We start from the raw sequence: 56,248 nt of genomic DNA, 5'->3' as shown, positions 1-56,248 counted from the left end.
CCGATCTTCGCGAATCGGGCAGCCTCGAGCAGGACGCCGACATGGTCATCCTGCTGCACCGCCCCGACGCCTTCGAGCGCGACGACCCACGCGGCGGCGAGGCCGACCTCATCGTCGGCAAGCACCGTAACGGCCCCACCGCCACGATCACCGTCGCCCACCAGCTGCACCTGAGCCGCTTCGTGGACATGGCCCGCGGCTGACCGCTCACGGCACGCTTCGGCGCTGCCATGGGTAGCGTTCGGGGCCGGTGGATCGGTCGAGTACGGAGGATGGGTGACCTTCTATCACTGACCGCTGAGGGCGCCCTGCTCCGTGCGATTCGGCAGGCCCGAGCCGGGGCCGTGGCTGCGGGCCGCCGGGGTCAGCGGCCAGGTCGACCCGAGTCGGCCGCCACGATGCGGGCGGCGGTGGGGGCGTGGTCTGGGTCGGCCAGCCACTGACTGGCGACGCCGACGAGCAGTGCGAAGTAGTGGGAGCCGACGGCCTCGACGGTGTCGGGGTCGTCGGTGTCGGGGTCGAGGCCGCCGAAGGCGTGGGCGAGGGAGCGGCGGGCGGCGCGCTGGCCGTTGGCGAGCATCGTCTGGATCTCCTCGTCGTCGCGGGCCGCGGAGACCGACTCGAAGTTCACGTACCAGAGGGCGCGGTGGTCACGGATCGAGGCGACGATCCGTTCCCAGCGCGCCTCGTTCCCCGCGGGCCCCGGCGGGTCGTCGCCGATGGCGGCGAAGAGGACATCGCCCCATTCGCGGTTGAGCTCGTGCAGCGTGTCGGTGAGCAGCCGCTCTTTCGAACCGAAGTGGTAGTTGATCGACGCCTGGTTGGCCCCGGAGATCTTGACCAGCTCGCGCACGGTCGTCTTGGCGTACCCCAGCGTGAGGAGGCAGTCACGCGCCGCTTGCAGAAGCTTGTCTCGGTTGCCCATGCGGCTATAGTATAGATAAACGTTCGTTTACAACGATCGTTTACACCACTTGCCGCCCCCGCGAAAGGGGAACCCATGCACACCACTACTTCGAGCCCGCCGGTGTTGCGCCTGCGTGGACTGCGCTGCGAGTACCCAGGGGAGAGCGGATCGGTGCACGCGCTGCGTGGCGTCGATCTCGACGTGGCCCCGGGGTCGTTCACCGCGATCATGGGCCCATCGGGTTCCGGCAAGACCACGCTGTTGCATTGCGCCGCCGGGCTCCAGACGCCGACCTCCGGTCAGATCGCCTTCGACGGGCAGCCGCTGGAAGCGCTGGACCAGACCGCGCTGGCCAAGCTGCGCCGGCGCCGCATCGGCTTCGTCTTCCAGTCGTTCAACCTGCTGCCCGCGCTCTCGACAGTGGACAATGTCGAATTGCCGGTGCGCCTGGACGGGCGGCGGCCCGACCGCGACCGGACCATGGCCCTGCTCGCCGGGGTCGGCCTGCGGGAGCGGGCCGGGCACCGTCCCGATCAGCTCTCGGGTGGTCAGCGTCAGCGCGTCGCCATTGCCAGGGCCCTGATCACGGACCCCGAGGTGGTCTTCGCCGACGAACCGACCGGGGCGCTCGACATCCGCAGTGCCCGTGAGGTACTCACCCTGCTGCGCGGTCTCGCCGATCAGGGGCAGACGATCATCATGGTCACCCACGATCCGATCGCGGCCTCCTATTCCGACGAGGTCCTGTTCCTCGCCGACGGCAGCCTGGTCGACCGCGTCGCGCGGCCCTCGGCGCGGGAGGTCGCGAACCGGATGGCCGTGCTGGTCGAGACGGCCGAGCGGGCCGCGGAGGTGCGGTCGTGATGATCGGTCTGGTTCTGCGCTCGTTCGCGCACCATCGTGCTTCCGCGATCGCCACCGGTGTCGTATCGGCGGCCGGGACAGCGCTGGTCACCGCCATGGCTGGACTGCTCGGGACCGGTCTCGCCGCGGATGCCTCGGCCGACCGCGATTTTCTGGTGCCGTTCCCGCTGATCCTCGGCGGGTGGGTGCTGGCGATCGTGCTGTTCGCCATGGTCTCCACGATCGGGGTGGCCATGCAGGGCCGGGCCGGCGAGATCGCCGGCCTGCGGCTCGTCGGCGCGACACCGTCGCAGGTGCGGCGGATGGTGGTCGCCGAGACCGCCATGGTGGGGTTCGTCGCGGTGCTGCCAGGCCTCGGCGCCGGACAACTGCTCGGCGCCGGACTGCTTGCGGGTATCCGGGCGGGCGGCCTCATCGACGATTCGACGGGTTATTCGCCCGGCGTCCCGTTACCGCTGGTCGGGGCGTCGCTCATGCTGGCCGCGGGGATCGCCGCCGCCTGGATCGGCAGTCGCGCGATCGCCTCGCGCAGCCCGGTCAAGGAACCGGGGCCCACGCGGGCACGTGCTCGTGCGCGCCGCACTCGCCCGATCGCGGCGGCAGCACTGCTCCTCGCCGGGCTCGCCTCCTCGTTCACCGTCCTCGCCATCGATCCGGCCGACATCTTGACGACCGCGCTCACCGGGCCAGGATGTGTGCTCGTGGCGGTGGGGCTGAGTCTGCTCGCGCCGGAGCTGATCACCCTGGCGGAGTTCGTGTTCGGCAAGATCCCGGCGCTGCGCGGTGGCGCCGCGGGCCACCTCGCCGCGCGCAATCTCGCCGCCGCACCCGAGCGAGTGCGCCCCGCGGTCACCTTCCTGACGCTGTTCATCGGCGTCGCCGCCGGCACCCTGTCCATGCAGGCGGTGGAGAATCAGTACGGCGCCGCGGGTGCTGACGGGCAGCTCATGGCCGCGATCAACTACCTGGTAGTCGCCCTCATCGCCGCGTTCATGGCAATCGCCCTGTCCAACAACCTGATCGCGTCGATCAGCCGTCGCCGCGCGGAATTCGCGTCACTGCACCTCATCGGCGCCACGGCCGGTCAGTCGCGGCGCATGCTGATCGGTGAAGCCGCCGCCGCGGTCACCGTCAGCGCTGTCGTCGGCAGCGTGGGCGCCTTCGTGAGCACGGTGCCGTTCGCGATCACCAAGACCGGCGACCCGCTCACCGCCCTGGCACCGGTGCCGTATGCGCTCGTCATCGTCGCGGGCGCCGCCATCACCCTCGGCGTGACCGGGCTGACGGGTGCTCGCGTGATCACTGCCGCCGCGACGTGACCGGCGGCTACGGGCAGCGCCCGTTTCGCGGGGGACCTGACGCTCGGCATCCGGACGCCCGAGCACGGTGTCGGTGGGCGGGCTTAGGGTCGCGGCATGGAATGGCAACCGTGGTTGGCGCGCTGGAGCGAGGAGTGGATCAGCTCCGGTGAGCCCGATTCGCTCGATGCCGAGGTGCTGCGGCAACGGTGGCTCGGTTTCGAGGCCGCGACCGAAAGCAAGGTCGCGGCAACCGAACAGCGGCTCGGCCTAGCGCTGCCACCCTCGTATCGGAGCTTTCTGCTGACCACCGACGGATGGCGTGACGCCGGGTCGTTCGTGTGGCGCATGCGCGACACGGGCGATCTCGGCTGGGTGCGTGACCTCGAGCCCCACTGGGAGGAATCGTGGGCCGAACTGTGCGATGCGGGCTCCGATGACGCGCCCGGAAATCCGTTCGGCCGGGGCCTGTTGATCTCGCGGGAGGCCGATGCGGGCATCCTGTTCCTCGATCCCGGCGATGTCGATGCCGACGGGGAGTGGGCGGCCTACAGCGTGTTCGCATGGGCTGGCGACGCGCCGACGCGCTTCCCGTCCTTCGCGGCACTGATGGAGCACCTGTACGCGGAATTCCACCGGATGCGTAAGCCCGCCGGGCAAACCAGGGACGAGCTCGATCTGATGGTGGAGCGGGCGCGGCTCGACGCACTCGCCGGCGATGTCGATGCGGCACTGTCGGCGCTTACGCGCGCCGACGAATTCGGGCGACCGCGCGCGACTCTGCTCCGAGTTCAGTTGCTGCTGCTGCTCGGCCGCAGCTACGAGGCCGACCAACTGCTCAGCCAGCTGCTGCATCCGGCTTTCATCACCGAGGGGTTTCTCACCGATCCGCTGTTCACCGAGGAGCTCATGCCCTATCTGTTCCGGCAGCACGAGATCCGGGAGCCCTGGCAGAGTTCGCGGCTCGAGATGGCTCTCATCGGCGACCCGCCGGAGATCCGTGCCGCGATCGACGCGCACGAGGCACGAGCGAGACACCCCGAGTATCGAGTGACTTTCGGCTCCGCCGAGTTCGATGTCGCGGTACGGGAGGCACTTTCGGGTCCAGGCGATCCGTGGAAGCACATCCGCGCCGCCCTACCTCAGTGGCAGCCACGTACCTCCGATCATCTCGCCCCAGTGGTGCTGCTCGCCGAACCCGCTCTGGCGCAGAGCTTTACGCCGGAGCGGGGTCGGGAACTCCTGCTCACACCGAGAGGTGATCAGTCGAGGACTGCGTAAGCCTCCACTTCCACGAGGACGTCGGGTTCGAAGAGGTAGTCGACGCCGATGGCGGACAGCGGGGGGAGGGGGTCGGGGAGGGCCAGTTCCTCGGCGACCTGGTTGATGCCGTCGAGGAACGACGCGTACTTGTCGGGGGTCCAGTCGGTGACGAAGAAGCGGAGGCGGACGACGTCGGCGAAGGTGGCGCCTGCGCCCGCCAAGCCGCGGGCGGTGTTGCGGAGCGCGCAGGCCAGCTGACCGGCGAGGTCCCCGGGTGCGACGGGGGTGCCGTCGGCGTCGCGGGCGATCTGACCGGCGACGTGCACGTGGCGGGCGCCGGTGCTGATCGAAACGTGGTGGTACGGAACGGGACCGAACATGTTCGGTGGGGTCAAGAGCTGCACGGACATGGGAGTTCCCTTCGCTGTCGGACTAGGTATCCGATGTATACGTGGTATTCGAAGGGCACTTCAACGAGACTAGGTGTCATGCAGGAAACCGAGGACACCCCGCAGCTCACCGCGCGGCACCGTGAGCTGCTCGACCAGATGCTCGACAAGTGGTCGCTGCAGATCATGGAGGCGCTGTGCGATCAGCCGCTGCGATTCAACGAGCTGCGCAGGGCGATTCCCGTGGTGACGCAGAAGTCGCTCACCTCGGCGCTGCGGCGGCTCGAGCGCAACGGGATGGTCGAGCGAGTGGTCATCCAGACCCGCCCGGTCGCCGTCGAGTACCGGATCTCACCGGTCGGCCGCACCCTGCAGGGACTCATCGATGCGCTGCTGCTGTGGACGGCCGATACGCTTCCGGAGGTCGAGCGGGCCCGCGCCAGGTTCGACGAATCGCAACTCGCGCAGGCGCCCTCGCTACCATCGCGGTGAGATCGGAAGAGGGTGGGGATGAGTAGCAGGCCGCTGTTCAGTCCGATGGTGCCGCTGTATTGGCTGGTGTCGACAGCCGTCGTGGTGGCCTATTTCACCGGCACGATGGATGTGGCGTTCACCCTCGCGCGGTGGTCCGGCAACGATGTCGCGGTGGTGTTCGCGCTGCTGGGGAGTCTGCTGTTCGGGCTGATCACCTGGCCCTTCGTGCTCGCGGTCGGCTGGTGGGCGCGGCGGGCGTATCTGCGCCGGTACGCGACCCCGGTGACCGCGCGGGTGACCGAGTGCGGGCACCGCGTCGTCAACCCGACCAACAATGTCATCTCCTTCCATCACGTGAAGATCGCGGTGGAATTCGCGCATCCGGCAACGGGTGTCGTGTACGGGATGAACAAGGAGTTCGCGTTCAACCAGTTCCGCCGGAAGACGGCGGAACGCCTGCTGGAGCGCTCGTCGGTGGGCGCGGAGATGACGCTGCTCGTACGTGGCCGCGCGGCCGGGTACGACGTGCCGGAACGGCCGCGGTGGGCCGATATCTGGTGAGCGCTGTGGGCAGTGTTCACGAATGTCACGGGCCAGCTGGCTGGTCCGGACGGCCGCGTAGGTGGCCTCAGGCCGCTGCCAGCTCGGCGCGCAATTGCAGGAAGCGGAACAGACCGGGCCTGCCGACGACGGTTTCGTAGCGGTCGACGACCTCGTCGACGAAGACAGGGACCTCAGCCGCGGGGAGGCGGGCCGTCCAGTCCGTGAATCCGACTGTGCACCAGCCGACGAAGGCATCGCGAGAGCCGAAGTCCCATTCCCGGTCGGTGACGGACTGCGCGGTCACTGTGAGCCCGGTCGGCGCCGCGATCGCGGGCAGAGCCTCGGGATCGATGTGCACGTACGGGCAGGGAAATCCGGCGAAGGCCGCCGACCAGCGCGATTCGCCGGTGACGGCCGTCGCGACGTCCTCGAGGCTCGGGCGGTCGCCATCGCAGACGTACTGCACGAGCACGCGGCCGCCGGGCGCGAGTGCCGCGGCGATCGTGCGGTAGGCGGTCTCCTGGTCGGCGACCCAGTGCAGGGCGTTGAACGAGACGACGAGGTCGAACTCGGGCGGGAACGCCATGGTCGTGACGTCACCGACCTGGAAGTCGACGTTGGTGAGCTGGTCGTCGGCGGTGCGGGCCACCTCGATCATCCGCGGTGACGGGTCGAGGCCGAGCACGGAACCGCCGGGCGTCCGCGCCGCGATCAGCCGCGTCACATAGCCGTCGCCACAGCCGACGTCGAGCACCCGCTCCGAGCCCGTCACCGCCACCGACTCCATCGCGGCGGTGGCGAGCGCGCGCTGGAGTCCGCTGATGTGGGCGTAGCCCGCGCCGTCCCAATCGGCCATCGGCTAGGACCCGCCCTGCGGCGCGGCCTCGTTCTTGACCGGTGGCGCGTCCTCGGGCGCGAGGTAGGCGCCGATCTTGCGGAACAGCGCGTCGCCGCCGTTCGAGTAGCCACCCGAGGCGCTGAACGCCGCGGGCAGGTAGGTGACGGCGACCGCGATCGCGATCTTCTTCGACGGCAGGTAGGCGTTGACCGCGGCGCCGCCGTAGAACAGCGGATTCTGATACGACCAGTCACCGGTGAGCCACAGGCCGAGCCCGTAGGTCTGGAAATCGTCGAGGGGCCTGCAGTTGACGCAGCCGGGGACCGCCGTCGTCTTCCCGCGCAGATCGGTGGTGGTCATCGCCCGGTACAACTCCTCGGACAGCAGTTCGCCGCTGCCGATGGCGACGGCACTGCGCTCCAGATCACGGATATCGCTGGTCTGGATGGCGCCGTGGCTGATGGTCCACGACGGATTCCAGTAGGTCGACTCCTCATAGAACGGGACGTCGGCCGCCAAGCCGAAGTACTCGCGGCGTTCGGAGGTGAACGTGTGCAGCACCGGCTCGGGAATGTACGGGGTCAGGTTCGGAACGGTGTTCTGCAGATCGAGCGGGTCGAGCACCTTCTCCTGGAGGGCATCCGCGAGCGACTTGCCGGTGACCTTCTCCAGCGCCAACCCGAGGAGCACGTAGTTGGTGTGCGCGTAGGCCCAGTTGGTGCCCGGTTCGAACCACAGCGGGTCGTCGATCGCGAGGGCCAGCTGGTCGCGGGTGGTCCACGCCTTGTACGGGTCGGCGTAGGCGATCTCGGCGAACTTCTCGTTACCGAGCACGAAATCGTGGTAGCCCGTGGTCATCTGGGCGAGCTGCCGCAGGTTCACGCGGTCGGCGTTGGGAATGTCGGGCAGGTATTTCGAGAGTTTGTCGTCGAGGCTCAATTTCCGCTCGTCGGCCAGGATCAGCAGCAGTGTCGAGACGTAGGAGATGGCGACGGCGCCGTTGCGGAAATGCATGTCGGTGGTGGCGGGGACGCCGGCCATGGATTCGCCACGCGCCTCGGTGACGATCTCCTCGCCGTCTATCGTCACGCGCACGATCACCGACTTCAGGTGTGCTTCGCGCATGTAGTCGTCGACGATCTTCATGATCGCGTCGGCCCGGGCCGGGTCTTCGCGCGCCTCCGGGTTGTCATCCGAGGAACACGCCGCGACCAACAGTCCCAGGGTGCAGATGAATGCCAGGACATTCCGGGAAACGGACATCGGTCACCTTCTTGGATACCAGCTCGAATACGCGGAAATTCGATCGGCCCGAGGACCCGGAAATGCGGCACAGCGATAGACAATTCTATGGTGCCGCGGGCCGATCAGTCGATAGCCGATGAGCGAGCAACCACGGGGCGACCCGGAGCCGGACGCTCCCCGCCCAGCCCGCGATCACGAGGGCGTCCGGAGAACGGTTCCTGTTCGCGCCAGTAACGATCTCGTGGGGTGTCGCGACAATCCCCGTGACAAACGGCCCGTCGGGGGGCCTGCCCACCTGTAGGTTTTCCGAACGGGATCAGACTATGAATCTGCGCGAGTTCCTTGCGAAACATCGCATCGCCTCGGCTGTCGCCGCGCCCGCCGCGCTGGGCGTCGCGGCCATCGTCGCCGCGTCGTTCGCGGTGACTTCGGGACCCGAGTCGCCGACGTACGAGCTCACCACCTCGGTCACCGAGTGCCGCGAGATGGTGACCATCTCCGTCGCCGGCCGCAACGACACACCCGTCGAGGGCACCACGGCGATGCTGCTCGACGCCAACGGCAACCCGCTGCCCGCCGCGCTCTCGGGCGATCACTCCAGCGTGTGGGTCGATCCGGTGGTGAACGCGCCGCGTGACGACCTCGCCGAGGGCGAGTACGCGGCGGTGTACATCGCCTACCCGGCCGACATGTCGACCTACGAGGACGCGGTGAACGCCGGCGTCGCCAACACCCAGCAGGTGATGCGGGAGATCTCGGCGGCCTGCCCGGACACCAAGTTCTCCATCGTCGGCTACAGCGAGGGCGCCGACGTGGTGCGCCGCGTCGCCGAGGGCATCGGCAACGACGACCCGGCCGACGGCTACGCCACCGTCGACCCCGATGACGTGCTCGGTGTCGTGATGTTCGCCGACCCGGGCCGCAAGGCCGGGGACGGTCCGTTCATCGGCGCCGATGACCCGTTCGCCAACCCGGACGGCTTCGACCAGAAGTACCAGAACGGCACCAAGCCGATCTCCGGCCAGGGCGCGACCACCGGTGGCGGTTTCGGCGCGCTCGACGGCAAGATCGCCTCGTTCTGCTCCGAGGGCGACCTCACCTGCGCGGCGCCGGAGAACATCTCCCTGCTGCAGCTGGCCGCGAACGTGGGCAGGCAGATCAACATCGACGACCTGCAGCGCGACGGCCTCACCCCGGCCACCGGCCAGGACATGGCGTTCACGCTCGGCCGGATCGCGATGGCGGCCTTCTCCGACATCGCCGCCAACCCGAACTGGATGGCCAGCGACGAGACCTTCCTCGACGTGCTGCTGAAGGTCTCGGATCCGGACTACAAGCCGGGCGAGACCAAGGCGCCCGCCAAGGCCGACACGATCGCCGCCGAGCAGATCTCGCCGCTGGCGTACCTGCCGCAGAAGATCTTCAACGAGATCGTCGGGCTGATCGTGACGAACCAGAACACGATCCCGGTGGCGATGAGCGATCCGTACCAGCTCACGCTCGGCCCGAACGGCACCGGCCACCACTTCGACTACTGGCGGGATTCCGACGCCGCCAACGGCAAGCCGCTGACCTCGGCCGAGTACGCGGCGGCATGGCTGACCCACCTGGCCAAGCAGGCGCAGGCGGGCGAGCAGGTGGACACCAAGTCCGCACCGGAGGACGCCGATGTGACCGCCGCGCTGGCGGCACCGACGAAGCCCGCGACGACCACGACCTCGGCTGCCCCGAGCACCACGACCGCGAAGTCGAGCACGACCACGGCCAAGACCACGGTCCCGTCGACGACCTCGCAGACGAGCACCGGCACGACGGCCCCCTCGACCACGGTCGCCCCGTCGACGACCACGCCGTCGACCACGACGCAGGCCCCCGTGGTGCAGGAGCCCGCGACGAACCAGGCCGGAGCGCCCGCCCCGACCACGACGACCCCGGCGCCCACCACCACGGTGGCGCCGACCACGACCGTCGAGCCGACGACCACCACGGCGACTCCGACGAACTAGTCACTGCCGCGAAACCCCGGTGGGCCGTCCGCCCGCCGGGGTTTCGCTATGTCCGGACGGGTACCGCGTCGCGCACGCGCGCGGTCGCGCTGCGAGTGCCGATGATCGAACCGACGATGACGAGCGGGAAGCCGATCGCCATGCCGATCGTCAACGGTTCCCCGAGCGCCGCGATCCCGAGGACGATCGCGACCGCCGGATTGATGTAGGTGACCACGGTGGCCCGGGCCGGGCCGACCTCGGCGATGAGCGCGAAGAACACGAGAAAGGCGGCGGCCGTGCAGATCACGGCGAGCCCGAGCACCGACCAGGCCGCGTCGGCGGGGATGCGTTCGGGCCACGACACCGCGGTGAACGGGGTGTAGACCAGGGCCGCGAGCAGCAGCGAGGCCGTGACCACGCCGAGCGAGGGCAGATCGGCGAGGGTGCGGTCGTAGATGATCGGGCCGATGGCGTAGCCGATGGTCACCACGGCCACCGCGGCCAGCGCCGCCGGGGCGGTGAGGTCGACATCGAGGCCGACCAGGGCCGCGACACCGGCGAAGCCGACGGCGAGCCCGAGCGTGCGGCGGCCGTCGAAGCGGTCGTGCCCGAGCATCGTCACCAGGACGACGGCGATCAACGGCACCGCGGCGAGCAGGATGCCGACGGTGGAACTGTGCAGGGTCTGTTCGGCGTAGCCGAGCAACACCCACGGGCCGATGATCTCGACGGCGGTGTAGGCAAGCAGCATCCGCCAGCGGGCGAGGACGCCGCGAAAGGCGTTGGTGTACAGGGCGATCGGTAAGAGGAGCAGGCCGCCGATCGCGGTCCTGCCGAAGGCGACGACCACCGGGTCGATGCTCTCGACCGCGATACGGATCATCGCGTACGGCACACCCCAGATCACTCCGAGGGCGAGGAACAGGACCCACCCGCGCCTACTCACCCGGCTCACCCACCATTTCCGATCCCGTGGCGAGCCCGGCGCTCACCCAGTTCATCCTATGATTTCGGCGAGCGCCCTCCGACGCTAGTGGCTGAAATGACAACTTCCGGCAATATTCCGCCAGCGAACCGGGGCGAGGGACCGGTCGCCGCGGACCGATCCCTCGCACTTCGCCTAGACCGCAACAGGTTCCGGGGCCACCGGCTCCGCGGCCCGCGCGGACCTGGACGCCACGATCAGCACCGCCAGCCCGGTGACCGCGAAGCCGACACCGACCCACAGCGGTGAGACCCAGCCGAACCCGGCACTGATCGCCAGGCCAGAGAGCCAGACGCCGAGGAAGTTGCCCACATTGAAGGCGGCGATATTGGCCGAGGACGCGAGCGTCGGTGCGGCGCCGGCGTGATCGAGCACGCGCATCTGCAGACCCGGCGTGGCGCCGAAGCCGAAGAAGCCCATGGCGGGCAGCAACAGCAGGGCCGCGATCTTGCTGTCGGCCAGCAGCGCGAAGGCGGCCAGCGCCACCGCGAGCGCGAGGGTGAGTCCGAGCAGCGTCCGGGTCAGCGCGCGGTCGGCCCAGCGGCCGCCGAACAGATTGCCGAGGAACAGGCCGACGCCGAACAGCACGAGCAGCCACGGCACGAGCCCGTCGGAGAAGCCGGTGACACGGGTGAGCAGCGGCTCGATGTACATGAACGCGCCGAACATGCCGCCGAACACCAGCACGGTCATGACCAGCGAATACCAGACCTGGGTGTTGCGGAAGACCGACAGCTCCGCGCGCAGGTCGGGGCGCGTCGCGGTGGCGGGTGAGTCGGGCACCAGCGCGGTGATGCCGGCCAGGGCGAGCAGGCCGACGACGGTGATCACGGCGAAGGTCGCGCGCCAGCCCCACTGCTGACCGACGAACGTGCCGAGCGGCACGCCGAGCACATTGGCGATCGTGAGCCCGCCGAACATGATCGAGATCGCCCCCGCCTTCTTCGCCGGCGCCACCAGGGAGGCGGCGAGCACGGCGCCGATGCCGAAGAACGCGCCGTGCGCGAGGGCGGCCATGACCCGGCCACCGAGCAGCGCGGCATAGCCGGGCGCGAGCGCCGAGGCCGCGTTGCCGACCGTGAAGAGCACCATGAGCAGTTGCAATGCCCGCTTGGGTGGCCAGCGGTTGACCACCGGCGTGAGCGCGAGGGCGCCGACGACGACGGCCAGCGCGTAGCCGGAGATGAGATATCCGGCCGTCGGCACCGAGACGCCGAGGTCGGCGGCGACCGGTGAGAGCAGCCCGGCGATGACGAACTCGGTGAGTCCGATGCCGAAGCCCCCGAGCGCGAGAGCGATGAGGCCGAGTGGCATGTGCACGCTTCCTTTCACCATGAGCCGATAACCAGCGTGTGCAACTAACTGCAGGCGACGATAGTTGCACACGCGCTCTATTGCAACCGCCAGGTATACTCGGCACATGGGTATTGCGGATGACGCCGTCGAGGTGCGCGCGACCGGCTGGCGCACCCTGGCCGCGCTGCACGGGCACATCGAGACCGCGCTCGAGCGCGAGCTGGTGCGCGCGCACGAACTCTCGGTCGTCGAATACACCGTGCTCGACGCGCTGGCCCGCCAGGACGGCTGGCACATGCGGATCTCCCAGCTCGCCCGCGCCGCCGCGCTGTCGGCGAGCGCGACAACACGATTGGTGAACCGGCTCGAGGATCGCGGCTTCCTCGTCCGGGTGCTGTGCGCCGACGATCGCCGCGGCATCTACACCGAGCTCACCGAAACCGGAAGGGCCGCTTACGAAAAGGCGCGCCCGACACACGATCGGACCCTCGAGCAGGCACTCGCCGACGCCGAGGAGATCCCCGAACTGGCCCCGCTCGTCGGCTTTCTGCACGGCGTCCCGGCGCCGCGCTGAGCACGACACTCCGTGTGACATCCCCGGGCAACGCGCCGATCATGATGACTGCGCGGTGCCTCGATGCAATGATCGGCGGGTGACTCAGTGGCTCCCCCTCCTCGGCTCGCTCCCCGTCGCCGCCGCAGTTCTCGCCGGCGTCATCGTCAACAACCGCACGCACCGCGAGGGCATCGCGGCCGCGGACGAGCGCGGCAGGCAGGCGCTGGACGCCGCGCAGCGCCATGTCGAGCTGTCGAACATGGTTGGCGACCAACGTGATCACGAGGCGTGGCGCCGGGAAGCGGTACTCGCCGCGGTCGCCTCGATCCTGGAGACCTCGGCGTCGGTGCGCGCGGATCTGACCAGTTGCGGCGAGTGGGACCTGGTCACCGCGGAGGAGATCGACGGGGTCGGCGCGCAGATCCACAAGGTCATCTGGGACCGCCCGACCGCCATGCTGACGAGGCTGCGGGTCGTCGCGCATCGCCGCATCCCGAACAAGTGCGAAGACCTGCTGCGCACCCTCACCGCCGCCCAGCACATCACCATGCAGCGGCTCAAGCTGCACATCGACCCGGAGGCCACGGTCGAGGAGCTCGAGGAGATGGCCTCGCTGTGGCAGAAGGCGATGCGGCACGCCGCCGAGCAGGAGCGGGCCCTGGTGGAGACGACGCGGGCCGAACTCGGCATCGATATCCCCACGAAAGGCACTGCGGTCCAGCCGGTCCCGGCCCCGCCGGTCGCCGAACCGCCCGCCGAGGCCGCGGCGGAGGAGCCCACCGCCGAACCGAACGACCAGGCCGAACACCACGAGCAGGCCGAACAGCCTGAGCAGGCCGAACAGCCCGAGCTGCCCGCCGCCGAGCAGACCGCGCAGCTGCGCCTGGCCGACGCCGTCGAGGACCCCGCCGACCCGCGCAAGGCCGAGCCCGCCCAGGTGTGAGCCCCGCACGGTTGCCCCTGTTCACCTGACGCGAGGCCGGTGATCCGGGTAACTTGGAACTCGGCATGTGATCCGTCACCATGCCGACCCGACAGCGTGGTCGATCGTCTGAAGACATGCACGAACCACTCTCGTCAGGGGGCGATCTGTCATGGAGTTCATCGCACCGTTGGATGCGCTGTTCCTGCTCGCGGAATCCCGTGAGCACCCGATGCACGTCGGCTCGTTGCAGCTGTTCGAGCCGCCCGAGGACGCGGGGCCGAACTACCTGCGCGAGTTCCGCGACACCCTGCTCGCCGACAAGACCTGCAGGCCGACCTTTCGCAAGCGCCCGGCCACCTGGCTCGGCGCGCCGCAGCTGGCCTGGACCCAGGACGCCGAGGTCGACCTCGACTACCACGTGAAACGCAGCGCCCTGCCCGCGCCGGGCCGGATCGGGCAGCTGCTCGATCACGCCTCCACGCTGCACAGCGCCCTGCTCGACCGGCACCGCCCGCTGTGGGAGATGCATTTCGTCGAGGGCCTGGCCGACGGCCGTTTCGCGCTGTACTCGAAGATGCACCACGCGCTGATCGACGGCGTCTCCGCGCAGCGGTTGCTGCGCCGCACGCTCACCACCGAACCGGCGAACGAGCCGATGCCGCCGTGGAACCTGCCGCGCAAGGAACGCGCGCGGGCGCCGCGCACGGGTCGCGGCGGTCTGCTCGGCGGGCTGGCCGCGGCGAGCTCGTCGACGGCGGCGCTGATGAAGGCCGCCCGCACCGGTCTGCTGCAACAGCAGTTGACACTGCCGTTCGAGGCGCCGCGCACGCTGTTCAACGTGCCGATCGGCGGCGCGCGGACCTGCGCGGTGCGCAGTTGGCCGATGGACCGGATCAAGCAGGTGAAGAAGGCGACCGGCACCACCGTGAACGACGTGGTGCTGGCGATGTCGGCGGGTGCGCTGCGCGCCTACCTGCTCGAGCGCGACGCCCTGCCGGACAAGCCGATGACCGCGCTGGTCCCGATGTCGCTGCGCGAGGCCGACGACACCGACACGCAGGGCGTGAAGATCGCCGCGCTGCTGTGCAACCTGGGCACCGACATCGCCGATCCGCTGGCGCGACTGCAGACGGTGAGCGAGTCGACCCGGCGCAACAAGGAGGTCTACCGCTCGTTGACGCCCGCGCAGACCCTGGCCGTGGCCGGGCTGATGCTGAGCCCGATGGCGGCGATGCTGCTGCCCGGGTTCGCGTCGATGGGCACGCCGCCGTTCAACATCGTCATCTCGAATGTGCCGGGCGCGCGGGAACCGCTGTACTGGAACGGCTCGCGACTGGACGCGAGCTACCCGCTGTCCATCCCCCTGGACGGCCAGGCCGTGAACATCACCCTCACCTCCAATGGCGACAACCTCGATTTCGGCCTGGTCGGCTGCCGCCGCACGCTACCGGACCTGCATCGACTGCTCGATCACCTGGAGGATTCGCTGACCGCGATGGAGGACGCGGCCGCCTGAAATTACCCCTTTCGGGGAAACTAGAACGTGTTACAGTTCGGTATGCGTACCGAATTCTGCGAACAACTCGGCATCGAGTTCCCCATCTTCGCCTTCACCCATTGCCGCGATGTCGTCGCAGCGGTGAGCAACGCGGGCGGACTCGGCGTGCTCGGCGCCGTCGGCTTCACCGCCGAACAGCTCGAAGTGGAGCTGGCCTGGCTCGACGAGCACGTGAACGGCATCTACGGTGTCGACCTGGTGATCCCGTCGAAGTACGAGGGCAAGGGCGTCGAGGGCCTGAGCCCCGAACAGCTGGAGAAGCAGCTGGCGCAGATGGTTCCCCAGGGCCATCGCGACTTCGCCCAGCAGATCCTCACCGATCACGGGGTGCCCGCGCTGCCCGACGGCGAGCACCACAACGAGCTGCTCGGCTGGACCGCGACCACCGCGGGCCCGCAGGTCGACGTGATCCTGAACCACCCGAAGGCCAAGCTGGTCGCCAACGCGCTCGGCACCCCGCCCGAGGACGTCGTCAAGAAGATCCAGGACTCGGGCCGGGTGATCGGCGCGCTCTGCGGTTCGGTCAAGCACGCGATGAACCACAAGGCGGCCGGGCTCGACTTCGTGGTGTGTCAGGGCACCGAGGGCGGCGGGCACTGCGGCGAGGTGTCCTCGCTGGTGCTGTGGCCGCAGGTCATCGAGGCGATCGGCGATACGCCGGTGCTCGCGGCCGGCGGCATCGGCAACGGCACGCAGGTCGCCGCCGCGCTGGCGATGGGCGCCCAGGGCGCGTGGACCGGCTCGCTGTGGCTCACCGTCGAGGAGGCCAATGTGCCGCCCGCGCAGATGGACACCTACCTCGACGCCACCAGCCACGACACCGTCCGCTCGCGGTCCTGGACCGGCAAGCCGTGCCGCATGCTGAAGAACGACTGGACCGACGCCTGGGAGTCGGCCGACACCCCCGACCCGCTGCCGATGCCGCTGCAGATGATGGTCGCCCTCGACGGCGTCAAGCGCGGCCACCGCTACCCCGAGGCCGCCAAGGACGTGAACTTCAATCCGGTCGGCCAGGTGGTCGGCATGATGAACAAGATCGAGCGCAGCGCCGACGTCGTCAACCGGCTGGTCGAGGAGTACGTCACCGCCTGCGATCGGCTGACCAAGCTCAACGGCTGATCCGATCGGGTGCAGGCCGGTAACCACCGGCCGCACCCGTCATCGGGCGCGAACCCGCCGTAGCTGCCCTACACTCGCGGTATCTCACCCGGGTGCCGGGTGGACCTGCATTGCCCCACGGTTGCGGATGGCGGTGACATGGCTGCGGATCGGTGGAACAGCGCCTGGGCGGCGACGAGTCGCCGGGTGTCCGCGGCCATCGCGAAGGCCCGCGCCGAGTACACGGCCGCGCCGCCGCCGCACCCGGTCGACCCGCCGGTGCCCGCCGATCTGCTGAACCTGCTGTGCCGCATCGGCGTCGCGCTGGTCGGTGCGAGCGAGACCTCGGCGCGGGTGCAGGAGATCCTGGACCGGCTGTCCCGGCGCTACGGCACCGACAACATCCACTTCATGGTGCTGCCCACCGCCGTGTTCGTCCGCACCCGCACCGAGGACGGCCCGACCGTCGACATGCTCGACACCACCGTCGACACGTTGCCGCTGGACCAGATCGCCGGGCTCTACCGCCTCATCGACAAGATCGACAAGGACGCCCCGCCGCCGGCGCTGGCGTCGAAGGAGCTCGACGCGATCCTGTCGGCGAAACCGGGCAGCCCGCCGTGGCTGATCCTGCTCGGGCAGGTGGTGCTGACCGTCGGTCTCGGGATGATGCTCAATCCGGGCGCCCGGGCCCTGGTCGGGTACGTGGTGCTCGGCCTCGTCGTCGGCACGCTCACCCAGCTCGCCGCCAAGATCCGGTTGGTCTCGCTGGCTCTGCCGGTGGTGGCCGCGGCGGTGGTCGCGGTGCTCGCGTTCGGGTTACCCGGCGCGCTCGCCGGCGGCCAACCGAACCAACTGCTGATTCCCGCCATCGCCACGCTGCTGCCGGGGGCGATGCTGACCAACGGCACCATCGAACTGGCGAACGGCTCGCTGGTCGCCGGGGCCAGCCGGGTGGTCTACGGGATCAACATGCTGTTCCTGCTGGCGTTCGGGCTCTACGTGGGTATCAGCCTGCTCGGACCGCTGAGCGAGGCGCCGGTGAGCAGCGCACAGCTGGGCTGGTGGGCGCCGCTGGTCGGCGTGCTGCTGATCGGGTACGGCCACTCGTGGCGCTCGAGCGCGCCGCAGAATTCGGTGGGCTGGCTGCTGCTGGTCCTCTACGTCACCTATGCGGCGCAGTTCCTCGGCAAGACCCTCTCGGGTCCGCTGACCGGCACCTTCCTCGGTGGGCTCGTCGCGGTGCCCGCCGCCTATCTGATCCAGAGCCGGACCAACGCGCCGCCGCGGCAGGTGGCGTTCCTGCCCGCGTTCTGGATGCTGGTGCCCGGCGGTATCAGCCTCACCGGGGTCTCCGAGATGGTCCTGCACACCACCGGAACCACGGCCGCCAGCGGGCTGGAAGTGGTGGTGTCGGCGCTGCTTTCGGTGATGTCGATCGCGCTGGGCGTGATGGTCGGTTCCGGGCTCACCTCCACTCGGCCGCTACCGGTGAGCACCCTCATCGGCTCGATGCTGCCGCACGGACATCACCACAAACCCGACCCAGACAGCTGAGGGCAGGTCAGGCGGTCGCGGCCGTCGTTTCGGCGGGCGCGACGCCGACGAGGTCGTCGAAGCGGGCGATCACTTTCTCGTGGTACAGCGCGAAGAGGTCCTCGAACAGGGCGAGCTGGGCCTCCGTCGGCGCCGACCCCGCGTCCCACACCGCCAGCAGCGCGCGCCAGACGAGCACGTGCAGATCGGGGGCGACCGCGAAGTACGCGGCGACCGCCTCCGGCACCTCGACGACCATGTCGGCCACCGAATTCAGCACGGCGCGTTGCATGCTCATCCCGAGCACGCCGAGCAGCCTGCGCACCAGAGCGATCTCCGCCTCGATGATGCGCACGTGGTCGGGCACGGACCGGCGCGCCAGCGCCTCCAGCTCGTCGACGGCGGCGGCCAGCTCAGCCGGGTCGAGCACCTTCTCCGCGTCGGTGTAGCCGAGCAGAGCCTCGAGCACGATGCCGCGCTCCACCTCGACGATGTCGGTGAACATCTCGGCGGCGACGGCGGGCGCGGTGACCGAGAACCGGAACAGATGCCGGTAGGCATCCATACCGCCCTCTTCCCTGACATCACGGATGGTGAAGCCCTTGCCGCGGCGCGCCTCGACGAAACCGTAGGACTCGAGCCTGCCGAGGGTGAGTTGCGCCGTGGCCCGGTTCATCCCGAACTCGTCGGCGACCTGGCGGACCGATGGCATGAGTTCGCCGGGCCGGTACTCGCCGGTGGCCACCCGGCGCGCCAACTCGTCGGCGACGTCGGCGACCACCGTCCGGGATCCCATCGAAACAACACCTCTCGGTCATCATCCGGTCACGTCCCAGACAGTTTATGCGCTGGAACGGCACCCCGCACGCGGCTGACCGCGCTGTGGGATGGTTCACGTCGCGCCGCCGATCACCGGTCGGAACCGACCGACCGGCTCGATCGGCAATCGTTCGGCAACATCGCCGAGGTTCGGTGACCGTCCGGGAATATCGCGGAATTCAGGCTGGCGTGGATCAGACAGCGTTGTGCGCCAGCGTGATTGAATGCGAAGGCAACCGGACAGCAAAACGACCCATGGAGGTTCTGTGCAGACCATTCGGCTCGCGGCCGGTTCCGTCGCCGCCCTCGCGGTGCTCACCGGTGTGTCCGGTTGCGGCAACGACAGTGAGGACGACCACTCCGCCCACCCGACCAGCACCACCAAGGCCGCGCCGACGACGACGCGAGCGAACCTCACCGGCACCGCTGCGCTGCCGTCACCGAGCCCGACCCATCCCCCTGCCCCAGAGCCGCCGCCGCTCGCCGACGTGAACTGCGGCCAGGTCACCGGCGGCAACGGCGGTACCGCCGAGGTGATCGCGTTCGTCTCCGCGGCGGGCAGGCCGGGCTGCACCGAAGCGTTCACCGTGGTCGCCGACTACCTCGGTACCCCGCGCGACGGGCAGGCCACCGCCGTCGACGGCTGGACCTGCGAGGCCCAGCCCGATACCGCCGTGCCGCACGTCTGCTTCAAGGACGGCCTGACCATCGGCCTGCGCGGGGACGCCGCGCCCGCCACCCCGCGGCCGCCGGTGACGACACCGATCCGCACCGTCGATCCGACCAAGCCGCCGGTCACCACCACCAGCGACGTGCCGCCGGTCCCGCCGCCGTACCCGGAGGACGTCAACTGCGGACCGGTGACGGACGCGGGCGGTGGTTCGCGCACCGTCATCGCGGTCGGCAACGCGGCGGGGCGGCCCGGCTGCACGGAGGCGATCACCGTGGCGACGACCTACGTCACCACGATCAGCCCCTCCGCCGCGATGACCGTCGACGGCTGGCGGTGCCACGCGCAGCAGTCGGCCGAGACGCCCTCGGTCTGTGAGAAGGACGGGCTGCTGATCGCCTTGCGCGCCGGCTGATCCCGGCCTCAGATCATGTTCTTCTCGCCCATCCAGCGCATCACCGGCCAGCCGAGCAGGACCGGGATCCAGCAGGTGAGCACGCGATAGAGCAGGACGGCGGGCACCGCGATCTCGGCGGGAACGCCGAAGGCGGCGAGACCACCGATCAGCGCCGCCTCGACCGCGCCGACGCCACCGGGTGTCGGCGCGGCCGAGGCCAGCGTGCCGCCGATCATGGTGACGATGGTGACGGCGACGAAATCCGTTCCGCCACCGAAGGCCTCCACGCTGACCCACAGCGTCAGCGCCTGGCCGAGGGTGATGGCGCCGCAGCCGCCGATGATCATCGAGAACCGGATCGGGTCGCGAACCAGGCCGGCCAGTTCGCCGAGCACCTCGCGCAATTGCGGCCGCACCGAATGATTCACCCACTTGCGCAGTTTCGGCACGAACATGAACGCGCCGATCAGACCGACGCCGACTCCGGCGGCCAGGTAGAGCACGGTCGCGTCCGGCACGATGTGCGCGAGATTGGTGGACGTACCCGCCACCACGCTGAAGATGACCAGCAGCACCAGGTGGGTGATCACCTGGGAGGACTGTTGCAGCGCCACCGCCGCCGTCGCGCCGATCGTCGTCATCCCGGCCTGGGTCAGGAAACGCACGCTCAACGCGAGACCGCCCACCCCGGCGGGCGTGGTGGTGGCGACGAAGGTGTTGGCCAGCTGTTCCAGGAACAGATCGCGAAACCGCACCACCCAGCCCGCGCACGCGCCGAGCGCCGCGGCCGCGCCGACATAGGTGACCGCCGAGATCAGCAGCCCGAGCAGGGCCCACCACCAGTTCAGTGTGCGCAGCTGGCTGAAGAAGGTCGGCACCTGACTGAAGAACGGATAGGCCACGTAGACCAGCGCGAAGAGCAGCACCAGCTGGATGATCTGGTTGCGGGTGAACCGGGTGAGCTGGGCGGCCTGGATGCGGTCGTGCCCGGTCTGCGCGCGGATCTCCTCACGCGCGGTGGCCATCACCTTGGTCCACTGCGGCACGGTCTTGCGGATGCCGTTCGGCATGGCCGATTTGGTGAGCCGCCGCGCCGCGGTGACGACAGCGGTCTCGCCGAGCACCTCGATCGCCGCCGACACGGCCTCGTGCTTGCCGTACAGCGAGGTCGTGGTGACGAGCAGCTGGGCGATGTCGGTCTGGCGCTGCGCGTCGGTGGCGCCGAACTCGGCGGCCGCGAAACCGCCGAACAGGGTGTCGCCCTGACAGACTCGCAGATAACCCGGTTGCAGGTCGCCGAGGCTGATCTGGTTCTCGTGCAACCGCAGCAGCGAACGCCACACACCGGGTAGCACCTGCGCCGACAGGGTCTTGATGAGGGTGCCGCGGGGCAGGGTGTGCGCGTAGAGCGTCCAGCCGCGGTCCAGGCTCGCCACCGCGATCTGATGTGAGTCGGCCATGCCGAGGTCGCCGATCGCGATGCCGAGCAGCGCGCGGTGTTCCACGGCGCGATGCATCGAGCCGTGCAGCGGCGCGGTTTCGCTGGAGCGGAAGGTGATCCAGCGCCACAGCTGTTTGATGGCGCCGAAGCTGCGCTGGTTCTTGCCGTACATCTCGACGATCAGTTCGGATTCGGGCCCGTCCACCTCGGTCGCCAGCAGCAGCGGCCCGCGCCCCGCGGGCCGGTCGACCCGGAAGGCCTTGACGGTGTAGCCGCGCCGGGCCAGCACCCGCACCGCCGCGTCCAGCGGCACCTCGAGCGCCGGCGTGCCGACGAGCCAGACGATCACGGCGCCGACCAGCCAGCCGACCACCAGCCCGAGCATGGCCCGCGCCGGGACCACCGAGCTCACCACCAGGTGGATCGGGGCGAACATCAACAGCAGGAACCACATCCAGCGCCGTGGCCGCACCGGCAGCCACGGGCTCGACACCGTGAGCATGGCGGCCAGCATCGCGATCCAGCGCGGGTCGTCGAGGAACTGCGACAGGAAGGTGTCGAACCGGTCCGGCACCGGCAGATGCCATTTCGGTGTGGAGATGCCGGAGCCGGTGATCGAGAGCGCGAGCACCGCGAGCAGCCCGGCGGCGGCGTACCCGGCGAGCAGCTTCCACTGCGCGCGCAGCACCAACTCGATGAAGATCGCGAACGGCAGGGCCAGGATCAGCATTCCGTAGACCAGGTACACCAGATTCGACTGATCCGGGCTGAGGATGCCGACGATGTTGGATACCGACCGCTCCAGCGCCAGCCACTCCGGCCGGGTGATCAGCGAACCCGCGATCACCACGCCGACACCGATCGCCGCCAGCACGACCCGGACGATGTCGCTGGTACGCCGGATCAGCGGCTGCAGGAGACTTCCCGTGACCGGAATCTCCCGACCGTCGACTCGCATGAGCCGCACGATACACACCGACACGCCGCCGACCCGCCGTGACATCGGACAATGTCGAGGTCGTGTCGGGCCTGGTGAGGCTGGTCACAGGCCATCACATCGAGGCGCTCGCGCCCGTCCAGGAAGCAGGGAAACACTCACCTCGCCGAAAGGAACTCTCATGCAGGTTCTGCTCGCCGGCGCCACCGGCGCCATCGGTCGCCCCCTGATCCGCGCGCTGACGGCCAACGGTCACCACGTGTCGGCCCTCGTCCGAAAGCCCGACTCCCATCCGCTGGTCCGCGAACTCGGCGCCGAGCCGATCACCGCCGACGTGCTCGACCGCGACGGGCTGCTGCGCGCGCTCGACGGCGTCGCGGCCGACGCGGTCATCCACGAGGCGACCGCGCTGCGCGACGCGAAGGTCCAGCGCCGGATCCCGGCCGACGATCCGACCGGGCTGCTGCGCACCGTCGGCACCGCCAACCTGCTCGCGGCGGCCGACCTGGTCGGCGCGCGACGCTTCATCGCCCAATCGCTGGTCCTCGGCTACGGCTACCACGACCACGGCGCGCGGCCGGTGACCGAACGCGACGAGTTCGGCGTCTACAACGGCGGCGTGGCCGACGAGGTGGTGCGCGCGTGCGTCGCCGGGGAGCAACAGGTGTTCGACGCGCCCGGGATCGAGGGAATCGCGTTGCGGTACGGGCTGTTCTACGGGCCGAGCGCGTTCAGCGATCTGTTCGCCGACATGATGCGCAAACACGCTCCGGTCGGCCCGCTCGGTGCCGGCGGGGTGAACACGTGGATCCACGTCGAGGACGCGGCCGCCGCGACGGTCGCCGCGCTCGAACGCGGCGTCGCGGGCCGTGCCTACAACATCGCCGACGACAACCCGATCGCCTGGCGCGAGTTCTTCGCGGAGGTGTCTCGGTCGCAGCGCACGCCCCGCCCGATCCGGCTGCCCGCGTGGATGATTCGGCTGGCCGTGCCGTACATCGGGGCGCTGATGTCCGACACGTCGATGCGGATCTCGAGCGAGCTGGCACACGAGGAACTGCACTGGCGGCCGCGCTATGCGAGCGTGTCGGCGGGCCTGACCGCGCGCTCAGCGCAGCGGTAGGCAGGGTCGCGCGGCGGTCAGTGTGGGGCGCGGGCGGCGACCGCGGCGCGGTCGTGGCCGGGGATGAGTTCGATGTCGGCGGGTAGGGCATGCAGGCGGTGGACGACCTCGAAGGCCGCGTCGCGGTCGGCGTCGACGAGCTGGCCCGGCATCGGCGCCTTCTCCCGCAACAGTTCGACCTGGAGCCGGCTCCACACCGCGTCGCCCGCCAGCAGGACGCGGGTGCCGTCGTCGACGGCGAGCAGGATGCCGACGCTGCCGGGCGTGTGCCCGGCCAGGTCGACCAGCACGACCGAGCCGTCGCCGAACAGGTCGTGGCTGCGGGCGAAGGTGAGTACGGGTGGACCGTCGAGTTCGTAGAGGTCGAACACCCGGCCGCGCAGGGGCCCGCGGGCGACGCCGAGCGGCGGATGCGATCCGCCCATCGCCCAGCGGTATTCGACATCGGGGACCCGGATCGGCACCCAGCCCGGCAGTTCGTACAGGCCGGAGACGTGGTCCCAGTGCAGGTGGGTCGGCAGCACGAAGTCGATGTCGGCGCCGGTCAGGTCGTGCGCGGCGAGCAACTCGCTCAGCCCGTGCACCGGCCCGTCCGGCGCCACGAACACCGGGACCGGGAACGGCAGTTCGGGCAGCACCCGATCGTGCACGCCCGTGCAGACCGCGGCGTCGACGAGGAAGGTGGCCGAGGGGTGGCGCACCAGGAAGCTCGACATGGTCATCGGGGTCGAGCGCAGGGTCCGCGCGCCTTCGGCAACGAGTGCCGTCGGCGCGGACAGCTCGGCCTGCATGAGGGCGACCAGTTCGACGGTCGCTCCCGCCGCCGGCGCCGGTGCCTGCTCCAACCCGGACAGGAACGCGGTATCGGCCGGGCGCGGCCACAGCATGCGCGGGACCGTCGCGGCGGTGGCGACGCAGCAGGCGAGAAGCGTCGACAACATCGGCCCGCACTCACCCATATCTGCCACCGTAGGCGATCCGCGCCCACGGCGACCACCACAATCTCCGGCCACCGCCCGCGCATACCGATCGCGCAAACAATCGACAACATCCAGCTACCGGCCCGCTGACGCCGCGCGCGCGGCGGATGATGATCCGATGGCAGAGCAAATCATCCAGGTGCAGTGGAAGGACGCCCCGGAGGAGCACGACTATCCGGCCGCCGCCGACTATCTCGACCTGCTCGGCGACGCGCAGGTCGTCGCGGCGATCGTGGCCGAACTCCGGAGCGCGCCGGTGGTCGTGAAGAAGGCGAAGGACATCCTGCGCGCCTCGCGCCTCGACGCCCTCACACCCGACAATCCGCATGTGCGCAAGGACCTGCTCAAGATCAACGAGGGCAAGCGGCTCTCGCCGATCCTGCTCGTGCGCGGCGACTGCCGACGGAATGTGCCGATGCTGATCGCCGACGGCTACCACCGGGTGTGCGCGCTGTACTTCGCCGACGAGAACGCGGAGATCCCGGCCAAGATCGCCGCGATGCCGTGACCTTCACGACCCTGGCGCTGGTGGTCGCGCTCGGGCTGCTCGGGCCGCTGCTCGCCTTGCCGAAACGGCTGCGTCTGCCGGTCATCCTCGGTGAGCTGTTGGCCGGAATCATCTTCGGCACCACGGGTTTCGGGATACTCGACGCCGAGGACCCGGTCTTCGTCTTCCTGGCCGACATGGGTTTCGCGCTGGTGATGTTCGCGGCCGGCACCCATGTGCCGGTCCGCGATCCGGCGGTGCGCGGCGCGCTCGGCGCAGGCATCGTGCGGGCCGCGCTCGTCGGTGTGGTCGCCGCGGGCGCGGGCTGGGCGGTGGCGCAGGCCTTCGGCACCGGACATGCCGCGATCTACGCGGTGCTGCTCGCGTCGTCCTCGGCGGCGATGGCCTTGCCGATCATCGATTCGCTGGGTTTGGCCGGCCCGCCGGTGCTGGCGCTCACCGCGCAGGTCGCCATCGCCGACACCGCCTGCATCGTGGCGCTGCCGCTGGTGATCGATCCCGGCAACGCGCTGCGGGCGGCGGTCGGCGCGGTGGTGATCGCGGCCTGTGCCGGGGTGATGTTCCTGATTCTGCGGTATCTGCAGAAGACCGGTGCGCAGCGTCAGGTGCACGAGGTCTCGGAGGAACGGAAGTTCACACTCGAACTCCGGGTGAGCCTGGTCCTGGTGTTCGCGCTGTGCGGAGTGGCGAGCGCGCTGCACGTGTCGATCATGCTCGGCGGCTTCGCGGCCGGTCTGGCCGTGGCCGGGGTGGGTGAGCCGCGGCGGGTGGCCAAGCAGGTGTTCGCGATCAGTGACGGTCTGCTGGCGCCGCTGTTCTTCGTCTGGCTCGGCGCCCGGCTCGATCTGCGCGAACTCGGCGAGCACCCGCGACTGATCCTGCTCGGGCTCGCGCTCGGGTTCGGCGCCGTCGCGGTGCACTGCGCGGCCCGGATACTCGGGCAGCCGGTGGCCTACGGCGCACTGGCGGCGGCTCAGATCGGCGTACCGGTCGCGGCGGTGACGGTGGGCAGTCAGCTCGGCGTGCTGGTCCCGGGCGAAGGTTCGGCGATCATGCTGGCCACCCTGTGCACGATCGCGATCGCGACGATCGCGGCGAGCAGGCTCGCGGCGAAGACGGCACCCTAGTCGGCGCGACCCATCAACCGATCGGTCTCGCGCCGTTCGCGTTTCGTCGGCCTGCCCGCACCGCGATCACGCTGTGGAATGGCGGCGAGGACTTCCTTCGGCGGCGGGGGCGGGCTGCGGTCGATCATGCACTGCGCGGCGATCGGTGGTCCGACGCGCTTGTGGATGATCCGCTCGACGACGACGATGCGTTCGATACCCGCGTGCCGGATCCTGACCTCGTCGCCGAGTTTCAGCTGATGCGCCGGTTTCACGGTCACACCGTTGACACGCACGTGCCCGCCGCGACAGGCTTCCGCCGCGGCCGAGCGCGTCTTGAACAACCGCACCGCCCAGATCCACGAATCGACACGGGCCTGGGTGACGGAGCGTTGTTCGGCGGGGCTCACCCCTTAGACGATACGGCGAGCCGTGACGACGTCGTCGGCGCTGAGCTGGGTGTAGGACACCGGGGTGCCCGACTGCACAGCGTTGAGCAGCTGACCGTTGCCGGCGTAGATGCCGACGTGGCCGCCACCGTTGGTGATGACGATGTCACCGGCCTGCAGGTTGTCGAACGACACCGGCGCGCCGACGTGCGACTGCTCGAAGCTGGTGCGCGGCAGTTCGATGCCTGCCTGACGGTAGGCCCACTGCACGAGGCCGGAGCAGTCGAAGCTCGAGGGGCCGGCGGCACCCCAGCTGTAGACGGCGCCGAGCTTGGTCCGCGCTGCGTCCAGGGCGATGTTGCCCGCGGACTGCTGCTGCTGGAACGGATTGTCGAAGTTCACGCTGGGCAGCTGCGGAGCGGCCTGGCCCTGCGGAGCAACCATGGCCTGGAGCTGCTTCTCCACCTGCTGCGCCGGCTGCTCGAGCTCGGGCGGCAGATCGAAGTTACCGAGGCCGGGAATGTTGATCGTGGCAGCCTGCGAAATCGCGGGCATCGCACCGGTCGTGGCGGCCACCGCACCCATGACGAGTGCACCCTTGACGGAATTCGGCAGTCGAGAATCCCGCTGCAAGCTGTGTTTACCCACCGAGACGAGTCTCCGATCTTGCTACTCCACCACCGGTGTCGGGATCGCTTGGCGACTACGACGATTCGGCGGTGACTCAATGGCGCCGCTCCTCTGACGAAGCGACAGACTCCACTAAGTCACGAGAAGATTACGGCCTGTGATGCATGGTGTCCAGCCAACCGCGCAAGTCTTTTTCCCGCGTCGGCGAAAGCCCTGAACACGGGCGCGCGCCCGGCGTGTCGGCGCGCGTAACGACTACATCTCCCGAGCTGCCCCCTGCGTTATCAATGGCGGTTGTTGCGCGGCTGGGCCGCCTGCTCCAGCTCGGCGATGCGGGTGCGGGCGTCGGCCAGGTCGACCTCGAGCCGGCCGAGCGCCATGACCAGCGGGCCGAGGGCGACGGCCGCGATCGCCTCCGGGTCGTCGTAACCGGAGGCGATGAGAGCCAGCACATCGCGGCGGATCGTGTCGGCCAGATACGCGTTCTCCGGCAGCGCCCAGCCCGCCACGATCTCGGCGAAGGAAGGGGGCATCGCGTCGCGACCGCCATTGCGGGATTCGTCGAACATGCCGCTCCGTTCTCGTTCCACTCGCTCGTCTCGGCTTCGATAGCAGTATCTAGGACGCAGCGCAGACTTACCGAGATTCTGCCGCGCGAACGCGCTACGGTTGTCCGGCATGGACCCCGTGCGCAATCCATACGCTCCCGGCGCCGGTCAACGTCCGCCCGAACTGGCCGGGCGCGACAAGCAACTCGCCGCCTTCGACATCGTGCTGGAACGGATCGCGCGCGGCAGACCGGAGCGCAGCGTGATGCTCACCGGCCTGCGCGGTGTCGGAAAGACCGTGCTGCTCAACCAGCTTCGCTCGGCCGCGATCTCGCGCGGCTGGGGCACCGGCAAGATCGAGGCGCGGCCGGACCAGGATCTGCGCCGCCCGCTGTCCTCGGCGCTGCACATGGCGGTGCGCGCGATCGCGATGGCGCATCGCAACCCCGAGCGCGTCGACGACTTCCTCGGCATCCTCAAGGCCTTCGCCCTGCGTGCCACCGCGGACAAGGGCATGCGCGAACGCTGGCAGCCCGGCATCGATGTGCCCGCGGTGACCGGCCGCGCCGATTCGGGTGACATCGAGATCGACCTGATCGAGCTGTTCAAGGAGGCCGCGGCGCTGGCCGCCGATATCGGCGTCGGCATCGGCATCTTCATCGACGAGATGCAGGATCTCGGTCCCACCGACGTGTCCGCGATCTGCGGCGCGTGCCACGAGCTGAGCCAGGACGGCGCGCCGCTGATCGTCGTCGGCGCCGGGCTGCCGCATCTGCCCGCGGTGCTCTCGGCGTCCAAGAGTTACTCGGAGCGACTGTTCAGTTATCACCGCATCGACCGGCTGGACCGGGAGTCGGCCGATCTCGCTCTGATCGTTCCCGCCGAACGGGAGGAGGTGAAGTTCACCGAGGACGCGCTCGACTCGCTGTACCAGAAGGCCGACGGTTACCCGTATTTCGTGCAGGCCTACGGCAAGGCGGCCTGGGACCAGGCGCCGGACAGCCCGATCAGCGCCGAGGACGTCGAGGTGGCCTCGCCCACCGCCGAGGAGGAGCTCGCCGTGGGCTTCTTCGGGTCGAGGTACGAGCGCGCCACGCCCGCCGAGCGCGAGTACATGCGGGCGATGGCCGATCTGTCCGGCGACGACGGACCGGTGGCCACCGCCGCGGTCGCCGCCGAGCTGGGCCGCAAGCCCGCGTCGGTCTCGCCGGCGCGGGACGGGCTGATCAAGAAGGGGCTGATCTATTCGGCCGAGCGCGGCACGATCGGGTTCACGGTCCCGCATTTCGGCCGATATCTCCGGAGCGTATAGCTCTCTGCGATCTTCTACCGTTTGATCTAGATATAGATAGAAGGTCCTCGAGACCGCCGATCTCACGACGATCTACAAATATCTAGCCTAGACACTAGAGAACCGAATACTTTCCTGCATAACGGTCCAGCCGCCTCCGGATTCGGTTGCGCATCAGCTGCGTAACGCGAGGATTGACGGGCTAACGCCTCGGAAATCTGTCCCGAAACACGGGTACACCACGAGCAGGGAGGCGGGATGTCGATCCATGAGGGCCGCCGCGCCACCGTCACCGCCGACGACGGCACACCCATCGCTGTCCGCGTCACCGGCGCCGACACCGCCGCACTGACCGTCGTCTTCGTGCACGGCCACTGCCTGCACACCGAATCCTGGTCCATCCTGCGTGAGCACCTGCTGCGGCACTGGGGCGCCGAGGTGCGGATGGTCTTCTACGACCACCGCGGTCACGGCGAATCCGGCCACGCCGACCACGCGACCTACACCATCGACCATCTCGCCACCGACCTCGACGCGGTCCTGCGAGCCGTCGCGCCGGCCGGCCCGGTCGTGCTGGTCGGGCATTCGATGGGCGCGATGGTGCTGCTCGCCTACGCCCGGCTGTTCCCGGCCGCGATCGGCGAGCGCGTCGCCGGGATCGGATTGATCGCGGGCGCGGCGGGCGGCATCACCGAGGTCGGGCTCGGCAGGCTGCTCAACCGGCACACCGTCGCCTCGCTACAGCGGGCCGTGGTGCGCGCCCCACGGGTGATGCAGGCGTCGAAACGCTTCTCCCGCTGGGTTTTCGGACCGCTGCTGCGCGAGGCGAGCTCGGGCACCGGCCGGGTGAACCGGCGGGTCGCCGCGGTCGCGACCGCGATCCTCAGCGAGACCCCGCTGCTGACGATGGCGGGCTTCCTCAGCTCGCTGCTCACCTTCGACGAGGCGCACACGCTGCCGCGCCTCGGCACGCTGCCCACGCTGGTGCTGGCCGGTTCCGCCGACCTGATGGTGCCGTTCACGCACTCGGTGGTGCTGGCCTCGCAACTGGCGAGCGCGGAACTGGTGCGGATCGAGGGCGCCGGGCACAGCGTCATTCTCGAGCGGGCCGAAGAGGTCGCCACCTCGATCGCCGCGCTGGTCGAGCGAGCGACGGCGGACGCGCGCGGCCGGTACGCCGTCGCGGGCTGAGACGCCATGGTTACCGGACGGCAATCCCGGAATCCTGGCCAACTTCGGGCGTAAACCGAAAAGCTCGGTTATTGTGGTGGAGATCACGTTGTGTGGTGAGTCACACGACTCGGTGCAGTGCGGCCCGGGGTTTCACGGGCGTGCCAGGTGATCCGATGAGTCGGTCCGCCCGCCGTATACACAGGAGGTAACGATGACACGCAGCGACATCGCGGAACTGCGCTACGCGGTCGGTCAACTCCGGCAATCGATCGGCGCACTGCGCACCAACTACGGCGACGCGGCCACCGTGCGCCGGCTGGAGAACGACCTCGAGCGGTTGGTCATCGATGCCGAGGAGTTCGAGCAGGCCCCACCGCCGGAGCTCGCCACGCCACGGCGATCCGAACCGATCTACGTCCCCGACAGCAAGTCCGACGAGGCGGCCTGGATGGGCGCACAGGACGAGGGTCTCGGCTTCCACTCGCGGCCGCGAACCAAGTAAGAAGACCTGTTCACCGGCGCGGCGGTCCTGCCACCCAGGGCCGCCGCGCCGACCCCTGTCAGGCGCGGTGCCGACCGAACCGCTTGGCGCGGACCCCGTGGAAGCGCGCGCCACGTGGGGCCTCGCCCGGCTCCGCGAAATCGGCGGACTCGAACAGCGCCGCGATCCCGTGGTCGTGGCCGAGCGCGATGGCCTCCAGGCCGTACCGGCCGCCCGTGCGGCCCAATTCGTGCAGCATCGTCGTCATGATCCGCAGGCCGGTGGCACCGACCGGGTGCCCGAGCGCGATGTCGGAACCGTTCACATTGAGCCGCTCGTGCGGGTCGAGGTCCCATTCGGCGGCCAGTGCCAGCACCTCGACGGCATACCCCTCGTTGATCTCGAGCAGGTCGATCTCGTCCAGCGCGCAACCGGTGCGGCCGAGCAGTTTGGCCACCGCGGGCGCGGCGCCGAGAGTGGGGCCGTCGCTGTCGCAGCCCGCCGCCGCCCAGCCTGCGAGGAACGCCATCGGTGTGAGACCCAGTTCGGACAGCCGGTCCTCGGCGACCACCAGGCAGGCCGACGCGCCGAGCCGATGCGCGCTCATATTGCCGACGGTGACGACACCGTGCTCGAGCAGCGGCCGCAAGGCGGCCAGGGTGTGGGTGGACAGGTCCTCGCGCACGCCCTCGTCACGGCGGATCTGATGCTCGAGCGACCCGGCGGCGACCGCGACCGGCACCACTTCGGCCCCGAACGCGCCCTGCCGCCAGGCCCGTGACGCCTTGCGGTGACTAGCGGCCGCGAACTCGTCGGCCGCGATGCGGTCGATGCCGTAATACCTGGCCAGCCGCTCGGCGTTGCGCAATCCAGAGGCGCCGCCGGGCGGTTGCGCCGTCGTCGTCGCGCATTCGACGCCACCGGCGACGACCACGTCGGCCGCGCCGGTCTGCACCATCATCGCCGCGGTGATCACCGCCTGCAGGCCACTCCCGCTGTGCCGGTCGGTGAGGAATCCCGGCACCGACAACGGCAGTCCGGCGCCGCGTGCGGCCAGCGCGCCGAGCGCGGGCACCCCGGCGAGCCCGCCGCCGACGCAGGCCATCGCGACGTCCTCGACGCGGAGCGGATCGATGCCGGACCGTTCGAGCACCGCCGACAACACGGTCGTGGCCAGCCACTCCGCGGGCATCCCCGACAGCGCCCCGCCCTCGATGCCACTCGGCGTGCGGACGGGCGCCACGATCGCCGCTCTTCTCATGCCCACAGGGCACCACACGTTTGTTGCACCGGCGTGACCGCCCGTCACGGCAGTGACGGCTGTGACAGAGATCACCGGGCCGGGCGGCGAGCGGATGCGTGGGACCCGACTCGAGCGGCTCGAACACAGGCGTATGGTGCTCCACATCACAATCCATCGCGGTGGGGAATGATCAACCGCCGCCACCTGACGATCAGCGAGGCATCCACGTGAGTGCCGCACCGACAACCACCCCGTCGACCGGAACCGGCGTCTTCGGCAAGACGCGCGCCCGCATCGCCGCGCGCACGCTGCGCACCGACCGCTGGTGGCTACCTCCCCTGCTCACCGCGCTCGGACTCGGCGCCTTCGTCGGCTACGCGACGATCAGATCGTTTGTGCGCACGGCCTATTGGGTGCCGCAGTACCACTATCTGACGCCGTTCTACTCGCCGTGCCTCAGCGATTCGTGCGCGCCGGGGTCGAGTCATTTCGGCACACCGTTCGGCGAGCTGCCCATGTGGATCCCGCTCGGGTTCGTGGTGCTGCCGTTCCTGCTCGGCTTCCGCCTCACCTGCTACTACTACCGCAAGGCCTACTACCGGTCGGTGTGGTTCTCCCCGCCCGCCTGCGCGGTCGCCGAGCCGCACGCGCGCTACACCGGGGAGTCGCGGCTGCCGCTGATCATCCAGAACTCGCATCGCTACTTCTTCTATGTGGCGGTGGTGGTCTCGCTGATCAACACCTGGGACGCGATCACCGCGTTCCACGGCGAGAGCGGCGGTTTCGGTTTCGGGCTAGGCAACATCGTGCTGCTGATCAATGTCATCCTGCTGTGGGCGTACACGCTGTCGTGCCATTCGTGCAGGCACATCGCGGGCGGCAGGCTCAAACACTTCTCCGCGCATCCGGTGCGCTACTGGTTCTGGACCCAGGTCTCCAAGCTCAACACCCGCCACATGGCGCTGGCCTGGACCACCCTCGGCACCCTCGTGCTCACCGACTTCTACGTGATGTTGGTTGCGAGCCAGACCATTTCGGACCTGCGGTTCGTCGACTGAATCGCGTCTACTCGAGGAGCTTGTTCACCCATGTCAGAGCTGGAACAGCACGACTACGACGTCGTGGTGATCGGGGCGGGCGGCGCCGGCCTGCGCGCCGTGATCGAGGCACGCGAGCAGGGCCTTTCGGTCGCGGTGGTGTGTAAGTCGTTGTTCGGCAAGGCGCACACCGTGATGGCCGAGGGCGGCTGCGCGGCCTCGATGGGCAATGCCAACGAGAAGGACAACTGGCAGACCCATTTCAAGGACACCATGCGTGGTGGCAAGTTCCTCAACAACTGGCGGATGGCCGAACTGCACGCCCGCGAGGCCCCCGACCGCGTGTGGGAGCTGGAAACCTATGGCGCGCTGTTCGATCGGACGCCGGACGGACGGATCAGCCAGCGCAACTTCGGCGGGCACACCTATCCGCGCCTGGCGCACGTCGGCGACCGGACCGGCCTGGAACTGATCCGCACCATGCAGCAGAAGATCGTGTCGCTGCAGCAGGAGGACTTCGCCGCCACCGGCGACTACGAGGCCAGGATCAAGGTCTTCGCCGAGTGCACCATCACCGAGCTGCTCACCGAGAACGGCCGCATCGCGGGCGCTTTCGGGTACTGGCGCGAGTCGGGCGGGCTGGTGCTGTTCAAGGCGCCCGCCATCGTGCTGGCCACCGGCGGTATCGGCAAGTCCTACAAGGTGACGTCGAACTCCTGGGAGTACACCGGCGACGGCCACGCGCTGGCGCTGCGTTCGGGCGCGACCCTGATCAACATGGAGTTCCTGCAGTTCCACCCGACCGGCATGGTCTGGCCGCCCAGCGTGAAGGGCATCCTGGTCACCGAGGGCGTGCGCGGTGACGGCGGCGTGCTGAAGAACTCCGACGGCAAGCGGTTCATGTTCGACTACATCCCGCCGGTGTTCAAGGGCCAGTACGCCGAGACCGAGGCCGAGGCCGATCAGTGGTTGCGCGACAACGATTCCGCGCGCCGCACCCCCGACCTGCTCCCCCGCGACGAGGTCGCCAGGGCGATCAACGAGGAGGTGAAGGCGGGCCGCGGCACCGAACACGGCGGCGTTTACCTCGACATCGCCTCCAGGATGCCCGCCGAGGAGATCGTGCGCAGGCTGCCGTCGATGCATCACCAGTTCAAGGAGCTGGCCGATGTCGACATCACCGCCGAGCCGATGGAAGTCGGTCCGACCTGCCACTACGTGATGGGTGGTATCGAGGTCGACCCGGATACCGGAGCCGCCGTTGTACCCGGATTGTTCGCCGCCGGCGAGTGTTCCGGCGGTATGCACGGCTCGAACCGGCTCGGCGGCAACTCGCTGTCGGACCTGCTGGTGTTCGGCAGACGGGCCGGGCTCGGCGCGTCGGCCTACGTCCAGCAGCTCACCGAGCGCCCGGTCCCGGCGCCCGCCGACATCGAGGCGGCGACGAAAACCGCGCTGGCACCGTTCGATCCGCCCGCCTCGGGCACCGGCGAGAACCCTTACACCCTGCACAGCGAGTTGCAGGAGACGATGAACGACCTCGTCGGCATCATCCGCAAGGAACACGAGGTGCGCGAGGCCATCGAGAAATTGGCCGAGCTGCGCGCCAGGTACGCCGAGGTGACGGTGCAGGGGCAGCGGCAGTTCAACCCGGGCTGGCATCTGGCGCTCGACCTGGCGAACATGCTGCTGGTCAGCGAGTGCGTGGCCGAGGCGGCGCTGCTGCGCACCGAGAGCCGCGGCGGGCACACCCGCGACGACCATCCCGGCATGAACCCCGACTGGCGCAACAAACTGCTGGTCTGCGCGCTCGATCCGGCGACCGCGGATCGGCGGGTACCCGGCATCACCGTCACCCCGGCCGATCAGACGCCGATGCGCGAGGACCTGCTCGCCCTGTTCGAACTGAGCGAACTCGAGAAGTACTACACCGAGCGGGAACTGGCCGATCATCCGGCCGCGGGCTCGGTCGAAGGAGAGGCGTAGCGATGGGATACGACGCCCGGTTCCGGGTCTGGCGCGGCGACATCGACGGCGGTGGTCTCGAGGACTTCACGGTGCTGGTGAACGAGGGCGAGGTGGTGCTCGACATCATCCACCGCCTGCAGGCCACCCAGGCACCGGATCTCGCGGTGCGCTGGAATTGCAAAGCGGGCAAATGTGGTTCGTGCTCGGCCGAGGTGAACGGCAGGCCGCGGCTGCTGTGCATGACCCGGATGTCGACCTTCACGCCCGACGAGGTGATCACGGTGACGCCGATGCGCACCTTCCCGATCATCAAGGATCTCGTCACCGACGTCTCGTTCAACTACGAGAAGGCCAGGGAGATCCCCTCTTTCACGCCGCCCGCCGGACTGGCGCCGGGCGCGTACCGGATGAAGCAGGTCGATGTGGAGCGCTCCCAGGAGTTCCGCAAGTGCATCGAGTGCTTCCTGTGCCAGAACACCTGCCACGTGGTCCGCGATCACGAGGACAACAAGCAGGCCTTCGCCGGGCCGCGCTATCTGATGCGCGTGGCCGAGCTGGAGATGCATCCGCTCGACACCGCCGATCGGCGCGAGATGGCCCAGGAGGAAGCGGGTCTGAGTTACTGCAATATCACCAAATGCTGCACCGAGGTCTGCCCGGAGCACATCAAGATCACCGACAACGCGCTGATTCCGTTGAAAGAACGGGTCGTCGACCGTAAATACGATCCTATTGTGTGGCTGGGTAACAAACTGTTCCGGAGATGAACGGAAACGCTGCGGGGCACGAGGCCCCGCAGCGACCGCTCCTACAACACAGCTACAGTCCCTACCGCGACTAATCCGACCAGTAATCCGATGAACAGCGCGCCGAGAAACGAGCCGGTGAGCACGAAGATTCCGATCGCGGATACCGCGAAAAGCAGTATCACGATCAGGCGCTCCACACCGTCCTCAGGCGCCAGCCTCCGGTACCGGGGTGGCATTTTCTTCAACCCTCGGTCCATGTACATGGGCTACCCGTCCGGACCTTGATCCAAACGTGATCAAGGGCGATCGAACTCGCCGTCGTGCACGCCCGCGGTGAAGGCCGACCATTCACTCGGGGTGAAGATCAACACCGGTCCCTCGGGATTCTTGCCGTCGCGCAGGGCCACATAGCCGTCGTCGAGCATGGCCACCTCGACGCTGCTGCCCACACCCGCGGCCCCGGCGCGCAGCCAGGTGGCGCCGGTGGTGTCGATGGCGCGCTTGCTGTTCACCGGGCGCCCAGCGCGCAGGCGAACGCGCCGCTGTCGATACCGGCGGTGAACGCGTCCCAGCTCGGTCCGTCGAAGACCAGCGCCGGTCCGGCCGGGTTCTTGCTGTCGCGCACGCCGACGCGCCCGCCGTAGAGGAACGCGACTTCGACGCAGTCCTTGTCGGCACCGCTGCGGGTGCTCTTGAACCAGTGCGCGTCGACGAGATCGAAACTCATGCCACATACTCCTTCGCGACCCGCCGCAGCAGGTCTCTGCTCGGTTGAATATCCAGCGCATGACGCTGGAGGCACTCGTGAGCCCGGTCGTACCTGCTGACATCAGCGCGTCGTTCCAGGTAGAGATCGCCGGTGAAGCCTTCGGCGTACACCACCGGCGGTTCGACCGGTTGCCCTTTGCTGTCGGCGCCGAACTCGAGAACCGTGAAAGGTCCGGTGGAGACTCCGAGTGGAACACCGGCGGCAAACGGCAGGATACGCAGTGTCACATTGCTTCGGGTACTCGTGTCGGCAAGGTGTCGCAACTGCGCAGCCATCACCTTCGCATTACCGACGAGCCGATGCAATACCGATTCGTGCAGAACCACATCGATCTCGGCGGGCGATTGCTTGCGGGTGATCAGCGCCTGCCGTTGCAGCCGCAGGGCGACTCGCCGATCGATTTCGTCGGCCGAATCCCGGGGATACGCCAGCTGATTCAGTGCGCGGGTGTATTCGGCGGTTTGCAACAGACCGAGGACGAGTTCGGACTGATAGGGCCGGAGCCGGTGCGCGGAAACCTCCAATCCCAGGTATATGTCGAAGTTTTCGGGAATCAGATCGCCGTACGCGTGCCACCAGCTCTTGACGGCCGCCTGCTGCGCGAGTCCGGTCAGACCCTCCGCCATCGCTTCCGGGATGCCGTAGATCCGGCACAGTTCCTGGATGTCGATGGTGCGGATGCGGTCGGCCTGACCCTTTTCCAGGCGCTGGAGGGTACTGGCGCCCCACTCCATCAACTTGGCCGCTTCGGCGATGGTCATCCCCGCCTGGGTACGCCAATCCCGTAGGTAGCGGCCCAATTGACGGCGCGGCAGGGTCGAGGAGACTCCCGTCTGCCCGCCGGTTCCGATCGATGCGTTCGCTGCCACAGCCCCACTCCTCCTGTGTTCGCGACCTGCCCGGCGTCCTCAGCCCCGGTCCGGCGGTCGACGTCGTCCACTATGGGGAATCCTGCACCCCTCTTTGGATGTTGTGCTGGGAATTCGGCGCTAAACATCGGGATCGGCGTGTACTCCCCGATAGCCGGGTGGTTGCGTGCTCTGCTTGGCGTATGCAATTGAGCGATGTGAACATGCATATTGCCGCTGCACTACTCGGTTGCGGTACCGATCCGGGGCCGATGGACGCCGAACAGGCCCATGCCGCAATGCAATTGCACCTCGACTGCACGGTGGACGAGTGCCGGGTGCGCAGGCGTGCCCGCACGACACTCGTCGACGCGGGCCACTGTGTCCTCGACCAACGGGCCCTGCGTTAGTGGTGCCGGTGATCGGTGATCGGGGTGCGCGGACCGAACTTCGGTTTGTGCGCCTGGCCGCTCAGCGCGAGCAGCCGCACCGCGCGATAGCGGTGTGGGCGTAGGGGTTCCAGGTACTCGACCATCGCGTCGTCGTCGATCGGACGCCCCAGCAGGCTCCAGCCGACGGTCGCGGCGAGATGGTAGTCGCCCACCGAGAGTGCGTCGGCGTCGCCGAAGGCGCGCTGCGCGGTCTCGGCAACCGTCCAGACACCGATGCCGGGCAGGCTGCGCAACCGGCGCGCGGCCTCGTCGGGGGCGATGGTGGCGGTGCGCTCGATCGCGTCGGCCACCCGCGCCGCGCGCACGATCGTCTGCGCGCGCTGCGGCCCGACATTGGCCCGGTGGAACTTCCAGGACGGAACGCGGCGCCAGGTCTCGGCATCGGGCGCGACCATCAGTCCGGCCGGGGCGGGACCGGGTGCCTTCGTCCCGAACTCGCGAACCAGGGCGCGGTAGGACGCGAACGAGGACTTGGTGTGCACCTTCTGCTCGAGGATGGCGGGGACCAGCGCCTCGAACACCAGACCGGTCCGCAACATCCGCAGGCCGGGCACCACGCGATGGGCTTCGACCAGCTTGGGATGCTCGGGAGTGAAGTCGTCGAGGTCCTCTTCGAGGCACAGCATCCGGTCGAGGCCGTCGAGGAATTCCGCGGCGCCGGGGCCCCAGGCATCGGCGCGGGCACCGTCACGACCATCTTGGACGAGCCGGTAGGTCACCACGCCGCTCGGCATCCGGGAGGCATGCCAGTGGGCGCCGTCGCGGTCGATGTGGTGGCACGGGTCTCCGCCGCCACGGCGCAGCGGGATGATCGTCAGCCCGACGTCGAACGGCCTGCTCGAGCGAACGGTCCTGGAGAGCCCGGCCGAGGCCGGGTCCGCATCGAGGGTCTGTTCGCGCACCCGCCTATTCTGCGCCACCCTCGGCGCGCCGATGCGCATTCGTAATATTCGCCACGTCGGCGGCGATATCGGTGATGTCGGCAAACAGTCGGCATCCGGGCTCGACGTGGGAGGTAACCGATGATCACCAACGCAATCAACTGGCTGCTGGCGGCGTGGGGCAGCGGGTCGGCGGGCAGCTCGGGGTACCAGCTCGCACCGGGGACCCTGCCGCACGGCAGCTGATGCGCCCCGATGCCTAGCCGCGCCTGCTCGGGGGTTGGTGCGCATCGAGGAGGTAGGTCGCCAGCGCTGTGCCCTCGGTGCCGGCCAGCTGAGCGGCCTGGGTTCGGCAGGAGAAGCCGTCGGCGAGGAAGGTCGCGCCGTCGGGTGCCGCGCGCAGGGCCGGGAGCAGGGCGTTCTCGGCTACCGCGACCGAGACCTCGTAGTGGCCGCGCTGCATGCCGAAGTTACCGGCCAGCCCGCAGCACCCGGCCAGTTCCGCCACTGTGACACCCATGGCGGCCAGCAGTTCGCGTTCGGCCGCGAATCCGCCGACCGCGTGCTGGTGACAGTGCGGCTGCACGACCACCGTCTCCCCCTCGCGGCGCGGCGGCTGCCAGCCGGGCTGGTCGAGCAGGAATTCGGCGAGCGTGCGCATCGACACGGCGACCTGGGCGGCACGCGGGTCGTCGGGGAGCAGTTCGGGCAGGTCGGCCCGCAGCGCGGCGGTGCAGGACGGTTCGAGTCCGATGATCAGGCCGCCCGCGCCGACATGGTCGGCCACGGCGTCCACCGTCGCGCGCAACCGCTTGCGCGCACCATCGAGCTGACCCGTGGTGATCCAGGTCAGGCCGCAGCAGACCCGCCGTTCCGGAATCCGGACCCGATACCCGAACTGCTCGATCAGCAACACCGCCGCCAGCGCGTTCGCGGGGTCGAACGAGTCGGTGAACGAGTCGACCCACAGCATGATCGTGGCCGTCGGTGTCGGTAGAGCTCGGTCGTCGGCGGTGGCGGCGGGCGGCAACAGGTGCTGGTGGGGGGATTCCACCAGGGCGAGCGCTGCCGGTCGGGTGCGGCTGTTGCCGCCGAGGTCGTGCCAGATGCGGCGGAACGGGGTCGGCGCGAGGGTGGGCGTTTCGCGGCGCGGGTCGATGCCGACCGCGCGCATGGCGGGGCGACGGAGCACGGCGCGGGCGGTGAGTGCGTTGACCAGGCGTGGAAGGCGTTGGGCCGCAGCGAGCCAGCGGGGGAGTTGGCCGAGCAGGTAGTGCTCGAGTGGGCGTGGTCGGCCCTGGTAGCGGCGGTGGAGGGCCTCGGATTTGTAGGTCGCCATGTCCACCCCCGCCGGACAGTCCGAGGCGCAGGCCTTGCACGACAGGCACAGGTCCAGGGACTCCTCGACCGCCGGTGCGCGCCAATCGAGTTCGCCGCGCACCACTTCTTGCAGCACGCGGGCGCGACCGCGGGTGGTGTCCTTCTCATCGGCGGTGGCCAGGTAGGACGGGCACATGAAACCACCCGCCGCGCGAGTGTCCGCGCGGCACTTGCCGATTCCTACACATCTGTGCACAGCTGTGGACAGATCGCCGGAGTCGTCGGTGAGGGCGAAGCCGCCGGAGGGGAGCAGCGAACGCAGATCGGCCACCCGCAGGTCGGTATCCACCGGATGCGGGGCGACGAGCACGCCCGGATTGAGGATGTCGTCGGGATCGAACAGCGCCTTGAAGCCCGCGAAAGCGGCTCGGGCGGCGGGGGAGTACATGACCTCGAGCAGTTCGGAACGCGCTCTGCCGTCACCGTGTTCGCCGGAGAGCGAGCCTCCGTGACGCACAACGAGTTCGGCCGCGTCGAACAGGAAGGAGCGAAAACGCCGGGGTGCGTCGGCGATCGGGAGATCCAAACGCACATGAATACAGCCGTCGCCGATGTGACCGTAGAGCAATCCGTCGACACCGTATTCGTCGGTGAGCGCGTCGAATTCGCGCAGATAGGCGCCCAGGCGTTCGGGCGGGACGGCGGCGTCTTCCCAGCCCGGCCACGCCGGCTGCCCCTCGGGCGTCCGTCCGGCCAGGCCCGCGCCGTCGGCACGGATACGCCAGAGTGCCGCGGTGGCACCGGGATCGGTGACGATGCGGTGGTCGTCCGCACCGGCTTCCCGGCACAGGCGCTCGGCGGCCGCCAGTGCCTCGGCGGCGCTGTCACCCGCGGTTTCCACGAAAAGCCAGCCGCGTCCGCGTGGGAGCTCGGGCACTGTCCCGCGATGAGCGCGAACACGGTCGACCAGTCCGGCGTCGATGCCCTCGACGGCGATCGGCGCGCACCGCAGCACGGCGGCGACATCGTCGGCCGCCGTGGCGATGTCGGGATAGCCGAGCACCGTGAGAACCGTCGCCCCCGGCAACGGCGTGAGCTCGACCTCGGCCTCGAGCAGCAGGCCGCAGGTGCCCTCCGTGCCGACGAAGGCACGTGCGATCGACGAACCACGTTCCGGCAGTAGATGTTCCAATCCGTATCCGGAGGCCTGCCGATCGAATCTGCCGAGCTCCGTGCGCAGTACCGCGAGCTGGGCGGCGGTGAACTCGGCCAAACCGGGGACAGCGGGCGCGTCGGCGCCGAGCACCCGATGCTCGCCGGTCCCGTCGACAACGCGCAGCGACCGCACGGTGTCGGAGGTCCGGCCCCAGGCCAGCGCGTGCGGACCACAGGCGTTGTTGCCGATCATCCCGCCCAGCGTGCAGCGATCCTGGGTGGACGGGTCGGGGCCGAAACGCAGACCCGAGGGCCGCAGCTGTCGTTGCAGGTCGGACAGCACGACACCGGGCTGGACCACCGCCGTGCGCGCGGCCGCGTCGACCGCCCGCACGGCGCGCATGTGCCTGCTGAAATCGAGCACGATGCCGGGGCCCACCGCGTTGCCCGCCACCGAGGTGCCGCCACCGCGCGCGGTCACCGCGAGGCCGTTCGCTCTGGCGAAGGTCACCGTCGCCGCGACATCGGAATCCTCGCGGGGGAAGACGACGACGGTGGGCCGGACGCGATAGTTGGAGGCGTCCGAGGAATACTCCGCGCGGCGGCGCACCGAGGCGTCGACCGCGCAGGAGACCCGGGCCCGCAGGGCATCGGCCACCAGCTCCGCACTCCGGTTGTCGTCCACCGGACCAGCCTATTCGGCCCCGGTCGCCGATATTCCGGCCGCCGTTTCGCTGTCCGCTGAACAGGTCGCGAGCGGAAAGTATTTGCGATCAACCTTTGTTGAGGTTCTAGTGTCGGTGGCCTGGAGTTCGATGGGTGGGGAGCGAAGAGGAGTGCGGCAGTGAGTATCGAATCGGTGGCCTACAGCCAGATGTACCGGCGGGCGAACGCGCCGGAGGAGGAGCGGCCCTTCAGCCTGTCCACCGCGCGTCGCATCCTGCGCTTCGCCGAGGCCCACTGGCGCCGGATCTCGGCGTTCCTGCTGCTCAGCGTCGTGGCCGCCGTGCTCGGCGTGGCGACGCCGGTGCTCGCGGGCCGGGTCGTCAACGACATCGTGGCCGGCTCGGCGCCGCGCACGGTCGTGCTGCTCGCCCTCGCCATCGCGGGTCTGGCGGTACTCGACGCGGCCCTCGGCATCGTGATCCGGTGGCTGTCCGCCCGGATCGGTGAGGGCCTGATCCTCGACCTGCGCACCGCCGTGTTCGACCACGTGCAGAAGATGCCGGTCGCGTTCTTCACCCGCACCAGGACCGGCGCGCTGGTGAGCAGGCTGAACAGCGATGTGATCGGCGCGCAGCGGGCGTTCAGCGACACCCTGTCCGGCGTGGTCACCAACATCGTGACGCTGGCGCTCACCCTCGCGGTGATGCTCAGCATCTCCTGGCAGATCACCCTGCTCGCGCTCGTCCTGCTGCCGGTCTTCGTGATCCCGGCGCGCCGCGCGGGCAACCGCCTGGCCGCCATGCAGCGCGAGGCCGCCCAGCTCAACGCGGCCATGAGCACCCAGATGACCGAGCGCTTCTCCGCGCCGGGCGCCACGCTGGTGAAGCTGTTCGGCAGGCCGAAGCAGGAGTCGGCGGAGTTCGCGGTGCGCGCCACCCGGGTGCGCGACATCGGCGTGCGCACGGCCATGCTGCAGACCACCTTCGTCACCTCGCTCACCCTGGTCTCCGCGCTCGCGCTGGCGCTGGTCTACGGACTCGGCGGCTGGTACGCGCTGCGCGGCAGCCTCGACGCCGGTTCGGTCGTCGCCCTGTCGCTGCTGCTGACCAGGCTCTACACCCCGCTCACCGCACTGGCCAGCGCGCGTCTGGAGATCATGTCGGCACTGGTGAGCTTCGAGCGGGTGTTCGAGGTGCTGGATCTGAAGCCGCTGATCGAGGACGCTCCCGACGCGACCCCGGTGCCCGAGGGCCCGGTGGCGGTGGAACTCGACGCGGTGAACTTCGGCTACCCCTCGGCCGACAAGGTCTCGCTGGCCTCGCTGGAAGACGTCGCGACCCTGGACAGCCGCGGCGGTGTGGAGGTGCTGCACGAGGTGTCGTTGCGGGCCGAGCCAGGCCAGCTCGTCGCCCTGGTCGGTTCCTCGGGCGCGGGCAAATCGACCATCGCCCAGCTGGTTTCGCGGCTCTACGACGTGGACTCCGGCGCGGTCCGGCTCAACGGCGCCGACGTGCGCGAGCTGACCACCGAGTCGATCCAGCGCACCGTCGGCCTGGTCACCCAGGACGGGCATCTGTTCCACGACACGATCCGCGCGAATCTGCTGCTCGCCAGGCCGGAGGCCACCGAGGAAGAACTGTGGGACGCGCTGGAACGGGCGCGCCTGCGCGACCTGGTCGCCTCGCTCACCGACGGCCTCGACACCGTCGTCGGTGAACGCGGCTACCGGCTCTCCGGCGGTGAACGACAGCGACTGACCATCGCGCGCCTGCTGCTCAAACAGCCACGCGTGGTGATCCTCGACGAGGCCACCGCCTCCCTGGACTCGACCTCGGAGGCCGCGGTCCAGGAGGCGCTCACCGAGGCGCTGCACGGCCGCACCGCGCTGGTGATCGCGCACCGGCTCTCGACCATCCGCGCGGCCGATCAGATCATCGTCCTCGAGCAGGGCCGCATCGTGGAGCGCGGCACCCACGCCGATCTGCTCAACGCCGACGGCCGCTACGCCGAGCTCTACCGCACCCAGTTCGCCGACGACCCGGTCCCCACAGCCGCCTGAGTACTGCTAGCATTGATGTCATTGCTAGCAGTGGGGGAAGCTGATCGAACGGGGGGTTGATCGTGGAGGTATCGACCGTGGCGACAGTGACTGTGCGCGGGCTCGACGACGAGCTACACGCGAAGTTGCGGATGCGGGCGGCGAGCAATGGCCGGTCGATGGAAGCCGAAGTGCGGGCCATCCTGCGCGAACAGCTGTCCGTGCCAGAACACCGCGGGCTCGGCAGCAGGATGCACGCGCGGTTCGCCGACATCGGCGGGGTGGAACTCGACACTCCGCCGCGCACCGAGGGCCCACGCGCGGCGGAGTTCGGCGAATGATCATCCTCGACACCAATGTGCTCTCGGAGCTGGCGAAGCCGAAGCCGGAGCCGGGCGTTATCGCCTGGCTCGACAGCTTCCCTGCGAACGAACTCGCCACCACCGCCGTGACGGCCGCTGAATTGTGGTTCGGCATCGGGCTCCTCCCCGATGGCCGCCGCAAATCCGAACTCGCGCACGCGGTGGACGACATGCTCAACGACGACCTCCACGTGCACGCCTTCGACGTCGCGGCGGCTGTGCGCTACGCCGACCTCGTCGCCGAGCGAACCCGTGCCGGTCGCCCGATCACCATGGCCGACGCCCAAATCGCGGCGATCTGCTTCTCCCACGGCGCGACCCTCGCCACACGCAACACTCGCGATTTCCTCGACGCCGGGATCGCGCTGGTGAATCCCTGGGAGCAGGACTGAGTTTCGCTCAGCGCTCGCCCGCCACGCCGATCATCATCGCGGCCTGACGTGAACGACGCCGGCCCGGCTACCGCGCCGGGTCGGCGTGCCGCAGTGCGGTGACGATGGCCAAGGTCGGCGCCCGGCCCGCCTCGGTGTGGCTGAGCATCGCGTACTCGGCCAGCCGCTCGTCGCCGGAGGAGATCGCCTCGATGAGGTGACGGTGCTCGTCGCGCTGTTCCTCGGTGTTGCGCTCGGCGGTGAGGAAGAACAGCCAGGCCATACGCGCCAGGATGGTGCGCATCAACTGGGTGAGCAGGCTGTTGCCGGACAGTTCGACGATCGCGCCGTGCAGCCGCGCGTTCGTCTCCGCGATCCGCAATGGATCACGAGAGTCGGTGGCCGCCTGCGCTTCTCGCAGCGCGACTCGCAGCGGCGCGCTGTCGTGCCCCTGCCCGATCCGGGCGGCGGCCAGCCGCGCGGCCAGTGGTTCGAGCCCGATCCGCACATCGAACAGCTCCTCCACCGCGGTCCGGTCCCAGGACCGCACCACCGCGCTGCGCCGGGGCAGCGCGCTGACGATCCCGTCGAATTCGAGCAGCGCCAGGGCCTCACGCACGGGCAGCCGCGAGCTGCCGAGCATGGCGGCGACGCGGGCCTCCGGTAATTTCTCGCCCTCCCGGTACACCCCGGTGATGATGTTGCGCCGGAGTTCGTCGTAGATGCGCCGGGTCTGGGAGGTGTCGTCGACGGCGTCCGCCGGGCGACGTTGGTCTCGGGCCACGGGAGCTAGTCTACGAACATCATTTCTGTCGACTGTTTCTATTCTCCACACACATCAACCTTCCGCCGAAGCGGAACCGAATCGCCGGGACGATAGCCGTCTCATGCGCTATTGACCTTGAAAGATATATCTTTTCGATCCCTGGATCATTCACCGGACCGAAACGTACGGAACACAACAGGGATACACCTGGCTCCAATTCTGTATACCGATTCCCATCGGCCACAGAGAGGATGCGAGTTGACCCGTTATCTGCTCCGCCGCTTCGCCCAGGCGGCGATCACCGTCTTCGCCGTCATCTCGCTGGCATTTCTGCTCGGGCGGCTCACCGGCAGTCCGGCCGCGTCGATGCTGCCCGAAACCGCCAGCGAGGCCGATATCGCGGCACTGGACCATGAGCTCGGTTTCGACAGGCCGCCCCTGACTCAATATCTCGACTACCTGGCCGGAATTCTGTCCGGCGACTTCGGCGACTCCTACCAGCAGACCGGCACGTCATCGATGTCGCTGGTCCTGCAGCGGCTGCCCGCCTCCCTGCAACTCGGTGCCGCCGGCTTCGCGATCGGGCTCGCGCTCGCCTTCGCCGTCGTGCTCGCGATCCACCTCGCTGGTCGCTGGTCGCTGCGCGGGGTCGCGCTCGGGATCGGAGCCGTCCGGCTCGCGGTGCCGGACTTCCTGTTCGGATTGCTGCTGGTCCTGGTGTTCTCGGTGACGCTGGGCTGGCTGCCGTCACTCGCGGGCGCCGATCCGCTGGCGATCGTGATGCCGGCGGTGACCATCGCGACGGCCCAGTTCGTCGTCTACACGCGCCTGCTCGACAACTCCCTGATCGCGGAGAGCGCGCAGGACTACGTGCGCACCGCGTACGCGCGGGGGGAGCGCCGGTCGTCGGTGCTCTTGCGCGATGTGCTGCCCAACGCCTTGCTGCCGGTGCTCACGATCTCCGGAATCACGCTGGGCACCTTGCTCGGTGGCCTTGTCATCGTCGAAAACGTCTTCGCCTGGCCCGGTCTGGGTCAGCTGATGCTGGACGCGGTGTTCAATCGCGATTTTCCGGTGGTCCAGGCGGGGCTGGTGGTGATCGCGACGATCTTCGTGGTGGTCAATTTCGGCATCGACGTCCTCTACGGTGTCATCGACCCGAGAGCGAGGGTCCGGTGATCCGTCCCGGCAATCTCGCCACCGCCACCGGCGTCACGATGATCCTGGCCGTCGTCCTGTTCTCCCTGCTGTATCCGCTGTTTCCCGGCTACGACCCGTACGCGCAGCACCTCGCCTCCGCGTTCGCGCGGCCGTTCACGGACGGCAGCCACCCACTGGGTACCGATTCGCTCGGGCGGGATCTGGCGAGCAGGCTGGCACTGGCCGGGCGGATCACACTCGGCCTGGTGCTGGTGATCGTGCTGGTCAACGCGTTGATCGGGATGGCCATCGGGACGGTGTCGGGATATTTCCGCGGCGTCACCGACAACGTGCTGATGGGTGTCGCCGATGTTCAGCTCGCGGTTCCGATGACGCTGGTGATCATGGCGGTCTCGGCCATTCGCGGCCCGAGCACCGCACTCATGGCCACGATCCTCGGCGTCACCTTCTGGGTCGGCTACGCGCGGGTGGCCCGCTCGGTGGCGCTCGGCCTGTCCGGCCGGGATTTCGTGATCGCGCCCAAGTTGCTCGGCGCGCGCGCCGGCTGGGTGATGCGCAAGCACGTCGTCGGCCATGTCACCGCGCCGGTCTTCATCCTGGCGACCGCCGATCTGGGCAACGTGCTGATCATGATCTCGTCGTTCGACTATCTCGGGCTCGGCGTGCAACCGCCGACGCCGAGCTGGGGCTTGATGATCACCGACGGCCAGAAGTATCTGCGCCAAGCACCGTATCTGACCATCGTCCCCGCCATCGCTCTGCTGCTGGTGATCGGCGGAACCCTGCTGACCAGTCGGCGATTCACCGACGAGGGCCAGGGCCTGCGCCGGGTGCGGCGGGCGCCGCGTGCCGGTCGGGCCGCGCTCGTGAAGGAGCTGTCCGCATGACCACCCTGTTGGAGATCAGCAATCTCACCGTCGGCTACGAAACGGCGGCCGGGGAGCGGGTAGTGCTCGTGGACTCGGTGAGTCTGAGTCTGGCGGAGGGCGAAGTGCTGTGCCTCGTCGGCGAATCCGGTTCGGGTAAATCGGTGACCGTCCTCGCGGTGCTGGGATTGCTACCCCCACCGCTGGAGATCTTCTCGGGCAGTGTGCGTTTCCGCGGCACCGAACTCGTCGGCGCCGACGACGCGACCCTACGGCGACTGCGCGGCGCCGAACTCGGCATGGTCTTCCAGGATCCGATGACGACGCTCAATCCGGTGCGCCGGGTCGGCGTGCAGATCGGTCGCGCGCTGGCCGTCCATCAACGGCTCGGCGCCAGAGCTCGCGAACAGCGGGTCGTCGAACTGCTTGCCGCCGTGGGCATTCCCCAGCCCGCCGAGCGGGCCCGCGCGTATCCGCACCAGTGGTCGGGCGGTATGCGTCAGCGCGCGGTGATCGCCATGGCCATGGCCAACGACCCGGCCGTCCTCATCGCCGACGAGCCGACCACCGCGCTCGACGTGACCGTACAGGCGCAGCTCATGGAGGTGCTGGCGCAGGCACGCGCCCGCAGCGGCGCCGCGATGGTCCTGATCACCCACGATCTGGGACTGGTCGCCCAGTACGCCGATCGGGTGGCGATCATGTACGCGGGTCGAGTCGTCGAATCCGGCACCGTGTGGCAGATATTCGACGACGCCACCCACCCGTACACCCGTGGACTGCAACGCAGTCTGCTCGGGCAGTCGGGGTCCTCGCGTGCCTATGCCATCCCTGGCTCGCCGCCGTCGCCGAGCCTGCGCCCGGCCGGGTGCGGCTTCGCTCCCCGCTGCGAGTTCGCCCACAAACACGCCGAATGTGTCACCAGCGCACCAACTCTCGCGTGGCTGGATGCCGGGCACGCCGTCGCCTGCCCGCCTGCCGTCGAGGCCGCGCCGATCGAACAGGACCGCTCCGCATGACGACGATCGATGGGCCGGTGGAGGACGTCATCCGGGTCGACGGGCTGGAGGTGAGCTTCACCAGCAGGCGGGGACTCCTCGGCACTCGCAGGCTCCGTGCCCTCGACGGTGTGAGTTTCGCGGTCCGCCGGGGCGAGACGTTCGGTCTGGTCGGCGAGTCAGGTGGCGGCAAGTCGACGCTGGTCCGCACCCTCTTCGGGATCAACGAGCCGAGCGCGGGCTCGGTGCGGATCCTCGGCCACGACCTGGCCACCCTGCGTCCACCGGCCCGGCGTGCCCTGCGCAACCGGGTCCAGCTGGTCTTCCAGGACCCGTATTCCTCACTCGACCCGCGGATGACCGCGCACGACATCGTCGCCGAACCACTGCGCATCGCGGGCGGGTACCGGCCGGAGCGCGTGGTGGAGTTGCTCGAGCAGGTGGGGCTGGGCCGGGACGCGTTGCCGCGCAAGCCCGCCGAGTTCTCCGGTGGCCAGCGCCAACGACTCGGCATCGCCAGGGCACTCGCGCCGCGACCGGAGGTGCTCGTGCTCGACGAGCCGGTCTCGGCGCTGGACGCCTCGGTGCAGGCCCAGGTCATCAATCTGCTGCAGGACCTGCAGGAGGACCTGGGGCTGTCGTATCTGTTCATCGCCCACGATCTGTCGGTGGTGCGCCACCTGTCGGACCGGATCGCGGTGATGCACCTGGGAAAGCTGGTCGAGATCGGCGCGACCGAAGACGTGTTCACCAGCCCGGGCCATCCGTACACCCGGGCCCTGATCGCCTCGGCCCCGATACCGGACCCACATCGACGCCGCCGCGACACTTCGGCGCTGGTGCGCGGCGAGCTCCCCGATGCCACGAATCCGCCGAGCGGCTGCACCTTCCGAACCAGATGTCCCCTCGCTACCGCCGAATGCGCTACGCGCGCACCGGAACTCGAACCACAGGGTCGCACCGACCATGTCGTGGCCTGCCTGCGTCCGCTCGCGGGCCCGCCGAAAGGAAACCGATGAAACCGATCACCCGCGGCCTCGCGACAGGACTCGCCGCCGTCGCTTTCGCCACTCTCACCCTGAGCGCCTGTGCGCCGGCGGGCTCCGATACCGCCGCCCAGTCGACCCTCGTTGTCGGCGCGGTCACCGAACCGACCGACGTGCCCGACCCGATCAGCGACGGCTCGCTGGCCGGCTACAACTACTACTTCGCGATCTTCGACCAGCTCGCCCGCTTCGACAGCGAAGGGGTGATCGAACCGAAACTGGCGACGAAGTGGGAGCACAACGCCGACTTCACCCGGTGGACGTTCACGATCCGCGACGACGTGAAGTTCCACAACGGCGACCCACTGAAGCCCGCCGACGTCGCCTTCACCTACAACAAGATCAAGGCCACGCCGACCGGCGATCCGGCCACGTACATGGAGATGTTCGACTCCGCCGCCGTCGGGCCCGGCAACACCGTGGTGTTCAGCCTCAACGCCCCGTTCTCCGCGTGGCCGACCATCACCACCGGCGTCTCGATCGTGCCGGAATCGGTGTACACCGCGCTCGGTTCGGCGGGGTTCGCCGCCGCGCCCGTCGGGTCCGGGCCGTTCGTCTTCGACCATTACACGCGCGGCGTCGAATACGCCGTCAAGCGCAATCCGGACTATTGGGCCGAGGAGGCCTCGGTCGAGGCGGTCACCTTCAAGACGGTGGCCGACGCGGACGCCCGGCTCAACGGCGTCCAGTCGGGCAGCCTCGACATCGCGCTCGTCGCCCCGAATCAGGTCGCGGCCGTCGAGGGATCCAAGGGACTGCGCATCGAGTCCAGGGTCTCCAACGGTGTCACCTTTCTCGGCATGAACGCCGCCGCGGGTCCGCTGGCCGATCAGCGGGTGCGCGAGGCGATCGCGCTCTCGATCGATCGCGAAGGCATCGTGCGGACCCTGCTGGCCGGCCGCGCGACGGTCAGCAATCAGCTGGTCGCCCAGAACGTCGGCGGGTTCGACCCGAAATACCCCGCGCCGGTGCGTGATACCACGAAGGCGAAGCAACTGCTGGCCGCCGCGGGCTACCGCGGGGCGCCGATCCCGTTCCAGTACGCGACGAACGGGCGCATCCCGCTGAGTTCGGAGATCGCCCAGTCGATCCAGGCCAACCTGGCCGAGGTCGGCATCACCATCACCCTGCAGGGCACCGATCAGAACAGCCTCTCGCAGATGATCTACACCAAGAAGTCCGCCACCGGCATCTACCTCAACACCTACGCGCCGTCGACCATGGACGGTGACGCGCCGATCGCCTCGATGTTCGGCGGACAGTGGAACGACTACGCCATGCTGCCGGAGACTCAGGCGCTGGTCGCCGAGACCAGGACCGTCGCCGGGCAGGCCAGGATCGACGTGTATCGCGAGCTGTTCACCCTCAACGACGCCAAGGCGCTGCTGATCGGCCTCTACACCCCCGACGCGAGCTACGCCGTCGATCCGGCGCTGCGCTGGAAGCCCCGAGCGGACGGAATGATCACCGTCGACGCGGCGGCCTTCGGAAAGGACTGAATCCATGGGTGATTCGCTGCTGATCACCGCTGTGCGGCCATGGGGCGCCGATCCGGTGGACGTGCTCATCGAGGACGGGGCGGTCGCCGCGGTGGGCGCCACCGGCGTCGCTGTGACGACGGCGGCGACGCGGGTCGACGGCGCGGGCAGGCTCATCCTGCCCGCCCTGTCCGACGTGCACCTGCACCTGGATTCCAGTCGGCTCGGGCTGCCGTTCCGGGCGCAGACGGGGGAGCCGGGTCGGTGGGGCCGGATCATGAACGACCGGGAACACTGGCGAAGCGCCGAACGCTCGGTGACCGAACGCGCGTCGTTCACGCTCGCCGTCGCGGTGGCCAACGGCGCCACCAGGATTCGCAGCCACGCGCAGGTCGACGCCGATACCGGATTGGCCAAGCTCGAAGGCGAACTCGCCGCACGTGCGCGCTACGCCGACGTCTGCGATGTGGAGATCGTGGCGTTCCCCCAGGTCGGCATCCTGCTCGAGCCCGGTGTCGTCGACCTCATGGACGCGGCGCTCGCGGCCGGGGCCGATCTGGTCGGCGGAATGGATCCGTGCGAACTCGACCGCGATCCGGTCCGGCACCTCGACGCGGTCTTCGGCCTGGCCGAGAAGCATCAGGCAGGCGTCGACATCCACCTGCACGAGGCGGGTGAGCTGGGGCTGTTCACGTTGTCGCTGATCGTGGAACGGGTCCGGGCTCTCGGGATGGCCGGGCGGGTCACGATCTCGCACGCGCGGTGTCTGGCCAGTGGCCTGCCCGGGGTGCCGACGGCCATCGAACGACTCGCGGAATACGACATCGCGCTGACGCACGCGGCGGGCGCACAGGGCTGGGCGTTGCCGCTGCTCGACCTGGCGGCCGCGGGCGTACGGGTCGGTGTCGGAATGGACGGTCAACGGGACTACTGGTCGCCGTACGGCAACGGCGACATGCTCGACCGCGCATGGCAACTCGCGTTCGTCAACGGATACGGCTCGGATCAGCACGTGGAACACGCGCTGGCCGTGGCCACCTGGGGCGGGGCGAGCGTGCTCGACCGGAGCCTGCGCCCGCTCGATCCGGCCGATCCGCATCCCGGCTTCGCCATCGGTGATCCGGCGGAGTTCTTCCTCGTCGACGCGGTGAGCCCGGCCGCCGCCGTGATGGACCGGCCGGCCGCGCGCACCGTCATCCACCGGGGCGCCGTGGTTTCCGTCGACACCGCGATCGAGGGCTTCGAGATTCCGGGACGTTTCGGCAGGGAAGGGAACTGATGGTGCGACGCGGTATTCGCGCACGGCACGTGCTGGCGTACGACGCGGGGGCGGATTCGGACCCGGGGCGGGCGGCGGCGCATGTGCTGCTCACCGATGCCGAAGTGGTGGTGGCGGGTTCGCGAATCGTCGCCGTCGGGCCACGGGGCGCGGAAACCGTCGACGAGGTGCTCGACCTCGGGAACGTCCTGTTGCTGCCCGGGCTCATCGACCTCGATGCGCTCGCCGACATCGACCACACGATCCTGGATTCGTGGCAGTCGCGCGAGTTGGGCCTGGGACTGCAGTGGTCGCGTGACTATGCCACGCATCGGCGGCGGGCGGTCTTCGACGCCGAGGAGCGGGCGTTCATCCGCGAGTACAGCTTCGTGCAGTTGCTGCTGCACGGAGTGACGACGGCGATGCCGATCGCGTCGGAGGCGCACAGCGACTGGGCCGAGACCTTCGACGATGCCGTCGCGATGGCCGAGGTGGCGCGGCGCCTCGGGCTGCGGGTGTATCTCGGGCCCGCGTATCGGTCCGGCGTGAACGTGGTCGACGCCGACGGCACGCGATCCGTCTACTGGAACGAGGAATTGGGCCGCGCCGGTTTCGACGACGCGGCGAGGTTTCTCGACTGGGCCGCCGAGCAGGAATCCGATCTCGTGCACGGCGCCCTGCTGCCCTGCCGGATCGAGACGCTTTCCGAGGAGCTGATGCGGCGCACCGCCGAGCTCGCCGCGAAGACCGGCGTGCTCGTCCGGCTGCACGCGCTCCAAGGGCTGCTCGAGCGCCGGTTCATCCTGGAACGCTTCGGCGCCCCACCGCTCGAAGTGCTGGCGCGAACCGGCCTGCTCGGCCCCGACCTCCTGATTCCGCACGCCATCTACCTCGACACGCACCCGCGGGTCGACGCCGACACCGAGGTCGACCTCGGCACACTGGCCGCCTCGGGGGCGGCGATCGTGCACTGCCCGCTCACCTCGGCCCGGCATGCCGCCGCGCTGGACACCTTCGCTCGCTACCGCGCGGCAGGTGTGCGGATCGCGCTCGGCACCGATTCGTTCCCGCCGGATCTGGTGCGCGGCATAGACATCGGCGTCACCATCGCCAAGGTGCTCGCCCACCGCCTCGACGGTGCCACCTACGCCGACTACCTGACGGCCGCCACTCTCGGCGGCGCGGACGCGCTACGTCGCCCCGACCTGGGCAGACTCACGGCCGGGGCGACCGCGGACCTGGTCGCCTTCCGCCTCGACGACCACCGCGACGGCGTGCTCGACGACCCGATCCGCACCCTGTGCATGAACAGCACCGGCCGCGCGACGGACTTCGTCATGGTCGCCGGGCGAATCACCGTGCGGGACGGGGTGATTCCCGGCGTCGACCTGCCCGCGATGACCCGCCGCGCGCAGGCGCTGTTCGACCGGATGCGCGCGGCCTACTCCGAACGCGATTACCTACGCAGACCTACCGACGAGCTGTTTCCCGCGTCGTTTCCGGCGAAGTAGGCCTGCCCATTTCGATCAGAACTCGCCGGCGACGCCGATCACGGTGCGACCCGAGTGGGTGCCGTCCTTGATCGAGCGCAGCACCCGCTCGACCTCGGTGATCGGCGCGAAGGACTCGATCGTCGAGAGATGCTGGGGCCGAAGCTCTTTCCCGAGCGACGACCACAGGGCGCGGCGCTTCTCGATCGGCAGGAACACCGAATCGATGCCGAGCAGGCTCACGCCACGCAGGATGAACGGGAGCACGGTGGCGGGAAGCTCGGCGCCACCGGTGAGGCCGCTGGCCGCGACGGCGCCGCCGTAGCCGATGGAGCTCAGGACGTGCGCGAGGGAGGCGCCGCCGACGCTGTCCACGGCCGAGGCCCAGACCGCCTTGTTCAGCGGGCGCGGCTTGGCGTCGGGGTCGAGCGGGAGCCGGCCGATGACCTCGTTGGCGCCGATCTCGGCGAGCAGTTCACCCGCGTCGGTCTTGCCGGTGGAGGCGATGACCTCGAAGCCGAGACCGGAGAGGATGTCGATCGCGATGGTGCCGACGCCGCCCGTCGCGCCGGTGACGAGCACCGCGCCGTCGTCGGGGGTCAGGCCGTTGTCGAGCAGGGCCCGCACGCTCAGCGCGGCGGTGAAACCCGCGGTGCCGATGGTCGCCGCGTCGCGCGTGTCGAGACCGTCGAGGCGCACGACCCATTCGGCGGGCACCCTGGCGTACTCGGCGAAGCCGCCGTTGCGCGAGACGCCGAGTTCGTAGCCGTGCGCCACCACCTGGTCGCCGGGCGCGAAGTCCTCGGACTCCGACGCGACGACCTCGCCGGTGAGGTCGATGCCGGGCACGATCGGGTATTCGCGCACCACGCCGCCGCGCGGGGTGATCGCGAGCAGATCCTTGTAGTTGGCACTCGAGTAATGGACCTTGATCGTCACCTCGCCCGCGCCGAGGAAATCCTCCCCGACCTGTTCACGGGCGAGCACGATCCCACCATCGGATTCACGGGCCACCATCGCGGAGTAATCCATGACCCCGAGCATACGAGCCACCCACCCCCTTCCGTGCTGGACAAGCGATCAATCGGGGTCGAGGGGGAGCAGTTCGAGGCGGACGCCCAGCAGACGGACGGGGCGGTCGAGATCGAAGCGGTCGATGATGGCCGACGCGGTCTCGACGATGGTGGCGATGTCGTCTGTCGGCTCGGGGAGCTTCTTCTGTTTGCTGCGGGTGTAGAAGGTCTTGGTGCGGACCGTCACCGACACCCTGGTGCTGATCCGATGGTGCTCGCGCATCTCCTCGGCGACCTCGGTGGCTATCCGGGCGACCTCGCGGCGGATCTCGGCGGGGTCGGTGAGATCGTGCGGAAAGGTCTCGGACTTGCTGCGGCCCACCGGGATTCGTGGCACCGTCGTGAGCTCGGTGTCGCCCTTGCCGTGGCCGAGCACCCACAGATAAGGGCCCGTGTTCGGACCGAACTCGGCGGCGAGGCGTTGCCGGTCGGCGGCCATCAGCTCGGCGACGGTGGTGATCCCGAGCTCGGCCATGCGCTTGGCGATGCGGGCGCCGACGCCCCAGAGCGCGTCGGTGGGCCGGTGGCCCATCAGCTCGGCCCAGTTCGCCGCCGTGAGCTCGAAGATGCCGGCCGCCGCGCCCGGATCGTGCTCGGGTTCGGCGGAGGTCTTCCCGGTCGACTTGGCGAAGCCGGTGGCCAGCTTCGCGGTGAGCTTGTTGTCACCGATGCCGACCGAGCAGGTCAGGCCGAGTTCGACGACGGCGCGGCGGACCTCGGCGGCGAGCCGCCACGGGTCGCCGTCGGTGGCGACGAAGGCCTCGTCCATGCCCCACACCTCCACCGCGCCCGCCACCCGGCCCAGCGTCGCCATGATCTCCTCGGAGGCCTGTTCGTAGGCCGCCATGTCGACGGGCAGGAACACACCGTCGGGGCATTTGCGCGCCGCCATCTTCAACGGCATCCCGGCCCGCACGCCGAAGGCCCTGGCCGGATAGGACGCGCAGGTCACGACCTTGCGCGGCTGGTCGGGGTCGCCCTCGCCGCCGACGATGACCGGCCGACCGCGCAGCTCGGGGCGACGCCGGAATTCCACCGCCGCCTGGAACTGGTCGAGATCGACATGCAGCAGCCACTGGGGCACGGTTGAAGTATTACCGCACGGCGGCGACAACGCACGGCTGCCACGACGGCGGTGGTCGGCACTGGGGGACTGGGCGTAACCCTCGGATGGCAATATCCGTAGCGCGCCAACCGATGTCACGACAGAGCTCGAAGAACGGAACACCCGATGCCGACCGAAGCCACCACCCTGGACCTCGACCTGGCCCGCCAGGTTCTCGCCGCCCAGCCGTTCGCGCGCCTCGTCGGCACCGAACTCACCGAATTCGGTGAGGGCGGGGCGACCCTGGTCATCGAGATCCAGCCCGAACACGGCCAGCAGTTCGGGTTCGTCCACGGTGGGGTACTGGCCTACGCGGCCGACAACGCGCTCACCTTCGCCGCGGGGACCGTCCTCGGGCCCAACGTCCTCACCGGCGGCTTCACCATCACCTACCTGCGCCCCGCGCAGGGCGAGCGGCTGCGCATCCACGCCACCGTGCTCGGCGCCACCCGCAGGCAGGCGGTGACGCACTGCGACGTCTACGCCGAGATCGAGGGCGAGGAGCCGGTGCTGTGCGCGGTCGCGCAGGGCACGACCCGCCGCGTCGAGAAGGACCTCGAGCGGGCGGCCGCCGAGGCCGACACCGACGACACCGAGTTCGACGACGAGCAGGACGACCAGGACGACTTCGTCACCGACCAGCTCGCGATCGTCGCGCCGACGCCGGCCGAGGCGTTGCCGCCGACCGTCAGCAGGTAGGGAAACGGGGGGGGGGGGGGGGGGGGGCGGGGCCGGGGGGGGGGGGCGAGGGCCGGGGGGGGGGGGGGGGGGGGGGGCGCCGGGGGGGGGGGGGGGGGCGCCCCCCCCCCGGTTCTGGTTCCACTCTGGCGCTGCGGGCTATGGTGCCGTCGGCCGCCGGTTCGGCGATCGGTTCGATGGCGTAGGCCAGGAT

Annotated in this window: 55 protein-coding genes and 1 pseudogene (1 of these 56 cut by a window edge); 34 read left to right on the top strand and 22 right to left on the bottom strand. The window is 69.3% G+C overall.

Annotated elements, in window-relative coordinates:
- A protein-coding gene (gene dnaB, locus QH270_RS26725; protein ID WP_280346835.1) for a replicative DNA helicase crosses the window boundary here: on the top strand, window positions 1-203 show its end. 2,341 nt of this gene lie to the left of the window's left edge; only the last 203 of its 2,544 coding nucleotides appear in the window; its start codon lies beyond the left edge, outside the window; the stop codon is at window positions 201-203.
- Window positions 204-364: 161 nt separating this feature from the next.
- Here the strand turns inward: dnaB and QH270_RS26720 are convergent, their stop codons facing one another.
- On the bottom strand, window positions 365-925 hold the full coding sequence (locus QH270_RS26720; RefSeq protein WP_280346824.1) for a TetR/AcrR family transcriptional regulator: 561 nt from the start codon (window positions 923-925) through the stop codon (window positions 365-367).
- Window positions 926-1,000: 75 nt separating this feature from the next.
- Here QH270_RS26720 and QH270_RS26715 point away from each other — a divergent pair, with 75 nt between their 5' ends.
- From QH270_RS26715 to QH270_RS26705, 3 genes are all read left to right on the top strand, one after another.
- Window positions 1,001-1,771 (top strand): ABC transporter ATP-binding protein, encoded by a 771-nt coding sequence (locus tag QH270_RS26715; protein WP_280346823.1) that lies wholly within the window; start codon window positions 1,001-1,003, stop codon window positions 1,769-1,771.
- A complete protein-coding gene (locus tag QH270_RS26710; protein ID WP_280346822.1) occupies window positions 1,771-3,090 on the top strand; it encodes an FtsX-like permease family protein in 1,320 nt (439 codons plus the stop codon). Before QH270_RS26715 ends, QH270_RS26710 begins: the two co-directional genes overlap by 1 nt.
- A 96-nt stretch (window positions 3,091-3,186) precedes the next feature.
- Window positions 3,187-4,350 carry an SMI1/KNR4 family protein gene (locus tag QH270_RS26705; RefSeq protein ID WP_280346821.1) on the top strand — a complete coding sequence of 388 codons (1,164 nt, stop codon included), beginning with the start codon at window positions 3,187-3,189 and terminating at the stop codon, window positions 4,348-4,350.
- Here QH270_RS26705 and QH270_RS26700 read toward each other — a convergent pair.
- Window positions 4,332-4,742: a Rid family hydrolase gene (locus QH270_RS26700; RefSeq protein WP_280346820.1), complete on the bottom strand. Its 411-nt coding sequence runs from the start codon at window positions 4,740-4,742 to the stop codon at window positions 4,332-4,334. The genes QH270_RS26705 and QH270_RS26700 overlap by 19 nt on opposite strands.
- A 78-nt stretch (window positions 4,743-4,820) precedes the next feature.
- Between QH270_RS26700 and QH270_RS26695 the strand changes: the two genes are divergently transcribed.
- Together QH270_RS26695 and QH270_RS26690 are read left to right on the top strand one after the other, a co-directional pair.
- Window positions 4,821-5,213: a winged helix-turn-helix transcriptional regulator gene (locus tag QH270_RS26695; protein WP_280346819.1), complete on the top strand. Its 393-nt coding sequence runs from the start codon at window positions 4,821-4,823 to the stop codon at window positions 5,211-5,213.
- Window positions 5,214-5,231: 18 nt separating this feature from the next.
- Window positions 5,232-5,756 (top strand): hypothetical protein, encoded by a 525-nt coding sequence (locus QH270_RS26690; protein WP_280346818.1) that lies wholly within the window; start codon window positions 5,232-5,234, stop codon window positions 5,754-5,756.
- 67 nt (window positions 5,757-5,823) lie between these two features.
- On the opposite strand, the gene QH270_RS26685 is transcribed toward QH270_RS26690, so the two are convergent.
- Together QH270_RS26685 and QH270_RS26680 are read right to left on the bottom strand one after the other, a co-directional pair.
- Window positions 5,824-6,594: a class I SAM-dependent methyltransferase gene (locus QH270_RS26685; RefSeq protein WP_280346817.1), complete on the bottom strand. Its 771-nt coding sequence runs from the start codon at window positions 6,592-6,594 to the stop codon at window positions 5,824-5,826.
- A 3-nt stretch (window positions 6,595-6,597) separates the two neighbouring features.
- Entirely contained in the window at window positions 6,598-7,839 is a 1,242-nt protein-coding gene (locus QH270_RS26680) for a serine hydrolase domain-containing protein (protein ID WP_280346816.1), read from the bottom strand.
- Between the two features lie 305 nt (window positions 7,840-8,144).
- Between QH270_RS26680 and QH270_RS26675 the strand changes: the two genes are divergently transcribed.
- On the top strand, window positions 8,145-9,827 hold the full coding sequence (locus tag QH270_RS26675) for a cutinase family protein (protein ID WP_280346815.1): 1,683 nt from the start codon (window positions 8,145-8,147) through the stop codon (window positions 9,825-9,827).
- A 46-nt stretch (window positions 9,828-9,873) separates the two neighbouring features.
- Here QH270_RS26675 and QH270_RS26670 read toward each other — a convergent pair whose 3' ends face one another.
- Both QH270_RS26670 and QH270_RS26665 read right to left on the bottom strand, forming a co-directional pair.
- On the bottom strand, window positions 9,874-10,755 hold the full coding sequence (locus QH270_RS26670) for a DMT family transporter (protein WP_280346814.1): 882 nt from the start codon (window positions 10,753-10,755) through the stop codon (window positions 9,874-9,876).
- 174 nt (window positions 10,756-10,929) lie between these two features.
- A complete protein-coding gene (locus QH270_RS26665) occupies window positions 10,930-12,108 on the bottom strand; it encodes an MFS transporter (protein WP_280346813.1) in 1,179 nt (392 codons plus the stop codon).
- A 106-nt stretch (window positions 12,109-12,214) separates the two neighbouring features.
- Between QH270_RS26665 and QH270_RS26660 the strand changes: the two genes are divergently transcribed.
- From QH270_RS26660 to QH270_RS26640, 5 genes are all read left to right on the top strand, one after another.
- Window positions 12,215-12,664 (top strand): MarR family winged helix-turn-helix transcriptional regulator, encoded by a 450-nt coding sequence (locus tag QH270_RS26660; RefSeq protein WP_280346812.1) that lies wholly within the window; start codon window positions 12,215-12,217, stop codon window positions 12,662-12,664.
- Window positions 12,665-12,743: 79 nt separating this feature from the next.
- Window positions 12,744-13,589, top strand: a complete 846-nt coding sequence (locus tag QH270_RS26655; RefSeq protein WP_280346811.1) for a hypothetical protein — start codon at window positions 12,744-12,746, stop codon at window positions 13,587-13,589.
- Between the two features lie 151 nt (window positions 13,590-13,740).
- Entirely contained in the window at window positions 13,741-15,087 is a 1,347-nt protein-coding gene (locus QH270_RS26650; RefSeq protein ID WP_280346810.1) for a WS/DGAT/MGAT family O-acyltransferase, read from the top strand.
- A 42-nt stretch (window positions 15,088-15,129) separates the two neighbouring features.
- Window positions 15,130-16,248, top strand: coding sequence for an NAD(P)H-dependent flavin oxidoreductase (locus tag QH270_RS26645; protein ID WP_280346809.1), 1,119 nt, complete (start codon window positions 15,130-15,132; stop codon window positions 16,246-16,248).
- Between the two features lie 138 nt (window positions 16,249-16,386).
- On the top strand, window positions 16,387-17,784 hold the full coding sequence (locus QH270_RS26640; protein ID WP_280346808.1) for a threonine/serine ThrE exporter family protein: 1,398 nt from the start codon (window positions 16,387-16,389) through the stop codon (window positions 17,782-17,784).
- 7 nt (window positions 17,785-17,791) lie between these two features.
- On the opposite strand, the gene QH270_RS26635 is transcribed toward QH270_RS26640, so the two are convergent.
- The gene (locus tag QH270_RS26635) at window positions 17,792-18,559 is read right to left on the bottom strand and encodes a GntR family transcriptional regulator (protein ID WP_280346807.1); all 768 of its coding nucleotides are present in this window, start codon (window positions 18,557-18,559) and stop codon (window positions 17,792-17,794) included.
- 289 nt (window positions 18,560-18,848) lie between these two features.
- Between QH270_RS26635 and QH270_RS26630 the strand changes: the two genes are divergently transcribed.
- Window positions 18,849-19,667 carry a hypothetical protein gene (locus tag QH270_RS26630; RefSeq protein ID WP_280346806.1) on the top strand — a complete coding sequence of 273 codons (819 nt, stop codon included), beginning with the start codon at window positions 18,849-18,851 and terminating at the stop codon, window positions 19,665-19,667.
- An 8-nt stretch (window positions 19,668-19,675) separates the two neighbouring features.
- On the opposite strand, the gene QH270_RS26625 is transcribed toward QH270_RS26630, so the two are convergent.
- On the bottom strand, window positions 19,676-22,048 hold the full coding sequence (locus tag QH270_RS26625; RefSeq protein WP_280346805.1) for a lysylphosphatidylglycerol synthase transmembrane domain-containing protein: 2,373 nt from the start codon (window positions 22,046-22,048) through the stop codon (window positions 19,676-19,678).
- Window positions 22,049-22,208: 160 nt separating this feature from the next.
- Between QH270_RS26625 and QH270_RS26620 the strand changes: the two genes are divergently transcribed.
- Entirely contained in the window at window positions 22,209-23,150 is a 942-nt protein-coding gene (locus tag QH270_RS26620; protein ID WP_280346804.1) for an NAD-dependent epimerase/dehydratase family protein, read from the top strand.
- A gap of 17 nt (window positions 23,151-23,167) precedes the next feature.
- Here QH270_RS26620 and QH270_RS26615 read toward each other — a convergent pair whose 3' ends face one another.
- The gene (locus QH270_RS26615) at window positions 23,168-24,109 is read right to left on the bottom strand and encodes an MBL fold metallo-hydrolase (protein WP_280346803.1); all 942 of its coding nucleotides are present in this window, start codon (window positions 24,107-24,109) and stop codon (window positions 23,168-23,170) included.
- Between the two features lie 151 nt (window positions 24,110-24,260).
- Here QH270_RS26615 and QH270_RS26610 point away from each other — a divergent pair, with 151 nt between their 5' ends.
- Window positions 24,261-24,638, top strand: coding sequence for a hypothetical protein (locus QH270_RS26610; RefSeq protein ID WP_280346834.1), 378 nt, complete (start codon window positions 24,261-24,263; stop codon window positions 24,636-24,638).
- The gene (locus tag QH270_RS26605; protein WP_280346802.1) at window positions 24,635-25,765 is read left to right on the top strand and encodes a cation:proton antiporter; all 1,131 of its coding nucleotides are present in this window, start codon (window positions 24,635-24,637) and stop codon (window positions 25,763-25,765) included. Before QH270_RS26610 ends, QH270_RS26605 begins: the two co-directional genes overlap by 4 nt.
- On the opposite strand, the gene QH270_RS26600 is transcribed toward QH270_RS26605, so the two are convergent.
- From QH270_RS26600 to QH270_RS26590, 3 genes are all read right to left on the bottom strand, one after another.
- Window positions 25,762-26,154, bottom strand: coding sequence for an RNA-binding S4 domain-containing protein (locus QH270_RS26600; RefSeq protein ID WP_280346801.1), 393 nt, complete (start codon window positions 26,152-26,154; stop codon window positions 25,762-25,764). The two genes, QH270_RS26605 and QH270_RS26600, sit on opposite strands and share 4 nt — an antisense overlap.
- Before the next feature lie 3 nt (window positions 26,155-26,157).
- On the bottom strand, window positions 26,158-26,718 hold the full coding sequence (locus tag QH270_RS26595) for a C40 family peptidase (protein ID WP_110037859.1): 561 nt from the start codon (window positions 26,716-26,718) through the stop codon (window positions 26,158-26,160).
- A 329-nt stretch (window positions 26,719-27,047) separates the two neighbouring features.
- A complete protein-coding gene (locus tag QH270_RS26590) occupies window positions 27,048-27,332 on the bottom strand; it encodes a hypothetical protein (protein WP_280346800.1) in 285 nt (94 codons plus the stop codon).
- 109 nt (window positions 27,333-27,441) lie between these two features.
- On the opposite strand from QH270_RS26590, the gene QH270_RS26585 reads away from it, so the two are divergent.
- The 3 genes from QH270_RS26585 (at window position 27,442) to QH270_RS26575 (ending at window position 30,277) form a co-directional block, all read left to right on the top strand.
- Window positions 27,442-28,623 carry an AAA family ATPase gene (locus tag QH270_RS26585; protein ID WP_280346799.1) on the top strand — a complete coding sequence of 394 codons (1,182 nt, stop codon included), beginning with the start codon at window positions 27,442-27,444 and terminating at the stop codon, window positions 28,621-28,623.
- Window positions 28,624-28,860: 237 nt separating this feature from the next.
- Window positions 28,861-29,793 (top strand): alpha/beta fold hydrolase, encoded by a 933-nt coding sequence (locus tag QH270_RS26580; protein WP_280346798.1) that lies wholly within the window; start codon window positions 28,861-28,863, stop codon window positions 29,791-29,793.
- Window positions 29,794-29,986: 193 nt separating this feature from the next.
- Window positions 29,987-30,277: a hypothetical protein gene (locus QH270_RS26575; RefSeq protein WP_110037863.1), complete on the top strand. Its 291-nt coding sequence runs from the start codon at window positions 29,987-29,989 to the stop codon at window positions 30,275-30,277.
- Window positions 30,278-30,335: 58 nt separating this feature from the next.
- Here QH270_RS26575 and QH270_RS26570 read toward each other — a convergent pair whose 3' ends face one another.
- Entirely contained in the window at window positions 30,336-31,517 is a 1,182-nt protein-coding gene (locus tag QH270_RS26570; RefSeq protein WP_280346797.1) for an acetyl-CoA acetyltransferase, read from the bottom strand.
- A gap of 209 nt (window positions 31,518-31,726) precedes the next feature.
- Between QH270_RS26570 and QH270_RS26565 the strand changes: the two genes are divergently transcribed.
- Genes QH270_RS26565 through QH270_RS26555 form a run of 3 tightly spaced genes read left to right on the top strand, consistent with a single transcriptional unit; the run spans window position 31,727 to window position 35,271 of the window.
- Window positions 31,727-32,557: a hypothetical protein gene (locus QH270_RS26565; protein ID WP_280346796.1), complete on the top strand. Its 831-nt coding sequence runs from the start codon at window positions 31,727-31,729 to the stop codon at window positions 32,555-32,557.
- 30 nt (window positions 32,558-32,587) lie between these two features.
- A complete protein-coding gene (locus QH270_RS26560) occupies window positions 32,588-34,522 on the top strand; it encodes a fumarate reductase/succinate dehydrogenase flavoprotein subunit (RefSeq protein WP_280346795.1) in 1,935 nt (644 codons plus the stop codon).
- A 2-nt stretch (window positions 34,523-34,524) separates the two neighbouring features.
- Window positions 34,525-35,271 (top strand): succinate dehydrogenase/fumarate reductase iron-sulfur subunit, encoded by a 747-nt coding sequence (locus QH270_RS26555; RefSeq protein ID WP_280346794.1) that lies wholly within the window; start codon window positions 34,525-34,527, stop codon window positions 35,269-35,271.
- A gap of 41 nt (window positions 35,272-35,312) precedes the next feature.
- Here QH270_RS26555 and QH270_RS26550 read toward each other — a convergent pair whose 3' ends face one another.
- From QH270_RS26550 to QH270_RS26535, 4 genes are all read right to left on the bottom strand, one after another.
- Complete coding sequence (locus QH270_RS26550; RefSeq protein ID WP_280346793.1) at window positions 35,313-35,450, bottom strand: hypothetical protein; 138 nt, start codon at window positions 35,448-35,450, stop codon at window positions 35,313-35,315.
- 99 nt (window positions 35,451-35,549) lie between these two features.
- Complete coding sequence (locus QH270_RS26545; RefSeq protein ID WP_280346792.1) at window positions 35,550-35,765, bottom strand: DUF397 domain-containing protein; 216 nt, start codon at window positions 35,763-35,765, stop codon at window positions 35,550-35,552.
- The gene (locus QH270_RS26540) at window positions 35,762-35,980 is read right to left on the bottom strand and encodes a DUF397 domain-containing protein (RefSeq protein ID WP_232995861.1); all 219 of its coding nucleotides are present in this window, start codon (window positions 35,978-35,980) and stop codon (window positions 35,762-35,764) included. Before QH270_RS26540 ends, QH270_RS26545 begins: the two co-directional genes overlap by 4 nt.
- Window positions 35,977-36,891 (bottom strand): helix-turn-helix domain-containing protein, encoded by a 915-nt coding sequence (locus tag QH270_RS26535; protein WP_280346791.1) that lies wholly within the window; start codon window positions 36,889-36,891, stop codon window positions 35,977-35,979. Before QH270_RS26535 ends, QH270_RS26540 begins: the two co-directional genes overlap by 4 nt.
- 182 nt (window positions 36,892-37,073) lie before the next feature.
- On the opposite strand from QH270_RS26535, the gene QH270_RS26530 reads away from it, so the two are divergent.
- Entirely contained in the window at window positions 37,074-37,280 is a 207-nt protein-coding gene (locus QH270_RS26530; protein WP_280346790.1) for a hypothetical protein, read from the top strand.
- Here the strand turns inward: QH270_RS26530 and QH270_RS26525 are convergent.
- Complete coding sequence (locus tag QH270_RS26525; protein ID WP_280346789.1) at window positions 37,277-38,224, bottom strand: DNA-3-methyladenine glycosylase family protein; 948 nt, start codon at window positions 38,222-38,224, stop codon at window positions 37,277-37,279. The genes QH270_RS26530 and QH270_RS26525 overlap by 4 nt on opposite strands.
- A 238-nt stretch (window positions 38,225-38,462) precedes the next feature.
- Window positions 38,463-41,363, bottom strand: a complete 2,901-nt coding sequence (locus QH270_RS26520) for an FAD-binding and (Fe-S)-binding domain-containing protein (RefSeq protein ID WP_280346788.1) — start codon at window positions 41,361-41,363, stop codon at window positions 38,463-38,465.
- A 189-nt stretch (window positions 41,364-41,552) separates the two neighbouring features.
- Here QH270_RS26520 and QH270_RS26515 point away from each other — a divergent pair, with 189 nt between their 5' ends.
- The 3 genes from QH270_RS26515 to QH270_RS26505 all read left to right on the top strand — a co-directional run bounded on the left by QH270_RS26515 (window position 41,553) and on the right by QH270_RS26505 (window position 44,136).
- On the top strand, window positions 41,553-43,403 hold the full coding sequence (locus QH270_RS26515; RefSeq protein WP_432420433.1) for an ABC transporter ATP-binding protein: 1,851 nt from the start codon (window positions 41,553-41,555) through the stop codon (window positions 43,401-43,403).
- Between the two features lie 77 nt (window positions 43,404-43,480).
- Window positions 43,481-43,723 (top strand): FitA-like ribbon-helix-helix domain-containing protein, encoded by a 243-nt coding sequence (locus QH270_RS26510; protein ID WP_280346786.1) that lies wholly within the window; start codon window positions 43,481-43,483, stop codon window positions 43,721-43,723.
- A complete protein-coding gene (locus QH270_RS26505; RefSeq protein WP_280346785.1) occupies window positions 43,720-44,136 on the top strand; it encodes a type II toxin-antitoxin system VapC family toxin in 417 nt (138 codons plus the stop codon). The genes QH270_RS26510 and QH270_RS26505 overlap by 4 nt, the downstream gene beginning before the upstream one ends.
- A 67-nt stretch (window positions 44,137-44,203) precedes the next feature.
- Here QH270_RS26505 and QH270_RS26500 read toward each other — a convergent pair whose 3' ends face one another.
- Window positions 44,204-44,899 carry a GntR family transcriptional regulator gene (locus QH270_RS26500; RefSeq protein ID WP_280346784.1) on the bottom strand — a complete coding sequence of 232 codons (696 nt, stop codon included), beginning with the start codon at window positions 44,897-44,899 and terminating at the stop codon, window positions 44,204-44,206.
- A 240-nt stretch (window positions 44,900-45,139) separates the two neighbouring features.
- Between QH270_RS26500 and QH270_RS26495 the strand changes: the two genes are divergently transcribed.
- From QH270_RS26495 to QH270_RS26465, 7 genes are read left to right on the top strand one after another with little or no spacing between them, the layout of a single operon-like run.
- The gene (locus tag QH270_RS26495; RefSeq protein WP_280346783.1) at window positions 45,140-46,060 is read left to right on the top strand and encodes an ABC transporter permease; all 921 of its coding nucleotides are present in this window, start codon (window positions 45,140-45,142) and stop codon (window positions 46,058-46,060) included.
- Complete coding sequence (locus QH270_RS26490; RefSeq protein WP_280346782.1) at window positions 46,057-46,929, top strand: ABC transporter permease; 873 nt, start codon at window positions 46,057-46,059, stop codon at window positions 46,927-46,929. Before QH270_RS26495 ends, QH270_RS26490 begins: the two co-directional genes overlap by 4 nt.
- Window positions 46,926-47,927 (top strand): ABC transporter ATP-binding protein, encoded by a 1,002-nt coding sequence (locus QH270_RS26485; protein ID WP_280346781.1) that lies wholly within the window; start codon window positions 46,926-46,928, stop codon window positions 47,925-47,927. The genes QH270_RS26490 and QH270_RS26485 overlap by 4 nt, the downstream gene beginning before the upstream one ends.
- Window positions 47,924-48,925, top strand: coding sequence for an ABC transporter ATP-binding protein (locus QH270_RS26480; RefSeq protein ID WP_280346780.1), 1,002 nt, complete (start codon window positions 47,924-47,926; stop codon window positions 48,923-48,925). Before QH270_RS26485 ends, QH270_RS26480 begins: the two co-directional genes overlap by 4 nt.
- Window positions 48,922-50,451 carry an ABC transporter substrate-binding protein gene (locus QH270_RS26475; RefSeq protein ID WP_280346779.1) on the top strand — a complete coding sequence of 510 codons (1,530 nt, stop codon included), beginning with the start codon at window positions 48,922-48,924 and terminating at the stop codon, window positions 50,449-50,451. The genes QH270_RS26480 and QH270_RS26475 overlap by 4 nt, the downstream gene beginning before the upstream one ends.
- 4 nt (window positions 50,452-50,455) lie before the next feature.
- Window positions 50,456-51,709 (top strand): amidohydrolase family protein, encoded by a 1,254-nt coding sequence (locus QH270_RS26470; protein ID WP_280346778.1) that lies wholly within the window; start codon window positions 50,456-50,458, stop codon window positions 51,707-51,709.
- Entirely contained in the window at window positions 51,709-53,199 is a 1,491-nt protein-coding gene (locus QH270_RS26465) for a chlorohydrolase family protein (RefSeq protein ID WP_280346777.1), read from the top strand. The genes QH270_RS26470 and QH270_RS26465 overlap by 1 nt, the downstream gene beginning before the upstream one ends.
- Before the next feature lie 15 nt (window positions 53,200-53,214).
- Here the strand turns inward: QH270_RS26465 and QH270_RS26460 are convergent, their stop codons facing one another.
- Together QH270_RS26460 and QH270_RS26455 are read right to left on the bottom strand one after the other, a co-directional pair.
- Window positions 53,215-54,210 carry an oxidoreductase gene (locus QH270_RS26460; RefSeq protein WP_280346776.1) on the bottom strand — a complete coding sequence of 332 codons (996 nt, stop codon included), beginning with the start codon at window positions 54,208-54,210 and terminating at the stop codon, window positions 53,215-53,217.
- Between the two features lie 48 nt (window positions 54,211-54,258).
- Entirely contained in the window at window positions 54,259-55,335 is a 1,077-nt protein-coding gene (locus QH270_RS26455; protein ID WP_280346775.1) for a DNA polymerase IV, read from the bottom strand.
- 147 nt (window positions 55,336-55,482) lie between these two features.
- Between QH270_RS26455 and QH270_RS26450 the strand changes: the two are divergent.
- Window positions 55,483-55,890, top strand: a pseudogene (locus tag QH270_RS26450) (PaaI family thioesterase); the annotation flags it as partial.
- Window positions 55,891-56,248: the final 358 nt, after the last annotated feature.

It is taken from the genome of Nocardia neocaledoniensis, from assembly GCF_029868625.1.
In the GTDB taxonomy this organism is placed as follows: domain Bacteria; phylum Actinomycetota; class Actinomycetes; order Mycobacteriales; family Mycobacteriaceae; genus Nocardia; species Nocardia neocaledoniensis_A.
Note: the sequence above shows the minus strand (reverse complement) of the source record. Positions and strands in the feature narration are given on the sequence as shown.

Coding starts and splice junctions, on each gene's coding strand:
- QH270_RS26690 (WP_280346818.1), top strand. CDS start 5,232: ATGAGTAGCAGGCCGCTGTTCAGTCCGATGGTGCCGCTGTATTGGCTG.
- QH270_RS26705 (WP_280346821.1), top strand. CDS start 3,187: ATGGAATGGCAACCGTGGTTGGCGCGCTGGAGCGAGGAGTGGATCAGC.
- QH270_RS26505 (WP_280346785.1), top strand. CDS start 43,720: ATGATCATCCTCGACACCAATGTGCTCTCGGAGCTGGCGAAGCCGAAG.
- QH270_RS26685 (WP_280346817.1), bottom strand. CDS start 6,594: ATGGCCGATTGGGACGGCGCGGGCTACGCCCACATCAGCGGACTCCAG.
- QH270_RS26665 (WP_280346813.1), bottom strand. CDS start 12,108: ATGCCACTCGGCCTCATCGCTCTCGCGCTCGGGGGCTTCGGCATCGGA.
- QH270_RS26645 (WP_280346809.1), top strand. CDS start 15,130: ATGCGTACCGAATTCTGCGAACAACTCGGCATCGAGTTCCCCATCTTC.
- QH270_RS26625 (WP_280346805.1), bottom strand. CDS start 22,048: ATGCGAGTCGACGGTCGGGAGATTCCGGTCACGGGAAGTCTCCTGCAG.
- QH270_RS26700 (WP_280346820.1), bottom strand. CDS start 4,742: ATGTCCGTGCAGCTCTTGACCCCACCGAACATGTTCGGTCCCGTTCCG.
- QH270_RS26515 (WP_432420433.1), top strand. CDS start 41,553: ATGTACCGGCGGGCGAACGCGCCGGAGGAGGAGCGGCCCTTCAGCCTG.
- QH270_RS26695 (WP_280346819.1), top strand. CDS start 4,821: ATGCAGGAAACCGAGGACACCCCGCAGCTCACCGCGCGGCACCGTGAG.
- QH270_RS26680 (WP_280346816.1), bottom strand. CDS start 7,839: ATGTCCGTTTCCCGGAATGTCCTGGCATTCATCTGCACCCTGGGACTG.
- QH270_RS26720 (WP_280346824.1), bottom strand. CDS start 925: ATGGGCAACCGAGACAAGCTTCTGCAAGCGGCGCGTGACTGCCTCCTC.
- QH270_RS26590 (WP_280346800.1), bottom strand. CDS start 27,332: ATGTTCGACGAATCCCGCAATGGCGGTCGCGACGCGATGCCCCCTTCC.
- QH270_RS26575 (WP_110037863.1), top strand. CDS start 29,987: ATGACACGCAGCGACATCGCGGAACTGCGCTACGCGGTCGGTCAACTC.
- QH270_RS26640 (WP_280346808.1), top strand. CDS start 16,387: ATGGCTGCGGATCGGTGGAACAGCGCCTGGGCGGCGACGAGTCGCCGG.
- QH270_RS26485 (WP_280346781.1), top strand. CDS start 46,926: ATGACCACCCTGTTGGAGATCAGCAATCTCACCGTCGGCTACGAAACG.
- QH270_RS26595 (WP_110037859.1), bottom strand. CDS start 26,718: ATGGGTGCGGTGGCCGCCACGACCGGTGCGATGCCCGCGATTTCGCAG.
- QH270_RS26560 (WP_280346795.1), top strand. CDS start 32,588: ATGTCAGAGCTGGAACAGCACGACTACGACGTCGTGGTGATCGGGGCG.
- QH270_RS26530 (WP_280346790.1), top strand. CDS start 37,074: ATGCAATTGAGCGATGTGAACATGCATATTGCCGCTGCACTACTCGGT.
- QH270_RS26650 (WP_280346810.1), top strand. CDS start 13,741: ATGGAGTTCATCGCACCGTTGGATGCGCTGTTCCTGCTCGCGGAATCC.
- QH270_RS26465 (WP_280346777.1), top strand. CDS start 51,709: ATGGTGCGACGCGGTATTCGCGCACGGCACGTGCTGGCGTACGACGCG.
- QH270_RS26555 (WP_280346794.1), top strand. CDS start 34,525: ATGGGATACGACGCCCGGTTCCGGGTCTGGCGCGGCGACATCGACGGC.
- QH270_RS26570 (WP_280346797.1), bottom strand. CDS start 31,517: ATGAGAAGAGCGGCGATCGTGGCGCCCGTCCGCACGCCGAGTGGCATC.
- QH270_RS26660 (WP_280346812.1), top strand. CDS start 12,215: ATGGGTATTGCGGATGACGCCGTCGAGGTGCGCGCGACCGGCTGGCGC.
- QH270_RS26620 (WP_280346804.1), top strand. CDS start 22,209: ATGCAGGTTCTGCTCGCCGGCGCCACCGGCGCCATCGGTCGCCCCCTG.
- QH270_RS26475 (WP_280346779.1), top strand. CDS start 48,922: ATGAAACCGATCACCCGCGGCCTCGCGACAGGACTCGCCGCCGTCGCT.
- QH270_RS26480 (WP_280346780.1), top strand. CDS start 47,924: ATGACGACGATCGATGGGCCGGTGGAGGACGTCATCCGGGTCGACGGG.
- QH270_RS26585 (WP_280346799.1), top strand. CDS start 27,442: ATGGACCCCGTGCGCAATCCATACGCTCCCGGCGCCGGTCAACGTCCG.
- QH270_RS26635 (WP_280346807.1), bottom strand. CDS start 18,559: ATGGGATCCCGGACGGTGGTCGCCGACGTCGCCGACGAGTTGGCGCGC.
- QH270_RS26470 (WP_280346778.1), top strand. CDS start 50,456: ATGGGTGATTCGCTGCTGATCACCGCTGTGCGGCCATGGGGCGCCGAT.
- QH270_RS26580 (WP_280346798.1), top strand. CDS start 28,861: ATGTCGATCCATGAGGGCCGCCGCGCCACCGTCACCGCCGACGACGGC.
- QH270_RS26710 (WP_280346822.1), top strand. CDS start 1,771: ATGATCGGTCTGGTTCTGCGCTCGTTCGCGCACCATCGTGCTTCCGCG.
- QH270_RS26540 (WP_232995861.1), bottom strand. CDS start 35,980: ATGAGTTTCGATCTCGTCGACGCGCACTGGTTCAAGAGCACCCGCAGC.
- QH270_RS26715 (WP_280346823.1), top strand. CDS start 1,001: ATGCACACCACTACTTCGAGCCCGCCGGTGTTGCGCCTGCGTGGACTG.
- QH270_RS26615 (WP_280346803.1), bottom strand. CDS start 24,109: ATGGGTGAGTGCGGGCCGATGTTGTCGACGCTTCTCGCCTGCTGCGTC.
- QH270_RS26460 (WP_280346776.1), bottom strand. CDS start 54,210: ATGGATTACTCCGCGATGGTGGCCCGTGAATCCGATGGTGGGATCGTG.
- QH270_RS26675 (WP_280346815.1), top strand. CDS start 8,145: ATGAATCTGCGCGAGTTCCTTGCGAAACATCGCATCGCCTCGGCTGTC.